This window comes from Microbacterium sp. PAMC22086, from assembly GCF_019443525.1.
Lineage (GTDB): Bacteria > Actinomycetota > Actinomycetes > Actinomycetales > Microbacteriaceae > Microbacterium > Microbacterium maritypicum.
Genome location: NZ_CP080380.1, coordinates 2,150,986 through 2,208,010 on the forward strand (window position 1 = coordinate 2,150,986; position 57,025 = coordinate 2,208,010).

50 protein-coding genes, 2 tRNA genes and 2 pseudogenes (2 of these 54 running past the window's edge) are annotated in these 57,025 nt (G+C 68.7%); 36 read left to right on the forward strand and 18 right to left on the reverse strand.

The annotated features are described in order from the left end of the window. The 3 genes and pseudogenes from KY497_RS16900 to KY497_RS10725 form a co-directional block, all read left to right on the forward strand. Positions 1-279: pseudogene (locus KY497_RS16900) on the forward strand (alpha-L-fucosidase) (its annotated part extends 36 nt beyond the left edge of the window); the annotation flags it as partial. Between the two features lie 154 nt (positions 280-433). Continuing rightward, positions 434-481, forward strand: a pseudogene (locus KY497_RS16905) (hypothetical protein); the annotation flags it as partial. A gap of 499 nt (positions 482-980) precedes the next feature. Beyond that, a complete protein-coding gene (locus KY497_RS10725; RefSeq protein WP_258185969.1) occupies positions 981-1,397 on the forward strand; it encodes an alpha-L-fucosidase in 417 nt (138 codons plus the stop codon). A 75-nt stretch (positions 1,398-1,472) separates the two neighbouring features. Here the strand turns inward: KY497_RS10725 and KY497_RS10730 are convergent, their stop codons facing one another. Then, positions 1,473-4,325, reverse strand: a complete 2,853-nt coding sequence (locus KY497_RS10730; protein ID WP_258185666.1) for an FAD-binding and (Fe-S)-binding domain-containing protein — start codon at positions 4,323-4,325, stop codon at positions 1,473-1,475. 55 nt (positions 4,326-4,380) lie between these two features. Between KY497_RS10730 and KY497_RS10735 the strand changes: the two genes are divergently transcribed. After that, on the forward strand, positions 4,381-5,043 hold the full coding sequence (locus KY497_RS10735; RefSeq protein WP_219869017.1) for a GntR family transcriptional regulator: 663 nt from the start codon (positions 4,381-4,383) through the stop codon (positions 5,041-5,043). 13 nt (positions 5,044-5,056) lie between these two features. Here the strand turns inward: KY497_RS10735 and KY497_RS10740 are convergent, their stop codons facing one another. Next, positions 5,057-6,010 carry a hypothetical protein gene (locus KY497_RS10740; RefSeq protein ID WP_219869018.1) on the reverse strand — a complete coding sequence of 318 codons (954 nt, stop codon included), beginning with the start codon at positions 6,008-6,010 and terminating at the stop codon, positions 5,057-5,059. An 84-nt stretch (positions 6,011-6,094) separates the two neighbouring features. On the opposite strand from KY497_RS10740, the gene KY497_RS10745 reads away from it, so the two are divergent. The 3 genes from KY497_RS10745 to serA all read left to right on the forward strand — a co-directional run bounded on the left by KY497_RS10745 (position 6,095) and on the right by serA (position 8,619). Continuing rightward, on the forward strand, positions 6,095-6,559 hold the full coding sequence (locus tag KY497_RS10745; protein ID WP_167497379.1) for a hypothetical protein: 465 nt from the start codon (positions 6,095-6,097) through the stop codon (positions 6,557-6,559). Then, on the forward strand, positions 6,556-6,891 hold the full coding sequence (locus tag KY497_RS10750; protein ID WP_127482447.1) for a hypothetical protein: 336 nt from the start codon (positions 6,556-6,558) through the stop codon (positions 6,889-6,891). The genes KY497_RS10745 and KY497_RS10750 overlap by 4 nt, the downstream gene beginning before the upstream one ends. A gap of 123 nt (positions 6,892-7,014) precedes the next feature. Next, complete coding sequence (serA, locus tag KY497_RS10755; protein WP_219869019.1) at positions 7,015-8,619, forward strand: phosphoglycerate dehydrogenase; 1,605 nt, start codon at positions 7,015-7,017, stop codon at positions 8,617-8,619. A gap of 63 nt (positions 8,620-8,682) precedes the next feature. On the opposite strand, the gene KY497_RS10760 is transcribed toward serA, so the two are convergent. Further along, entirely contained in the window at positions 8,683-9,225 is a 543-nt protein-coding gene (locus KY497_RS10760; protein ID WP_141385946.1) for a TetR/AcrR family transcriptional regulator, read from the reverse strand. A gap of 95 nt (positions 9,226-9,320) precedes the next feature. Here KY497_RS10760 and KY497_RS10765 point away from each other — a divergent pair, with 95 nt between their 5' ends. From KY497_RS10765 to KY497_RS10800, 8 genes are all read left to right on the forward strand, one after another. Further along, the gene (locus KY497_RS10765) at positions 9,321-10,856 is read left to right on the forward strand and encodes an MFS transporter (protein WP_141385947.1); all 1,536 of its coding nucleotides are present in this window, start codon (positions 9,321-9,323) and stop codon (positions 10,854-10,856) included. Between the two features lie 81 nt (positions 10,857-10,937). Continuing rightward, a complete protein-coding gene (locus tag KY497_RS10770; RefSeq protein WP_219869020.1) occupies positions 10,938-11,981 on the forward strand; it encodes a 3-isopropylmalate dehydrogenase in 1,044 nt (347 codons plus the stop codon). Positions 11,982-12,041: 60 nt separating this feature from the next. Then, complete coding sequence (locus tag KY497_RS10775; RefSeq protein WP_055873161.1) at positions 12,042-13,142, forward strand: branched-chain amino acid aminotransferase; 1,101 nt, start codon at positions 12,042-12,044, stop codon at positions 13,140-13,142. 124 nt (positions 13,143-13,266) lie between these two features. Next, positions 13,267-14,043, forward strand: a complete 777-nt coding sequence (locus KY497_RS10780) for a fumarylacetoacetate hydrolase family protein (protein WP_017830796.1) — start codon at positions 13,267-13,269, stop codon at positions 14,041-14,043. Next, positions 14,040-15,299, forward strand: a complete 1,260-nt coding sequence (locus tag KY497_RS10785; RefSeq protein ID WP_219869021.1) for an MFS transporter — start codon at positions 14,040-14,042, stop codon at positions 15,297-15,299. The genes KY497_RS10780 and KY497_RS10785 overlap by 4 nt, the downstream gene beginning before the upstream one ends. Positions 15,300-15,370: 71 nt before the next feature. Then, positions 15,371-16,060 (forward strand): class I SAM-dependent methyltransferase, encoded by a 690-nt coding sequence (locus tag KY497_RS10790; protein WP_258185674.1) that lies wholly within the window; start codon positions 15,371-15,373, stop codon positions 16,058-16,060. A 53-nt stretch (positions 16,061-16,113) separates the two neighbouring features. Beyond that, positions 16,114-17,619 carry a glutamate--tRNA ligase gene (gene gltX, locus KY497_RS10795; protein WP_055868629.1) on the forward strand — a complete coding sequence of 502 codons (1,506 nt, stop codon included), beginning with the start codon at positions 16,114-16,116 and terminating at the stop codon, positions 17,617-17,619. Positions 17,620-17,720: 101 nt separating this feature from the next. Further along, positions 17,721-17,792: transfer RNA gene (locus KY497_RS10800), tRNA-Gln, on the forward strand. A 146-nt stretch (positions 17,793-17,938) separates the two neighbouring features. Here KY497_RS10800 and KY497_RS10805 read toward each other — a convergent pair. Then, on the reverse strand, positions 17,939-20,485 hold the full coding sequence (locus KY497_RS10805; RefSeq protein WP_258185675.1) for a LamG domain-containing protein: 2,547 nt from the start codon (positions 20,483-20,485) through the stop codon (positions 17,939-17,941). Between the two features lie 54 nt (positions 20,486-20,539). Here KY497_RS10805 and KY497_RS10810 point away from each other — a divergent pair, with 54 nt between their 5' ends. The 4 genes from KY497_RS10810 (at position 20,540) to KY497_RS10825 (ending at position 26,467) form a co-directional block, all read left to right on the forward strand. Beyond that, the gene (locus KY497_RS10810) at positions 20,540-20,920 is read left to right on the forward strand and encodes a UTRA domain-containing protein (RefSeq protein WP_258185676.1); all 381 of its coding nucleotides are present in this window, start codon (positions 20,540-20,542) and stop codon (positions 20,918-20,920) included. Positions 20,921-20,992: 72 nt separating this feature from the next. Further along, positions 20,993-22,456, forward strand: coding sequence for a DUF3375 domain-containing protein (locus KY497_RS10815; protein ID WP_219869023.1), 1,464 nt, complete (start codon positions 20,993-20,995; stop codon positions 22,454-22,456). Beyond that, a complete protein-coding gene (locus tag KY497_RS10820) occupies positions 22,449-23,111 on the forward strand; it encodes a DUF4194 domain-containing protein (protein WP_055868619.1) in 663 nt (220 codons plus the stop codon). The genes KY497_RS10815 and KY497_RS10820 overlap by 8 nt, the downstream gene beginning before the upstream one ends. Further along, the gene (locus tag KY497_RS10825) at positions 23,108-26,467 is read left to right on the forward strand and encodes an ATP-binding protein (RefSeq protein ID WP_219869024.1); all 3,360 of its coding nucleotides are present in this window, start codon (positions 23,108-23,110) and stop codon (positions 26,465-26,467) included. Before KY497_RS10820 ends, KY497_RS10825 begins: the two co-directional genes overlap by 4 nt. A gap of 39 nt (positions 26,468-26,506) precedes the next feature. Here KY497_RS10825 and KY497_RS10830 read toward each other — a convergent pair whose 3' ends face one another. Next, positions 26,507-27,343: a hypothetical protein gene (locus KY497_RS10830; RefSeq protein WP_219869025.1), complete on the reverse strand. Its 837-nt coding sequence runs from the start codon at positions 27,341-27,343 to the stop codon at positions 26,507-26,509. Positions 27,344-27,353: 10 nt separating this feature from the next. Between KY497_RS10830 and KY497_RS10835 the strand changes: the two genes are divergently transcribed. The 3 genes from KY497_RS10835 to KY497_RS10845 all read left to right on the forward strand — a co-directional run bounded on the left by KY497_RS10835 (position 27,354) and on the right by KY497_RS10845 (position 30,320). Continuing rightward, positions 27,354-28,709, forward strand: a complete 1,356-nt coding sequence (locus KY497_RS10835; RefSeq protein WP_258185677.1) for an MFS transporter — start codon at positions 27,354-27,356, stop codon at positions 28,707-28,709. A 9-nt stretch (positions 28,710-28,718) separates the two neighbouring features. Then, complete coding sequence (locus KY497_RS10840) at positions 28,719-29,219, forward strand: hypothetical protein (protein ID WP_055868615.1); 501 nt, start codon at positions 28,719-28,721, stop codon at positions 29,217-29,219. A gap of 87 nt (positions 29,220-29,306) precedes the next feature. Continuing rightward, positions 29,307-30,320: a DNA topoisomerase IB gene (locus KY497_RS10845; RefSeq protein ID WP_219869027.1), complete on the forward strand. Its 1,014-nt coding sequence runs from the start codon at positions 29,307-29,309 to the stop codon at positions 30,318-30,320. Here the strand turns inward: KY497_RS10845 and KY497_RS10850 are convergent. Continuing rightward, on the reverse strand, positions 30,286-31,281 hold the full coding sequence (locus KY497_RS10850) for a hypothetical protein (RefSeq protein WP_219869028.1): 996 nt from the start codon (positions 31,279-31,281) through the stop codon (positions 30,286-30,288). The genes KY497_RS10845 and KY497_RS10850 overlap by 35 nt on opposite strands. Before the next feature lie 2 nt (positions 31,282-31,283). Further along, entirely contained in the window at positions 31,284-31,781 is a 498-nt protein-coding gene (locus KY497_RS10855; RefSeq protein WP_127482434.1) for a hypothetical protein, read from the reverse strand. Positions 31,782-31,924: 143 nt separating this feature from the next. Here KY497_RS10855 and KY497_RS10860 point away from each other — a divergent pair, with 143 nt between their 5' ends. Next, positions 31,925-34,381 carry a tetratricopeptide repeat protein gene (locus KY497_RS10860; RefSeq protein WP_219869029.1) on the forward strand — a complete coding sequence of 819 codons (2,457 nt, stop codon included), beginning with the start codon at positions 31,925-31,927 and terminating at the stop codon, positions 34,379-34,381. A gap of 50 nt (positions 34,382-34,431) precedes the next feature. Next, complete coding sequence (gene pepN / locus KY497_RS10865; RefSeq protein WP_219869030.1) at positions 34,432-36,915, forward strand: aminopeptidase N; 2,484 nt, start codon at positions 34,432-34,434, stop codon at positions 36,913-36,915. Between the two features lie 98 nt (positions 36,916-37,013). Here pepN and KY497_RS10870 read toward each other — a convergent pair whose 3' ends face one another. Beyond that, positions 37,014-37,907: an aminoglycoside phosphotransferase family protein gene (locus KY497_RS10870; protein ID WP_219869031.1), complete on the reverse strand. Its 894-nt coding sequence runs from the start codon at positions 37,905-37,907 to the stop codon at positions 37,014-37,016. A gap of 2 nt (positions 37,908-37,909) precedes the next feature. Next, positions 37,910-38,548: an MBL fold metallo-hydrolase gene (locus KY497_RS10875; protein ID WP_141385959.1), complete on the reverse strand. Its 639-nt coding sequence runs from the start codon at positions 38,546-38,548 to the stop codon at positions 37,910-37,912. 162 nt (positions 38,549-38,710) lie between these two features. Here KY497_RS10875 and KY497_RS10880 point away from each other — a divergent pair. Further along, positions 38,711-38,783 (forward strand) — tRNA-Glu (locus tag KY497_RS10880). A gap of 50 nt (positions 38,784-38,833) precedes the next feature. Here KY497_RS10880 and KY497_RS10885 read toward each other — a convergent pair. From KY497_RS10885 to KY497_RS10900, 4 genes are all read right to left on the reverse strand, one after another. Continuing rightward, complete coding sequence (locus KY497_RS10885; RefSeq protein ID WP_219869032.1) at positions 38,834-40,075, reverse strand: MFS transporter; 1,242 nt, start codon at positions 40,073-40,075, stop codon at positions 38,834-38,836. Further along, positions 40,075-40,623, reverse strand: a complete 549-nt coding sequence (locus KY497_RS10890) for a helix-turn-helix domain-containing protein (RefSeq protein ID WP_218683116.1) — start codon at positions 40,621-40,623, stop codon at positions 40,075-40,077. The genes KY497_RS10885 and KY497_RS10890 overlap by 1 nt, the downstream gene beginning before the upstream one ends. 116 nt (positions 40,624-40,739) lie before the next feature. Then, positions 40,740-41,879, reverse strand: a complete 1,140-nt coding sequence (locus tag KY497_RS10895; RefSeq protein WP_219869033.1) for a DUF4349 domain-containing protein — start codon at positions 41,877-41,879, stop codon at positions 40,740-40,742. Continuing rightward, a complete protein-coding gene (locus tag KY497_RS10900; protein WP_017830773.1) occupies positions 41,876-42,436 on the reverse strand; it encodes an RNA polymerase sigma factor in 561 nt (186 codons plus the stop codon). Before KY497_RS10900 ends, KY497_RS10895 begins: the two co-directional genes overlap by 4 nt. 287 nt (positions 42,437-42,723) lie before the next feature. Here KY497_RS10900 and KY497_RS10905 point away from each other — a divergent pair, with 287 nt between their 5' ends. Together KY497_RS10905 and KY497_RS10910 are read left to right on the forward strand one after the other, a co-directional pair. After that, complete coding sequence (locus KY497_RS10905; protein ID WP_017830772.1) at positions 42,724-43,728, forward strand: TerC/Alx family metal homeostasis membrane protein; 1,005 nt, start codon at positions 42,724-42,726, stop codon at positions 43,726-43,728. A gap of 12 nt (positions 43,729-43,740) precedes the next feature. Further along, a complete protein-coding gene (locus KY497_RS10910) occupies positions 43,741-44,091 on the forward strand; it encodes a DUF2834 domain-containing protein (protein ID WP_127482428.1) in 351 nt (116 codons plus the stop codon). On the opposite strand, the gene KY497_RS10915 is transcribed toward KY497_RS10910, so the two are convergent. Next, positions 44,054-44,650, reverse strand: a complete 597-nt coding sequence (locus KY497_RS10915; protein ID WP_219869034.1) for an LON peptidase substrate-binding domain-containing protein — start codon at positions 44,648-44,650, stop codon at positions 44,054-44,056. The two genes, KY497_RS10910 and KY497_RS10915, sit on opposite strands and share 38 nt — an antisense overlap. Before the next feature lie 36 nt (positions 44,651-44,686). Here KY497_RS10915 and KY497_RS10920 point away from each other — a divergent pair, with 36 nt between their 5' ends. Continuing rightward, a complete protein-coding gene (locus KY497_RS10920) occupies positions 44,687-45,184 on the forward strand; it encodes a DUF427 domain-containing protein (RefSeq protein ID WP_055872631.1) in 498 nt (165 codons plus the stop codon). Between the two features lie 19 nt (positions 45,185-45,203). Here the strand turns inward: KY497_RS10920 and KY497_RS10925 are convergent, their stop codons facing one another. Both KY497_RS10925 and KY497_RS10930 read right to left on the reverse strand, forming a co-directional pair. Continuing rightward, a complete protein-coding gene (locus tag KY497_RS10925) occupies positions 45,204-46,517 on the reverse strand; it encodes an LLM class flavin-dependent oxidoreductase (protein ID WP_141385967.1) in 1,314 nt (437 codons plus the stop codon). After that, entirely contained in the window at positions 46,514-47,809 is a 1,296-nt protein-coding gene (locus KY497_RS10930) for an O-acetylhomoserine aminocarboxypropyltransferase/cysteine synthase family protein (protein WP_219869035.1), read from the reverse strand. The genes KY497_RS10925 and KY497_RS10930 overlap by 4 nt, the downstream gene beginning before the upstream one ends. A gap of 190 nt (positions 47,810-47,999) precedes the next feature. On the opposite strand from KY497_RS10930, the gene leuC reads away from it, so the two are divergent. The 6 genes from leuC (at position 48,000) to KY497_RS10960 (ending at position 54,350) form a co-directional block, all read left to right on the forward strand. Further along, positions 48,000-49,445 (forward strand): 3-isopropylmalate dehydratase large subunit, encoded by a 1,446-nt coding sequence (gene leuC, locus KY497_RS10935; protein WP_219869036.1) that lies wholly within the window; start codon positions 48,000-48,002, stop codon positions 49,443-49,445. A gap of 3 nt (positions 49,446-49,448) precedes the next feature. Beyond that, complete coding sequence (leuD, locus tag KY497_RS10940; RefSeq protein WP_219869037.1) at positions 49,449-50,045, forward strand: 3-isopropylmalate dehydratase small subunit; 597 nt, start codon at positions 49,449-49,451, stop codon at positions 50,043-50,045. Positions 50,046-50,110: 65 nt separating this feature from the next. Further along, complete coding sequence (murA, locus tag KY497_RS10945) at positions 50,111-51,478, forward strand: UDP-N-acetylglucosamine 1-carboxyvinyltransferase (protein WP_218682046.1); 1,368 nt, start codon at positions 50,111-50,113, stop codon at positions 51,476-51,478. Then, complete coding sequence (locus KY497_RS10950) at positions 51,475-52,239, forward strand: 1-acyl-sn-glycerol-3-phosphate acyltransferase (RefSeq protein ID WP_055868575.1); 765 nt, start codon at positions 51,475-51,477, stop codon at positions 52,237-52,239. The genes murA and KY497_RS10950 overlap by 4 nt, the downstream gene beginning before the upstream one ends. After that, positions 52,229-53,362 carry an NAD(P)H-dependent glycerol-3-phosphate dehydrogenase gene (locus KY497_RS10955; RefSeq protein ID WP_218682047.1) on the forward strand — a complete coding sequence of 378 codons (1,134 nt, stop codon included), beginning with the start codon at positions 52,229-52,231 and terminating at the stop codon, positions 53,360-53,362. Before KY497_RS10950 ends, KY497_RS10955 begins: the two co-directional genes overlap by 11 nt. Next, on the forward strand, positions 53,268-54,350 hold the full coding sequence (locus KY497_RS10960; RefSeq protein WP_219869038.1) for a D-alanine--D-alanine ligase family protein: 1,083 nt from the start codon (positions 53,268-53,270) through the stop codon (positions 54,348-54,350). Before KY497_RS10955 ends, KY497_RS10960 begins: the two co-directional genes overlap by 95 nt. Positions 54,351-54,371: 21 nt before the next feature. On the opposite strand, the gene KY497_RS10965 is transcribed toward KY497_RS10960, so the two are convergent. Next, positions 54,372-54,854, reverse strand: a complete 483-nt coding sequence (locus tag KY497_RS10965; RefSeq protein WP_055868572.1) for a DUF3515 domain-containing protein — start codon at positions 54,852-54,854, stop codon at positions 54,372-54,374. Positions 54,855-54,877: 23 nt separating this feature from the next. Between KY497_RS10965 and thiL the strand changes: the two genes are divergently transcribed. Beyond that, positions 54,878-55,873 carry a thiamine-phosphate kinase gene (gene thiL, locus KY497_RS10970; protein ID WP_141385973.1) on the forward strand — a complete coding sequence of 332 codons (996 nt, stop codon included), beginning with the start codon at positions 54,878-54,880 and terminating at the stop codon, positions 55,871-55,873. On the opposite strand, the gene rsmD is transcribed toward thiL, so the two are convergent. After that, a complete protein-coding gene (gene rsmD, locus KY497_RS10975) occupies positions 55,843-56,460 on the reverse strand; it encodes a 16S rRNA (guanine(966)-N(2))-methyltransferase RsmD (protein WP_055868568.1) in 618 nt (205 codons plus the stop codon). The genes thiL and rsmD overlap by 31 nt on opposite strands. A gap of 61 nt (positions 56,461-56,521) precedes the next feature. Between rsmD and KY497_RS10980 the strand changes: the two genes are divergently transcribed. Then, positions 56,522-57,025, forward strand: the 5' end (the start) of a protein-coding gene (locus KY497_RS10980) for an ATP-dependent DNA helicase RecG (RefSeq protein WP_141385974.1). 1,671 nt of this gene lie beyond the right edge of the window; only the first 504 of its 2,175 coding nucleotides appear in the window; the start codon lies at positions 56,522-56,524; its stop codon lies off the right edge, out of view.

Here is a 57,025-nt window from a genome sequence, read left to right on the forward strand (position 1 = left end):
AGGCACGAGTGGGTCCAGAACTACGAACGCCTCACCGACGAGGACTACCGGCAGTATTTCGAGCACTTCGACCCGGATCTCTTCGACGCCGCGGCCCTCGCCCGCACCGCGAAGGAGACGGGCATGGGATACGTGGTGCTCACCACGAAGCACCACGACGGCTTCTGCCTCTGGGGCTCGAAGCTGACCGACTACACGTCGGTGGCGAACACCGGACGCGACCTCGTGCGCGAGTACGTGGAGGCGCTGCGGGCCGAGGGGCTCAAGGTCGGGCTCTACCACTCGGTCATCGACTGGCATCACCCCGACTTCACCGTGGACTGGAACCACCCGCGCCGCGATGACGAGGGCGCCGCCGAGCTCAACGGGCAAGGGACCCGACGACTGGGACGCCACCGCGCTGCTCGCGCTGTGCCGGGAGCTGCAGCCGAACATGCTCGTCAACGACCGTCTGGGCATTCCGGCCGACTTCGTTACCCCCGAGCAGTACCAGCCGACCTCGCCGATCGTGCGTGACGGCGTGCCGCTGACCTGGGAGGCCTGCCAGACGCTCAACGGGTCGTGGGGCTATCACCGCGACAACACCGATCAGAAGTCCCCCACCATGCTCGTGCAGATGCTGGTCGACTCGGTCTCGATGGGTGGCAACATGCTGTTGAACATCGGCCCGGACGGACGCGGGGCGATCGCCCCCCGCGATGCGCAGACGCTGGGGGAGATCGGTGAGTGGATGCGCCTGCACCGTGGCGCCGTGGTCGGCGCCGGGCATGCGGCATTCACTCCGCCGCGCGAGGGCGTGTACACACGCAGCGGGAACCGCCTCTACCTGAGTCTGTTCAGCTGGCCGATGGGCTTCGTGCATCTTCCGGAACTCGCCGGCAAGGTCTCCTACGCGCGACTGCTCAACGACGGTTCATGGCTCGAGACGCGGCCTCGGCTTCTCGTTCGGCTTCAACCAGGCGGAGGACGAGCGGCACTCGCTGTCGGGCGCGGCCCTGATCCGCCTGCTCGTCGACGTCGTGGCGAAGAACGGCAACCTGCTGATCAACGTGGGCCCAGCGGCCGACGGCTCGATCCCCGAGCTGCAGCGTCGCGCGATGCGCGAGCTGGGCACGTGGCTGGAGGTGAACGGCGACGCGATCTACGGCACACGTCCGTGGATCCGCATGGGGGAGCGCACCGGCGCCCCGCGTCGGTACACGACCACCGGGGCGACCGTGCACGTGCACGCCCTCGACCCGAGCACGGGCACGCTCGAGCTGACCGAGGAGCTCCTGGGCTCCGACCTGCGCTGGACCGACGGCAGCGTGGTCGAGAGGCAGGCGCACGACCAGACGGTCGCGGTGATCCCGGCCGGGCTGCGCGAGGAGGCTGTCGCGGTCCTGTCCGCAGGCTGAGACGGATCGGACCGCGACGAGGCGAGGGCCCTCCCGAAGACGATTCGGGAGGGCCCTCGCTGTGTTCGCCGGCACTCAGGGGCGGGTGAGCTCCTCGAGCACCTCGATCACGTGGCGGTACGGCCGGCCGGTGGCGCGGGTCATGCCGATCTCGCACGTGCGATTCGCCGAGACGAACGCATCGAAGCCGCCGCGTGCGCTCTCGGCCTCGGCGATCTCCGCGGACTCCTGGGCGGTCGCACTGGCGGTGAGTTCCGGATGCAGCATGCCGCGATCTCCCGCGAAGGCGCAGCAGCCCCAGCCCTCGGGAATGAACACGTCATCGGCGACGGCCCCGGCGATCGCCGTCAGCGCCCCTGTCGCTCCGAGCGCGGTCGTGGAGCAGGTCGGATGCACCGCGACGGTGGGGAGCTTCGCCGACACGCTCAGCCGGGGGAGCACCTCACGGGCCACGAACGTCGTGGCATCCTCGATGCGAAGCCCGGCGTAGCGCGGGTTCTTCGCGACGGACTGGGCGAGCATCACATCCAGACCCTCGGTGCACGACGCGGCGTCGCACACCACGGGAAGCTCGCCGTGGCGGCTGGCCTCCCAGAGCGAGTCGAGCACCCGGTCCGACATGAGCGCATAACCGTCGAGGTGGCCCTTCGACTTCCATGGGGTGCCGCAGCAGAGGCCGCCGTTCTCCTCCGGGATCACGACGGGGATGCCTGCGCGGTCGAGCAGCTCGCGCAGCGCGTCCCGAGAGCCCTGGCCCTCGCCTTCCGCGCCGAACATGGTGCCGATGCAGGCGCCGAAGAAGACCGCCTGCGCATCGGCCGGTGACACAGGGCGCGGTGGCTTCGAGCCGCCGTGGGGGAGTCCGCCGTCGTAGAGGGGCACGGTGTCGGCGCCGAGCACCGCCCGGCCGAGGTGCGTCACTCCGCGCACGAGCGGAGCGGGCAGCGCATCGGCGACGGTGAGCGCGACAGCTCCGGCGCGGGTGACCGTGCTCCAATGCTTGGCCGCGGTGCCCCACACGGCTCCCTCGAGCGCATTCGACTGCTCTGCCCTGAGCCGGCGCACGAGGTCACCGGTGTTGATGTCGACAGGGCACGCCACACCGCACATGCCGTCGACCGCGCAGGTCTGCACGCCGTCGTAGTCGTAGTCCTTCTGCAGATCGCGGAGCAGTTCGGTGTCGCCCTGCTCCTCGGCCCACGCCATGTCGCGGCGGATCACGATGCGCTGCCGCGGCGTGAGGGTGATGCTCTTGCTCGGACAGGTCGGCTCGCAGTAGCCGCATTCGACGCAGCGGTCGACTTCCTTCTCGACCGTCGGCACCCGCTTCAGGTCGTGCAGGTACGAATCGGGGTCATCGGAGAGGACCACTCCGGGGTTCAGGATGCGGTCGGGGTCGAGCAGATGCTTGATCTCCCACATCATGTCGGTGAGTTCGTCACCGTACTGGCGTCGCACGAACGGCGCCATGATGCGTCCGGTGCCGTGCTCGGCCTTCAGGGATCCCTGCTGGGAGAGCACGAGGTCGACCAGGTCGTCGGTGAAGCGCCGGTAGCGCGCGACGCTGTCGGGATCGTCGAAGCGCTCGTTGAGCAGGAAATGGATGTTGCCGTCCTTGGCGTGCCCGAAGATCACCGAGCCCTCGTAGCCGTGCGCGGCGAACAGCTCGATCAGGCGCTCGCAGGTGTGCAGAAGTCGTGGCACCGGCACCACGATGTCCTCCAGAAGCGCGGTCGTGCCGGAGGGACGCGCACCCGCCACAGCGGTGTAGAGGCCTTTTCGCACGTGCCACAGCGCGGCGCGCTCGCTCGCATCCGTGGTGAGGCGGGGCGCCACCGCCAGCGGCAGTGCCTCGAAGTGCGTCTGGGCCGCAGCGCTCGCCTCGACGAGGGCCTCCGCGTCGGCGGCGTGGACCTCGACCAGGAGAGCGGCGTGTCCGCGGACCTCGATCTCGGCGATGGCCGCCGGGACGTCGCTCAGCCCCTGCGCGACGCGCAGCGACGCGGCATCCATCAGCTCGATGGTGGCGAGACCGAGCCGGGTCAGGTCGGGAAGAGCGGTCATGGCCGCGGAGAGCGTCTCGAACACCAGCAGACCGGTGGCGATCGAGGGGCGCACCTCGATCGTGCGGAAACGGGCCTCGGCCACGAACGCGAGCGTGCCCTCGGATCCGATGATGAGGTGCTCGAGGATGCGCACCGGATCGTCGAAGTCGAGCAGGGCGTTCAGGCCGTAGCCCATGGTGTTCTTCATCGAGAACTGCTGGCGGAGGAACGCGACGTGCTCGGGCGAGGCGAGCAGACGTGCCCGCAGATCGAGAAGGCCGTCGGCGATCGCGGGCTCTGCCGCGCGCAGCACCTCGTTCGCATCCGGGCGACCCGTGTCGAGGATCGTCCCGCTCGGCAGCACGATCGTCATCGACTCGATGGTCTGGTACGAGTTCTCGGTGATACCGCACGCCATGCCGCTGGAGTTGTTCGCGACGACTCCGCCGATCGTGCAGGCGATCTCGCTCGCCGGGTCGGGGCCGAGCTTGCGGCGATACCGCGTGAGCCTGGTGTTGACCTGGCGCACGGTCGCGCCGGGTCCGACGCGCACCATGGCACCGTCGTCCTCCACGCGGATGTCGCGGAAGTTGCTGCGTGTGTCGACGAGGATGTCGCCGCTCACGCTCTGCCCGGACAGGCTGGTACCCCCGGAGCGGAACGTCATGGTGCGTCCGGCGGCGCGGACGGCGCCGAAGGCGCGGGCGACGCCCTCGGCATCCGCGGGGGAGAGCACGGCGTCGGGGATCAGCAGGTAGTGCGAGGCATCATGAGCGCGGGCGAAACGATCGATGGAGCGCGAGTGGACCTGTGTCGTGGAACCCAGCAGTGTGGGATCCAGCGGCTCGGCGAGGGTGGTCGTCACGGTGCTCCTCTGCTTCATCGGAAGATTGTCTGACAAGTGTACCGACATGGTGCGGCTTCGATAGGCTGACCGGATGACCAGCACACCGGAGACACCGCTGGGAGTCGTCGGCGTCGTGGATGCGGTGACGGCCCAGCTGCGCGGTCGTATCCTCAGCGGCGAGTTCCGTTCGGGAGATCCGCTCACGGAAGCCGCGGTGTCACAGTCGTTCGGCGTCGCCCGCCCGAGCGCGAAGGCGGCGATCGAGCAGCTCGTGGCGAGCGGGCTCCTGGTGCGTACTGCGCATCGGAGCGCGCGTGTGGTCGGGATCGATCCCGAGGCCGTGCGCGACGTCTACCGGACCAGGACCCGCCTCGAGAGCGCCGCACTTCGCGACCTCGCCGTGACCAGGACGGTTCCGCGTGCCGCGCTCGAGGCGAATGCGGAGATCCTCGCGATGCCCCCCGGCCCCGACCGGGCGACCGTGGATCCGGACCTGCGGTTCCACACCGCTCTCATCGATGCGCTCGACAGCGAGCGCACCGGACGCATGTACCGCAGCGTCCTCGACGAGGTGCGGTTGTGCATGGCGCAGGTGCAGGGGCGCCACCTTCTCGACGCGGCGGCCATCGCGGCTCAACACGCCGACATCCTCGCTGCCGTCGCCTCGGGAGACGGGGAGCGCGCCGCCGCCCTCCTCGATGCGCATCTGTCGTCGGCGGAGGAGCGGCTCGTGGAGGCGCTCGACGCGGACTAGCGTCGAGCCGTCGTCACTCGGCCGGTGCTTCCTCGACCACGATGGGCGCCTCGGCGGGGTCAGCCCACACCGGGGCGGGGAGCACCGTGTCGACCTGGCCGGCCTGGATCGCGCGCAGGGCCTCTGCGATCGCCTCGTCGTTCTCCGGCACCGGAAGATCGCACGCGCGCAGCTCGGAAGCGAACTGCAGTGTCAGACGGATCTTCCCGGCCTCGACGGCCTGAGCGGTCGTTCCGGTGCGGATCTCGCTCCCGGTCTGGATGGCCGAGACCTCATCGCAGACGTGATAGACCTTGCCGCCGTCGACCCAGACGACCTCGTCCTTGCCCAGGAGCTGGATCACGGCGGACTGGTCGGCGGTGTACTGCTCGACGGAGGGCGGCGTGAAGTCGACGCCGATGAAGACGGCCAGTGCCGCGAGGACCACGCCGACGATTCCGGCGGTGGTCTTCTGGCCCTTGTCCATGTCCTTGTTGAGGAAGATCAGGATGACTAGAGGGAGGAACGCGACGACCGCGATGATCGCGCCGAGCTGGTTCTGCACGAAGAATCGCGTCTTGTCCGCCTTGCGCGCGGGGTCGAGGCGGTTCGCCTTCTTCCACAGCACCGAGCCGGTGATCGACAGGGCTGCGATCACGACGAGCAGCACGAGGAGGGCGATGAACGCCCACTGCGGGAACGTCGCGGTGACGCCCTGCTCTTCGAGCAGGCCGGTGTCGGGGTTGCGGAGGAGTTCGCCGTCCTCGCCGACGAACACGCGCTGAGGCAGGAGCCAGAAGATGCCGACGCCCTCGCCGACGATCGCGATCGCCCAGAGGATGCCGGCGATCCAACGGAAACGCGTGGCCCTGACCTTGGCTTCGGGAGTGGGGACCCAGCCGGCGGGCGGCTCTGCGGCTGCGCTCTTCGCGGACCGTGCGACGCCGGTGTCGGTGTTGTCGCTCTGGGCGTTCTCGCTCGCAGCCACGGTGTTCCCTTTCCCCTCCGGTGCCCGCCGTTCCGGCTCAAGGCAACCCCGATCCTAGTGGACCTGGTGTCCTACGCTGGGGACATGACTTCCGATTCCGACGACGCCCTCAACTGGGACGGCGACGAGGCCCAGACGCCGAAGGAGCGCGCTCTCCCGCACGGCTGGAACGCCGTCGGCAAGGGCAGCGACGACGTGGGAACGATCGAGGACGACGGCACCGTGACGCCTGCGCCCGTCGACGAGCCGGTCGGCTTGAGCACGCCGATGCTGCTCCTGGTCGGAGTGGTCGGCGGGGTGTACCTCCTCTACACGATCGGCTGGATCGTCGGCGGGCTGCGACTTCAGCCGCTGGCGTCGTTCCTGGTCTCCGACGTGATGTTCCTGCCGTGGTTCGTCCTCGCGATCGCCGCGCCCGCACTGTGGTTCCTGGCGAGCTGGGTGCTTACGCGGGGGAGGGCGGCGTGGATCCGCGTCGCCGTGCTGCTCGCGGGAGTCGTGCTGCTCGTTCCCTGGCCCTTCGTCACCGTGGGGGTGATCGGATCATGACCACGTCGTCGACCGAAGCGCAGGTGTCTGCGGGTTCTCCGCGCTGGCTCGTCGGGCTCGTCATCGGCCTGGCGGGACTCTTCTACGCCTACGCCGTCTGGAATGCCGTGGCGCATCTGATCACGATGGCGCAGACCGGACTGACCGGCGGCGGGTGGGCGACCCTGTTGTTCGGCGTCGCTTTCCCCGCCATCGTGTTCGCCTTCGCGTATGTGATCGGTCGGCGGCGGCGAGTGGGCGAGCTCGCGCTCGTCTTCCTCGCAGGACTCGGTGTGGTCGCGGTGTTCTGGATGAGTCTCATCGCGCTGAGCCTCACCATGCCCAGCGCCTGAGCCGCCTGTCCTGCCGCGTCATACGGCACGGAGGCCCGCGTCCGCTCCGGTAGAGTTGACGCGATCGCGCCCCCATGGTGTGCGGCGCATCGGCCCCTGCCGCGCTGCCCCGAAGGATCCACTGTGCCGAAGCCTGTCGTGCTTATCGCCGAAGTACTCTCTCCCGCCACGATCGACGCTCTCGGTCCCGACTTCGACGTCCGCGACGTCGACGGCACCGACCGGGAGGCGCTGTTCGCGGCGCTCGCGGACGCGGACGCCGTGCTGGTCCGCTCGGCGACCCGCATCGACGAGGAGGCTCTGACTCACGCCCCGAAGCTGAAGGTCGTCGCCCGCGCGGGCGTGGGCCTCGACAACGTCGACATCAAGGCCGCCACCGCGGCCGGTGTCATGGTCGTGAACGCGCCGACCTCGAACATCGTCTCGGCCGCCGAGCTCACGGTCGGCCACATCCTCAGCCTCGCTCGCCGTATTCCCGCCGCGCACGCCTCGCTGTCCGCCGGCGCGTGGAAGCGCAGCTCGTTCACCGGCGCCGAACTGTTCGAGAAGACCGTCGGCATCGTCGGCCTCGGCCGCATCGGTGCCCTCGTCGCCGCCCGACTCGCGGCGTTCGACATGCGCGTCGTCGCCTACGACCCTTACGTCACCTCGGCACGTGCCCAGCAGCTGGGCGTGCAGCTGCTCTCGCTCGACGAGCTCGTGGCCGAGTCCGACTTCCTGACCATCCACATGCCCAAGACGCCTGAGACGACGGGCATGATCGGCGCCGAGCAGTTCAAGGCCATGAAGCCGACCGCCTTCGTGGTCAACGTGGCGCGCGGTGGGCTCATCGACGAGGAGGCGCTGCACGCGGCTCTCGTCGCGGGCGAGATCGCGGGTGCCGGCCTCGACGTCTTCACCTCCGAGCCCCCGGCAGAGGGGGGCACCGCCCGCCCGCTCCTGGACCTTCCCAACGTCGTCGTCACCCCGCACCTCGGTGCCAGCACGGAAGAGGCGCAGGAGAAGGCGGGCGTCTCGGTCGCGAAGTCCGTGCGCCTCGCGCTCGGCGGCGATCTGGTGCCGGACGCGGTGAACGTCGCCGGTGGTGTGATCGATCCCTACGTGCGCCCCGGCATCTCGCTCGTCGAGAAGCTCGGACAGATCTTCGCAGCGCTCGCGACCTCGCCGCTCACCAGCCTCGACGTCGAGGTGCACGGTGAGCTGAACGACTACGACGTGAGCGTGCTGAAGCTCGCGGCGCTCAAGGGCGTCTTCACGAACATCGTCAGCGAGACCGTCTCGTACGTGAACGCTCCGCTGCTCGCCGAGCAGCGCGGCATCGCGGTGCGTCTGCTCAAGGACGATGTGAGCGACGAGCACCGCAACGTGATCACGCTCAGCGGTGCCCTCTCCGACGGCTCGCAGCTCTCGGTCTCCGGAACGCTGACCGGTCCGAAGCAGACCGAGAAGCTGGTCGGCATCAACGACCACACCCTCGAGCTGCCGATCGAGAAGAACCATGTCGTGATGCTCTACACCGACCGTCCCGGCATCGTGGCCGTCTACGGCCAGAAGTTCGGCGAAGCCGGCATCAACATCGCGGGCATGCAGATCGCCCGTCAGGCGGCCGGCGCGCAGGCGCTCAGCGTGCTGACGCTCGACTCGCCCGTGTCGGAGGAGCTGCTCGAAGACGTGAGCGCCGCGATCGACGCCGACCTCTTCCGCCAGATCGAGATCACCGAGGTCTGATCGGCGACAGACGAAGGAGGGCGGGAGCGCGATGCTCCCGCCCTCCTTCGCGTTTCGACGGGTTCAGGCCGTCGCCTTCAGCACCAGTGCGATCAGCTCACGGAGTTCATCGCTGCGAGGGACCAGTCGCTCCGGTCCGTGCACATCGAGCGAGTTGTTGAAGTAGAGCCCGTCGCTGACGAGCATCACGAGATCGAGGCTCGCACTGTCGCGCACGTGCGGGCGAATGGTCTCCGCCCAGCGACGCCTCGTGTCGCGGAGCATGTCCGCCGCGGGGATCGAGCCGCCCTGTGCGAGGCGGGTCGTGGCGATCAGCACCCGATCGAGCGCGTCGTCCTCCATCACCGAGGTGCGCACGTAGTAGGCGACGGGGCCCTCGTCGGCAGTTGTCATGCGCTCGAGGTCGAGGGTCGTGAGGCGGTCCAGCCGCTCGACGAGCCCGGCCTCGAGCTCATCCTTCGACCCGAAGTGGTACAGCAATCCGCCCTTCGAGACGCCGGCCGCCTTGGCGGTGGCTTCGAGAGTGGCGGCGCGCTCTCCCTCTTCGATGAGGATCGCTTCGAAGGCGTCGAGCACCTTCTCGCGGGCGAGGGGAGGTCGGGGCATCGTGGATCCTCTGCACAGGGGAAGGGAGGGAATTCTGTTACTATACCATCCGGACGGTTCACTAACCGTGCGATCACGATCCTGAGAGGTGTTCCATGACCCGTACTGCGTCGATCCCGACGACAGAGACGGATGCTCCCCGCGTCGGAGCCCGCGGCTGGGCGGCGCTCGTCGTCCTCATGCTGCCGGTGCTGCTGGTCTCGGTGGACAACACGGTGCTGAGCTTCGCGCTCCCCGAGATCTCCATCGCGCTCGCCCCCACGGGCGCGGAGCAGCTGTGGATCATCGACGTGTACCCCCTGGTGCTCGCCGGACTCCTCGTCACGATGGGCACGCTGGGCGACCGCTTCGGTCGACGCCGGATGCTGCTGATCGGAGCGACCGGCTTCGCCGCGGTCTCCGCCCTCGCGGCGTTCGCACCGACCGCCGGGCTGCTCATCGCCGCCCGCGCGCTCCTGGGCTTCTTCGGCGCCATGCTGATGCCGTCGACGCTCTCCCTCCTGCGTTCGATCTTCCAGAACCGCGACCAGCGCCGCATGGCCATCGCGGTGTGGGCCTCGGCGTTCTCCGCCGGGTCGGCGCTGGGCCCGATCGTGGGCGGCATCCTCCTCGAGCACTTCGCCTGGGGATCGGTCTTCCTGATCGCCGTTCCCGTGCTCATCCCGTTGCTCATCGCCGCGCCGCTGCTGGTCCCGGAGAGCCGTGACCCGAACCCGGGTCGGATCGACCTGATCAGCATCGCGCTGTCGATGGCGACCATGATCCCGGTGGTCTACGCGATCAAGTCCCTGGCGGTGGACGGCCCGAGCCTCACGGCCGGCGCGTGGGCACTGCTCGGCTTCGGGATGGGCTACCTGTTCGTCCGTCGCCAGCTGCGGGTGAAGAGCCCGATGCTCGACATGGCGCTGTTCCGTCGCGGTTCGTTCTCCGGGGCGATCCTGGTGAACCTGCTCAGTGTCGTCGCACTCGTCGGCTTCCTCTACTTCGTGTCGCAGCACCTGCAGCTCGTCCTCGGGCTGTCACCGATGATGGCCGGTTTCGCGCTGGTCCCCGGCATGCTCGCGATGATCGTCGCCGGGCTCTCGGTCGTGCCGGTCTCGCGTCGGGTGCCTCCGCACATCGTCATCCCCGCCGGGCTGGCGTTCTCGGTGGCCGGATACCTCATCGTGGCGTTCACGACGCATGAGCACGGTGTCCTGCCGCTCGTGGTGGCGTTCGTGGTGCTCGGTATCGGCATCGGCGCGGCGGAGACGATCTCCAACGAGCTGATCCTGTCGAGCGCTCCCGCGGCCAAGGCGGGGGCGGCGAGTGCCGTGTCCGAGACCGCGTACGAACTGGGCGCCGTGCTGGGCACGGCCGTCCTTGGCGGCATCATCACCGCCTTCTACCGCGGGGCGCTCGTGCTTCCGGAGGGGCTGCCTGCCGACGTCGCGCATGCGGCGGGCGAGACGCTCGCCGGTGCCTACACCGCCGCTCAGGAGCTGCCCGATCAACTCGGGACCGCGTTGTGGGATGCCGCAGCCTCGGCGTTCGGCTCCGGCGTGATGGTGACGTCGCTCATCGGTGCGGGGCTCGTGGTCGTCGCAGGCGTGATCGCCGCCGTCACACTGCGCAAAGCCCCCTCGCACTGACCAGTACGCTGGGAGGACCGGCTCGTTCGCCCCGCGGCGGGCGTGGGCCGGTCCATCCCCGTGCAGTGCGCAAGGAGTCTCATGTCGCGTGTCGTGAAGCTGGCCGTCATCCCCGGTGACGGCATCGGTCCCGAGGTCATCGCCGAGGCGGAGAAGGTGCTCGACGCCGTCACCGCCGACAGCGGAGTGGTCTTCGACAAGACCCGCTTCTCGCTCGGTGCCGGCCGTTTCCTCGACACGGGGGAGACCCTCACCGATGACGACCTCGCCGCGATCGCCGCGAACGACGCGATCCTGCTGGGCGCGGTCGGCGGAAAGCCGGGCGACCCGCGTCTCAAGGACGCCAACATCGAGCGCGGTCTGCTCCTCAAGCTGCGCTTCACGCTCGACCACTACGTGAATCTGCGGCCGTCCAAGCTCTTCGCCGGCGCCCCGGGCCCGCTGTCCGACCCGGGTGAGATCGACTTCGTCGTGGTGCGTGAAGGCACGGAGGGGCCGTACGTCGGCAACGGCGGCGCGATCCGCGAGGGGACACGGCAGGAGGTCGCGAACGAGACCTCGGTGAACACCGCCTTCGGCGTGGAGCGCGTGGTGCGCTACGCGTTCGATCTCGCCGAGCGCCGCCGCAAGAAGGTCACGCTCGTGCACAAGACCAATGTGCTCGTGCACGCGGGGGCCATCTGGCAGCGCATCGTGAACGAGGTGGCAGCCGAGCACCCCGACGTCGTCGTCGACTACCTGCACGTCGATGCCGCCACGATCTTCCTGGTCACCGATCCCTCGCGCTTCGACGTGATCGTGACCGACAACCTGTTCGGCGACATCCTCACCGACCTCGCTGGTGCCGTCACGGGCGGCATCGGTCTCGCCGCGTCGGGGAACATCAACCCCGATGGCGCCTTCCCGTCGATGTTCGAGCCCGTGCACGGCTCGGCACCCGACATCGCGGGGCAGCAGAAGGCCGATCCCACCGCTGCGATCCTCTCGATCGCGCTGCTGCTGGACCACCTCGGCCTCACCGAGGAATCCGCACGTGTGAGCGCGGCGGTCGAGGCCGACATCGCCGCCCGCACCGCGGCTCGCACGACGGCGGAGATCGGCTCCGCGATCACTGCACGCCTCTGACTGCAGGCGTAGGCTGAACGGGAGCGAGGATGCGCCCACCCACGAGGAATGGATGATGAGATGACGACCATCGATGCCGAGGCGACCGTGGCTCCCCTGGAGTTCGCCGTCACGAAGAACCTGACCGCAGCGTCGCCCGCACGGCTGGCCGAGGTGCTGGAGAACCCGGGCTTCGGCGTGGTCTTCACCGATCACATGGTCGACATCTGCTGGTCGGCCAAGGGCGGCTGGCACCGTCCGCGCGTGCAGCCGTACGGCCCGATCCCGCTCGACCCCGCAGCGTCCGTGCTGCACTACGCGCAGGAGATCTTCGAGGGCATCAAGGCCTACCGTCACGCCGACGGCTCGATCCACACGTTCCGCCCTGACCGCAACGCCGCGCGCCTGCAGGCCAGCGCCCGCCGCCTCGCGCTGCCCGAGCTTCCGACCGAGTACTTCATCCAGTCGCTGCGCGAGCTCATCGCCGTCGACGGACGCTGGGTGCCCACGGGTGCCGACCAGAGCCTCTACCTGCGTCCGTTCATGTTCGCCAAGGAGGCGTTCCTGGGCGTCCGCGCCGCGCAGAAGGTCGCGTACTACGTGATCGCCAGCCCCGCAGGTGCCTACTTCTCCGGTGGAGTGAAGCCGGTGCGCATCTGGCTCTCCGAGGAGTACGCTCGCGCCGGCAAGGGCGGCACCGGCAAGGCCAAGACCGGCGGCAACTATGCATCGAGCCTGCTCGCGCAGAGCGAGGCCAGTGCCAAGGGCTGCGACCAGGTCGTGTTCCTCGACGAGAAGCGCAACGTCGAGGAGCTCGGCGGTATGAACGTCGTCTTCGTCTTCAAGGACGGGCGCGTCGTCACCCCCGAGTCCGACAGCATCCTCGAGGGCATCACCCGCGACTCGCTGCTACAGCTGGCGGAAGACCGCGGCTACACGGTGGAGAAGCGGCCGATCTCGATCGACGAGTGGCGCGAGGGTGTCGCGTCGGGCGACATCGTTGAGGTGTTCGCCTGCGGCACGGCCGCCGTCGTCACCCCGATCGGCGCTCTCGTGGGCGACGGGTTCGACGAGCCGCAGCCGCTGGGCGAGCTCGCGCTCTCGCTGCGCGAGGAGCTCACCGACATCCAGTACGGCCGCCGTGAGGACAAACACGGCTGGCTGCTGCGCCTCGACGCCTGAGTTTCCAGTTGCCGAGACCCACGTTCCCCGCCGAGACCTACTCTGTGTTTCTTCCGGGAGGGTGGGTCTCGTCGCGTGCCGGGGGTCTCGGCGACCCCCGGGCGCGCTCGGTAGGCTGGATCCCATGAAGATCGCCCGGTTCAGCCACGACGAAGCCATCATGTACGGGATCATCGACGAGCGCGAGCTCGTGGTGCTCGCCGGCGACCCGATGTTCACCGGGTACGAGACCACCGGCGCTCGGGTGCCGCTCGCGGATGCCGCCCTGCTCGCCCCGGTGATCCCGCGGTCGAAGGTCGTCTGCGTCGGCAAGAACTATCACGATCATGCCGCCGAGATGGGGGGAGAGGCTCCTGAGGAGCCCCTGCTGTTCCTCAAGCCGAACACCGCGGTGATCGGCCCCGGAGATGCGATCGTGCGGCCGACGCTCTCCGAGCGCACCGAGTACGAGGGCGAACTGGTCGTCGTGATCGGCAAGATCGCGAAGAACGTCAAGGCCGAGAATGCGCTCGATTACGTGCTCGGCTACACGATCGGCAACGACGTGACCGCTCGCGACCTCCAGCGCAAGGATGGTCAGTGGTCGCGCGCGAAGGGCTTCGACACGTTCTGCCCGCTGGGACCGGTTATCGAGACCGACTTCGACCCGGCGAACGCGACGATCGAGACGCGCGTGAACGGCGAGGTGCGCCAGCATGCCCCGCTCACCGACATGATCCACTCGGTACCGGCGATCATCGAGTACGCCTCGGCCGTGTTCACCCTGCTCCCCGGCGATGTCATCATGACCGGCACCCCGGCCGGTGTCGGCACGTTCGCGGCCGGTGACGTCGTCGAGGTCGAGATCTCGGGATTGGGCATTCTGCGCAACACCGCGCGCGACGCCGTTCCCGCGTCATGACCGATGTCGCCCTGACGGCGGCGCAGCAGACGGCGGTCCAGCGGCGCACCGTGCTGGTGCTGTCGTTCGGGCAGGTGCTCGGCGGCATCGCCTTCGGGGCCACGGTCTCGCTCGGCGCGCTTCTTGCTGCCGACATCTCGGGGAACGACGCGCTCTCCGGTTTGGCGACGGCTTCCGTGACGCTGGGAGCGGCGGCGTGTGCCATCCCGCTCGCCCGCCTCGCCGCGCGCGTCGGACGCCGTCGCGCGCTCACGCTCGGCAACCTGTTCGCGCTGGTCGGCATCGCGGTGGTGATCCTCGCCGCTGCCCTGCGGATCTTCCCCCTGCTGCTCGCCGGGATCCTGATGATCGGCGCAGGCAATGCGGGAAACCTCCAGTCGCGATTCGCGGCGACCGATCTCGCCGCCCCGCAGCACCGAGGCCGCGACCTGTCGATCGTCGTCTGGTCGACGACCATCGGCGGTGTCGCCGGCCCACTGCTGCTGGGCCCTGGGGAGATCGTCGGGCAGGCGGTCGGGATGCCACCGCAGACGGGCTCGTATCTGTTTTCCTTCGTCGCGCAGTGCGCGGCGCTGCTGCTCTACATCGTCGCGCTGCGTCCTGATCCGCTTCTGGCGGCCCAGCGGCTCGCGAAGGCGTCGACCGCGGCCGCCGGAGCGGTGGCGGTGGATCGCCCGCGGGTCGCCCGCTATGCGATCTTCGCGATCGCCGGCTCTCATGTGGTGATGGCCTCGGTCATGGCCATGACTCCGGTGCACCTGTCGCACATGGCCCACGGCGCCGGGGGCATGGCCGCGAGTCCGGCAGATGTCTCGGCGCTCGTGGGGATCACGATCGCCCTGCACGTCGGTGGCATGTACGCGCTGTCCCCGGTCTTCGGTGTGTTGGCCGATCGATGGGGCCGACTGCAGGTCGTTCTGCTCGGACAGGTACTGCTCGCCGGAGCTCTCGCGTTCGCCGTGTTCACCGGTACGGAGGCGTGGGGCGTGATGGTGGCCCTCATCCTGCTGGGGCTGGGGTGGAGCGCGGCGACGGTTGCCGGCGCCGCACTGCTCACCGAGGCTTCGGCGCCCGAGCTGCGCACCCGCAGGCAGGGGCGCAGCGATTCGCTGATGAGCCTCTCGGCTGCCGCCGGGTCTGTGCTTGCCGGTGTGGTGCTGTCGAACTTCCAGTACTCGGGACTCGGCATCGCGGCTTTCGTCCTGGTCGTCGTGATCGTAGCGCTCTCCCCGCTCGCCCGCTCCGGCGTCCGATGAAGGACTGGGTCGGCGTCGGCGAGGCATATTCCGCTTCCTACGCCGCACTCTGCGCAGGGACCTTCTCGACGATGCAACGCGCACTCGGCGCACCGGGAGGGCGCAGCCTGCTCGATGTCGGCGCGGGCGACGGCAGGCTCGCTGCACTGTGGGCGGAGACGGGATGGAGCGTCCAGGCGTGTGAGCCGGAGGAGTCGATGCGGAGGGTGTCCCGCCGCGAACGACCGCAGGTCGACATGCTCGATGCGGGGCTGCCGGATCTGCCGTTCGCCGACGGTGCCGTCGATGTGGTGGTCGCGAACTTCGTCCTGAACCATGTCGCCTCTCCACGCAGGTCAGCCGCCGAGCTGCGGCGCGTGAGCCGTGGCGCCGTGGTCGCGACGACCTGGACGCTCTCGCCCTCCTGGTTCTGGGCAGAGGTCACCGAGCGCGCGTGTGTGGCCCCGTTCGCCGGTGCGAAGCTCCCGGCCGACGAGGATTTCGAGCGGACCGCCGACGGTTTCGCGCGGATGCTGCGGGACGCGGGTCTGGAGCGGGTGGTGATCACCGAGCACGGCTGGACCTGGAACGCGGACCCGGATCTGCTCTGGTATTCGGTCGAAGGGGGCGTCGCCGGGGCCGGTGCTCTCTACGCCCGGCTCGACGCCGATGATCGTCGGCGATTCCGTGCGGCGTTCGAGCGCGTCGTGGATGAGCGCGCTGCGCACGGCGCGCTCCCGCTCGAGCATCGTGCAGCCGTGGCTGTGAGCACATTTTCCTGAGGGCCCTCCGCCCACCCGCGATGCGACGGCCGTCCCCGTAGAATCGAAGGGCTATGGCTACCCCTCACCCCCTCACCACGACTGTCAGTGGTGCCGACGTCCGCGTCCGCTTCTGCCCCTCGCCGACCGGACTGCCGCATGTCGGCATGGTCCGCACGGCTCTCTACAACTGGGCGTACGCCCGTCACAACGGCGGGAAGATGGTGTTCCGCATCGAGGACACCGACGCCGCCCGTGACAGCGAGGAGAGCTTCCGCCAGCTGGTCGATGCTCTGACCTGGCTCAAGATCGACTGGGATGAGGGCGTCGAGGTCGGCGGACCGCACGCTCCGTACCGGCAGTCCGAGCGTCATGACATCTATCGCGAGGTGATCGACAAGCTCATCGCCACGGGCGCCCTCTACGAGAGCTTCTCCACGGCCGAGGAGATCGACGCGCGCAACGAGGCCGCAGGCCGTGCCAAGCAGCTCGGCTACGACAACTTCGACCGCGATCTCACCGACGAGCAGAAGGAGGCGTTCCGCGCCGAGGGTCGCCAGCCTGCGCTGCGCCTACGGGTACCGGACGAGGACGTCACCTACGTCGACCTGATCCGCGGCGAGGTCACCTTCCCCGCCGGCTCGTTCCCCGACTTCGTGGTCGTGCGTCCGAACGGCGTGCCGCTGTACACCTTCGTGAACCCGGTCGACGACGCCCTGATGGGTATCACCCACGTGCTGCGTGGCGAGGACCTCATGCCCTCGACCGCACGCCAGCTCTCTCTGTACGCCGCGCTCATCGACGCGGGCGTCACGACGTTCGTGCCGCGCTTCGCGCACATGCCCCTGGTGTTGGGAGAGACCGGCAACAAGAAGCTCTCCAAGCGCGACCCGCAGGCCGACCTGTTCCTGCACCGGGACCGCGGCTTCATTCCCGAGGGGCTGCTCAACTACCTCGCGCTGCTCGGCTGGTCGATCGGTCCCGACCGCGACGTGTTCTCGCTCGACGAGTTCACGGCCGCGTTCGACATCGTCAACGTCAACCCGAACCCGGCCCGTTTCGACCAGAAGAAGGCCGAGTCGATCAACGGCGACCACATCCGGATGCTGGGGGAGAAGGACTTCGCCGAGCGCACGATCCCGTATCTCGCCGCGGCCGGTCTGTTCGACGAGCCCACGCACGAGCAGCTGGTGACGGCCTTCCGCGTCGCACCTCTCGTGCAGGAGCGCGTGCAGCTGCTGGGCGAGGTCCCCGGCATGGTGGGCTTCCTGTTCGCCGACGAGGTCACGTACGCCGAGGATGCGCTCAAGGGGCTGCCGGCGAACGCCGCCGAGGTGCTCGATGCCTGCGTCGTCGCGCTCGAGCCGCTGGAGGAGTTCACGCCGGAGAAGATCCAGGAGGCCCTGGCCGCGGAGCTGGTCGAGAAGCTCGAGCTCAAGCCGCGCATCGCCTACGGCCCGCCGCGCGTGGCCATCACGGGCCGCCGGATCTCCCCGCCGCTGTTCGAGTCGATGGAGCTGCTGGGCAAGGAGGAGTCGCTTCGTCGTCTGCGCTCCCTGTCGGCGTTCCTCGCCAGCTGAGGCGCGACGCGCCCGGGCGGCGGATCACGGCCCACCGGTTTTGGTGTTCCGCCGCCGCTCGGGTAGGCTTGATTCTCGGTGCGAGGCTCAGGTTTCGCCCTTGGGGTATGGTGTAATTGGCAACACGACGGTTTCTGGTTCCGTTATTCTTGGTTCGAGTCCAGGTACCCCAGCAAGTCGAAAACCCCCGCTCAGGCGGGGGTTTCGTCGTTTCCGGACCAGTATCGCCAGAGCAGTTCGGCTGCGTGTCCACCGCGACGACGAAAGCCCCCTGCATCCCGTGTCAGCACAGGATGCAGAGGGCTCTCGTGATGGCGCGTCAGGCCGAGCGGCGGCGCAGGTGGAGCAGCCACGTGCCCGCGGCCAGCAGAGTGAGGGCAAGGCCCGTCCAGACCCAGCCGATCGTGCCGTCTGCGCCGGTCGTCGCCAGGGGGTCGGGAGAGCTGTCGGCTCCGGGGGTCGTGTCGGTGCCGTGGCCGTCGCCGGGGCTTCCGTTCCCGGTGCCTCCGTCGCCGTCCTCTCCAGGCGTTCCCGCGTCGACCGCGGCGAACTCCACCGAGGCGAGCACTCTGCTCTGGACGCCGGTCAGCACCAGGTCCGACCCCTCGATGGCGAAGCTGTCGACGCCGCTGGCCGTGACCGTGGAACCCGCGATCCGGAAACCGGCCGCCGGGGTGAGGGTTAGGCGCACCTGGCCCCCACGATCGGCGACGCCCTCTGCGGGCGAGACGGCGCCCCCGCGCACCTCGGTGCCATAGCTGAAGCGCACGGTCTGAGCCTCCACCGCGTCGACGGCGGCCTTCAGTGCATCGAAGCTCGTACGAAGCTGCTCGCTCGTCGGTGCCGCTGCGGCACGTCGGTCGAGCGGGGCTGCTTCCCCTGCGAGCAGAGCGGCACTGTTCGACGTCGCGGTGGCGAGCGCCTCGCCGAGGGTCTGATCGAAGACCCGGCCGTTGGCGGCCTCGACCTCGTTCGCGTTCATCAGCTCGGTGGCGTACTCCACGGCCTGGGAGAGCGCGGCGTTCTCGGCGGTGGAGTCGCCCGCCGCGAACAGGGCGGCGACCTCGGTTCCGGTCAACGCCGTGTCCCACATCCGCAGGTCGTCCATGTCGAGACCGATGCCGTAGCTCTTGCTGCCGTCGACGCCCACGAGCATGTTCAGACCACTGGTCATGCTGCCGATGCCCGCGATGCTCATCTCCTTGGCCAGCACGCCGTCCAGGTAAGTGCTCGCCACGTTGCGCGTGCGATCCACGGTCACGGTCATGTGGTGCCACGAACCCCGGTAGTCGCCGACATCACCGGTCGCATATACGCCGTTCGTGCCGTCGCCGAGGGTGAACTCGAGCTTGCCGGTGTTGGTTCCCTCCGGCGCGAGGTTGATGCCGGAGCGGTACCAGTTCGCCCAGTTCTTGTTGCTGATGATCGCGCCGTAGCCGCCGACTCCTGTGACCTTCGTCCAGAAGCCGATGGTGAGGTCCTTGTCCGTGCCGAGATCGAACTCGGGGCGGGACCCGAGGTCGATGTAGTTGCTCGCGCCGCCGCCGATGCGTACCGCCGTTCCCGACGCGCCGGGGCGGTCGGTGTCGACATAGGAGACCGATCCGACCGGCTTCGCCGCGGGAGCCGTGCCCGCATGTGCGCCGGTGTCTCCGAGGTCGCCCTCGAAGGCGAGGTGCAGGAATTCGCCGTCCGGCGCAGGCGCGGGCGCCGCCGGGAAGTCGGGGAAGACGAGCTCGCCGGCCGTGCGCACGATGCCGGTGAGCGGTTCGGACGCGTTCCGGAAGTCATCGTAGGCGGTGACCGTAACGGTGTAGTTCTTCGCCGCCTTCAGGCCGCGGATGTCGAACCCCATCGTGTTCGGGGTCATGTAGAACCGCGAGTACGCCTTGAACGAGCCGGCGACGGACTTCGGGGCGTTGCTTCCGAAGTCGGGCACCTGATTCGCCGTGAACGGCACGGGGTTGCCGGCCTGGTCGCGGATCTCGACCCCGTAGTGGTTCACGAGCTCATCGTCCTTCGCCTGATCGAAGCGCAGCGTGAGGGACTCCTCTGTGATGTCGCTCGCGGTCACGGCAGCGGCACCCCACCACGGTGCGACCGTGCTGCGCTGATCCGCGGTGTACGTGAAGCCGCTCTTGCCCTCGGTCGTGTCGATGACCCAGGGCATGCCGATCCACCGCTGATGGGTGACATCGAAGCGGCGGATGACCGTGCGCCCGTCGGTGAGCACAGACACGAAGTTCGCGCTCTTCTGCGGGACCCCGGCGGCGGCATCGCCCTGGTTGCCGCCGAAGTAGCCGCCGCCGATGAAGTCAGCGGGGACATCTTGGTAGATGTAGTTCATCGACGCGTTCTCGTAGACCGTGAAGTCCCTCTGGAAGATGCTCGTCTCCGGGTTCGATGAGAAATGGGTGTGCGCGGAACCCAGCATCACCTGCGGGTAGTCCGCGAGGATGCGCTGCAGATCGGGTCCTGCCATGTCGTAGTCGGCATGGAAGGGGCCACCCAGCGAGGTGCCGGCGTACCCGCTGTGGATCGAGACGAAGATCGGCGAGGCCGGGTCGTAGTCGGGCTTCGCCGCGATCTCCTGGAGCGTGCTGCGGAGGTAGGCCTGGTAGCCGGAGCGCTGGCCGCTGTATCCGAACGTGTTCGTGCCGTTGTAGTCGAGGCCGATGAAGTCGATGCCCTCGATCGTCGTGTGGAAGTTGCTCACGTAGCCGGTGTCGGCGTTCGGGTAGAACCACTCCGGCGCACCGGCGGGCGCGTTCGAGCGTGCGGCCTCGAACGTCGTGCCCATCAGATCGGCGATGTCGTGGTTGCCCTGTGTCAGAAGCACCTGCGACTCCGGGAACGTCTCGCGCATGACGCGTTCGACCGCGCGGTACCAGCCGGCGACCTTCTCGCTGTCGCCGGCGAGGTGAGCGGAGTACTCGGGATCGTTCGCGCCGGGCGCGACGTCATGCTGGAGCGCACCTCCTATCCCGACTGGATCGCCGATCGGGTCGCCGCGATCGCGGACGACGAAGCCTCGGTCGTCGAGGCGCTCACTCGCGACTTCGGTGTCGTGACCGCCTTCGCCGAGCACGCCATCGACGCTGTCCCGGTCTCCAGTGCGGACGCCACCCTGCTCGGCGTCCGTCGCGCGAGCCCGCTGCTGCGTGTGCGCCGGGTGAGTTACGCCTCGGCCGGTGAACCGATCGAGTACGGGGAGGATCGCTACCTTCCGGATGCCGTGACGTTCCTAGTCACGGCATCGCGGGAGAGCACGCCGCTCACGCGTACCGAGTTCTCGCGGTAGATCCGGGGCCTGCCCGGGCACCAGGCCCGCGTCGCGTCCGGCGACGTCGAGGGCGCCGAGTAATGTGAATACGTGACAGGAACACGAACAGAAGCGGCATTCTCCCGCGCTGTCACCGCATTCAGCACTCCGACGCTCGATCTGCTGCACGGTCGCTTCGCGCCCTTCGTGGTGGCCTCGCTCTCGCTCCTGTTTACCGCCGACCGGGCATCCATCCCGATCGCCGATGCGCAGGCCGAGCTCTCCGAGATCCTCGACGAGTTGCGGGGAGCAGGCGACGATGAGGACGACCGTCGGGTACCGGCGGGGACGGGACGCGACGTCGCCAGGAACTGGGTGCGGCTGGGCTGGCTGGTGCAGCAGATCGATGAGGACATCGAGGTGTACCGGCTGTCCGCACACGCGGTGGAGGCCCTGGAGATCGCGGGACGCACGGGAGGAGGCCGCACGCGTGTCTCCAACTCACGGGTGCGCACGCTCCTCGAAGCCGTGGAGCATCTGGCCGACAGCGCCGAGGCCGATCCCCTTCGCCGGCTCGCCCGTCTGCGTGAGGAGCGCGCCGCGCTCGACGCCGAGATCGACCGGATCGAGGAATCGGGCCGGGCCGATCCACTGGACGACGAAGAGCTCTACGAGGAAGCCGAGAACGTGCTGCATCTGGCGCGCGAGCTCCCGGCCGACTTCACACGGGTCGCCGAGTCCCTCAAGCTGATGCAGCGCGACGTCGTCGCCCATCTGCGCCGCGACGAGCGGCCGACGGGTGAGGTGCTCCGCGAATACCTCCAGCGCGCGCAGGACGTGATGAACTCGACGCCGGAAGGGCGCGCGTTCGCCGGTGCCCTGAGACTCATCGGCGATCCGGACCGCATCGATGCGCTCACCGAACAGCTGCACGGCCTGCTCCGGCAGCCGTTCGCCCGCATGCTCGACGCCACCCAGCGTGCCGAACTCGATGCGATCGGGCGTCGGGTGGAACTCGGCGTCGAGGAGGTCCTCGCCGCGCAGCGGCGGGCATCCCACGTCATCACCGGCCAGGTGAAGACCCATGATCCGCTGCGGGACCGTCAGATCGACGACCTGCTCCGCGACGTCATCGCCGCGCTTCACGTCTGGGATGGCACGGGGGCGAGCGCCGCGCCGGTGCGCAGCCTCCCGCTCATCGATCTGGGTCACCTCAGACAGACGGTGAGCAGCATCCGCCCTCCCGCCGTCCCCGCCCCGCTCGCGGATGCCGAGGATGTCGAGTTCCCCGATGTCGACACGCGAGCGTGGGGTGGTCCGAGGTATGCGGAGCTCGAAGAGTACGTCTCGAACCTCGGCCCGGAGTTCGATCTCGCGACCGCTTTCGAGGACGCCGCCGACGACACCCGCCGGCCCGTCGACCTCGTCGGACTGCTCGAGATCGCTCATCGCAACGGCATGACCGAGAGCGATGCGGTCTCGGTCGTCGAGGCGCTGCGTCCCGACGGCTCGACACGACGTTTCGCGTTCGGCGCCGTCACGGCGCGCAACCCGAAGGAAGAAGCACATGCCTGAAGAGAGCCTCGTGACGGAAGCGCCGGTGGACGACGCGTTCATCGCCCCCGTCCCGATGGAAGACGACATCGAGGAGCACTTCGCGGGTGATCGAGGGACCCTCGATCCCGAGATCCGACGGCTGCTCGCGCACATCCTCCAGCGTCGTTTCATCGCCGCGGAGCGCAATCGTCGGGAGTGGACGCTTCTGCTCGACCACCAGCAGGTGATCGAGTCGCGGCTGAACGACCTCTACCTCCGCCTGGTCGTCGACCACGGTCGCGGTTTCGCCTACAAGCAGCAGTTGCGCTCCGATGAGATCGACATGCCGGTGCTGCTGAAGGACGCGCCCTACACGCGAGCCGAGACCCTGGTGCTGGTGCATCTTCGCACGGTGTATCAGCGCGAGTCCGCCGCCGGTGAGGCATCCGTGCGCATCGACATCGAAGACCTCGAGCAGACGGTGCTCAGCTACTTCACCGACGTCGACGGGGGCACGGCCCGACAGCAGAAGGCCATCCGGAACGCGATGGACCGTCTGGATCGAGAGGGCATCGTCCAGGAGGAGACCAGTGGGCGCTATCGGATCAGTGCGCTCGTCGAGGTCGTCCTCAGCGCCGAGACCCTGAAAGAGCTTCGCGATTGGCTGCGGTCGCAGGAAGTGGTGGAACGATGACCATGGTCGACACGCTCTTCGGACTCATCCCCGCGGGGTCGCGGGGACAGCAGTGGGTCGCGGAGGAGCTGCAGCTGATCAACTGGGGCGGATACGACGCCGGCCCCCATCGTGTGCGCTTCTCACCCGACGCGACCCTGCTCTGCGGGGGCTCGGGTTCCGGCAAGTCCACCCTCATGGATGCGTACATCGCCTTGATGATGCCCCACACGACGCCGTTCAACGGCGCCTCGAACGGCGGAGTGACGGGTCGCCCTCGCGGCGACGAGCAGCGGAACATCCTCTCCTACGGGCGCGGGAAGATCGACGAATCCCGCACCGAGGACGGCACGAAGCTGCGTGTGCTGCGCGGCGACGGCGAAGACACATGGAGTGCGATCGCGACGACGTGGCTCGACCACGACGGATCGCGTTTCACCGCGGTGCGCGCGTGGTACATCCCCGCGGATGCTCGCACTCTGGAGGACACGACCCGGGTGCGGGCCACAGTGAACGGGGCATTCGATCTGGGCCTTCTGGAGAAGGCGGCCACGCAGAGGCTCTCCGATGCGTCGGTACGGGCGACGGGACTGGAGACCCTGGCGACGGACCGCGAGTTCTCGGCGCGGCTGCAGGCGGTTCTCGGCATCGGGGCGGCAGGTTCCGGTGCGAAGGCGATCAGCCTCCTGGCGAGGATCCAGGCGGGGCAGCAGATCACGACGGTCGACGATCTGTACAAGAAGCTCGTGTTGGAAGAGCCAGAGACCATGGCCACCGCCGATGCCGTGGTGGCGCATTTCGACGAACTCGAGAGCACGCGTACGAGGATGCTCACCGCGAAGCAGCAGGTGAGCGCGCTCGAGCCGATCCGCGGGATCAAGGACCGCATCGCTGCCGCCGCCGAACGCGTGCGGGTGATCGACGAGGTCGGCGTCTTCACCGATCCCTCCTCGCTCGCCGCGCTCTGGAACGCGCAGCGGCGCCTGGATCTGCTGCGCGAGGTCGAGGTCGAGCTGGGGGATCGCACCCGCGCGCTCAGCCTCGCCGTCCGCGAGAAGCGCGCCCTCGTCGATGCCGCCGATCTCGAGCGTGAAGGCCTCCTCGATGTGCTGCGGCAGTCCGGCGGCGACCGCCTGGAGACCGCACAGCGTGAGCTGCGCGTGGCCGAGCGTCGTCTGGAGGACGTCCGGCGGGAGAGGGCGAAGTTCGACGCGATCGCCGAGGAGCTCGGGGTGGAGGTCGAAACCGCCGCGCAGTTCGATGCCTTCGTGGCCGGCACCCGGGGCTCATCGCCGAAGTCCGACATCCGCGACGCGCGTGCGGCCTTCGCGGATGCGGAGACGGCGCGCAGGACCGCCGAGGCCGAGATGCGGCGTCTGCGCGACGAACGCGAGAGGACCATCCGCGTGCGCGGCAGCATCCCCGCGCACCTCGACGAATCACGCGCACTGCTCGCACAGGCGGTCGGACTCTCGCCATCGGATCTTCCGTTCGTCGGGGAACTCATCGAAGTGCGCACGGAGTTCGAGCCATGGCGCGAGGCCTTCAACCTCGCGCTCGGCGGCTTCGCGAGGACGCTTCTGATCGACGTCGAGCATCTGGCAGAGTTCCGTTCGGCCATCAACGCGGTGCGCACCCCGGAACGGCTCAATTACGAAGGCGTCCAGACGGGGCTCCCCGAGATGCGGGGCGCCGACCCGAAGACGCTCCCCGGGCGGCTCGACCACCTGCCCACGCCCTTCACCGGCTGGCTCCAGCAGAGACTCCAGGAGCGCTTCGGGTACGTCTGCGTGGACTCGTCGTCGCAGCTGGGCGCGCATCAGAGAGCGCTCACCATCAGCGGTCAGGTCTCGCAGGGGAGTCGCGGCGCGCACGGCGGGCAGGACCGCGCCAACTTGCTGGGCTTCACCAACGACCGTCGTCTGCGTGAGATCGATGAGCAGCTGCGGCAGCTGAGCGCACGGCATGACGAGTGCGCCGCCTCTGCGGCGGACGCCGAGGCGGCCCTCGACCGGATCGAGGCGCGGTCGACCGCGTTCGCGAGGATCGATGACCTGACCTGGGAGCAGATCGATGTCGCCGCGGTGGAGGCGGAGCGCGCGCGCTGGGTCGCCGTCGAAGCCGAGGTCACCACGGCCAGCCCCGAGATCGGCCAGCTCCGGCACCAGGCCGACGACCTGAGGACTCGGGCGGCCCGGCTCCGCGACGACGAGGCGCGTCTGAGCAATGAGCTCACACAGACGCAGGATCACTGGGGCCAGGTCACCGACGACGTCGACGCGTGTCAGAGCGTCATCGATGCGGCCGCGGCATCGGGACTCGAGATGGGGGAGCGGCACGCGTCGTTCCTCGATGGTCGATTCCTGCATTCCGAGACGGGGGACACTCCGTCCGCGGCGGAGCGCCTGGCGCACCTGGACACCGCGCTGAGAACCGCGGCCCAGCGCCTTCACGAGGATCGCCGCGAGGCCGCCGAGGCCCACGAGCAGCAGCGCGAGAGCATGCGACGACTCATGACCGGGTTCCTGGAGCGGTGGGACAATCTGACGCTCCTGCCGGATCCGGACGCGTCGGTCGGGGAGTTCGAGAGCATTCTGGAGGCGCTCCAGACCAATGGACTGCACGAGCTGGAGACCGAGTGGCGCGACAGCCTCCTCAAGCTCTCCGGCAACGATCTGACGAGTCTCGACTCGACTCTCAGCCGTTCGCTGCGCGAGATCAAGGATCGCATCGATCCCATCAACCGCATCATGGAGGAGCTGCCCTTCTACGATGACGATCACCGCCTGCAGATCACCCCGCGGGAGAATCAGACGGAGGCGCGCAAGCGCTTCCGACGTGAGCTCCGCGAGGTGCGGGGACTGATCGATGCGGCCTCGACCGATGCGGAACGGGAGGCCGTGTATCGCAAGATGAGCCGCCTCATCGCCCGGATGCGTCGGACGGCGCCCGACTTCGCCGAACTCATCGACGTGCGAAACCACGTGCGGGTGAGCGCGGAGCGGGTCACCGCCGCGACACGAGAGCACGTCGCGCTCTACGATCACATCGGCGAGAAGTCCGGAGGGGAGTCCCAGGAGCTCGTCGCCTTCATCGTCGGCGCTGCTCTGCGCTACCAGCTCGGAGACGCGGGGGCGGCACGGCCGCGCTACGCGCCGGTCTTCATGGACGAAGCTCTGATCAAGGCGGATGCCCACTTCACCAAGCGCGCGATCGGCGCCTGGAGAGGACTCGGCTTCCAACTCGTGATCGGTGCGCCGAACGACAAGTACAGTGCGATCGAGCCGCACGTCGATGTCGAGTACAACATCCTCAAAGACACGCGCGGTCGCTCCTGGGCGAAGGCGAAGGTGGGGCTTCCGCAGGAGGCGGTCTGAGGAGAGGCGGTCTGAGGCGGGCGGTCGTCCTCCGCGCCGCTACTCGCACTCCCCGAGGAAGCCGAGGTAGCAGACGGCCTCGTGGGTGACCGCTGCTTCATAGTCGTTGTTGGACACCTGCCGCGTCGCGGTCTCGGGCGTGCGGGTGAGGTGGCCGAAATCGCCGAGCGAGGCGACGACCGAACCCTCCGAATCCTCCGCGCGCATGCGGTCGATCTCGGCGCGGTGCTGTCCGCAGGGGGTCACGGCCGCAGGAACGAGTTCGACGCCGGCGCAGGCTCCGGCGTAGTTGAACTCCATCGCATCGATGCAGTCCGTCCAGTCCTGGTCGACGGCGCACGGGCTCACTCCGTCGTCCGACACGAGGTACAGGCCGGTCTCGTACTCCTCGCTGTGGAACGTCTCCGGCTTCTCCGGCGAATCGACCTTCGTCCAGTGACGAGCGGTCGTGAAGGCCACCACCACGATGATGACCGCGATCAGCAGCAATGCACCGACGATCGAAAGCGCCACCCAGAGGCCGACCCGGCTCTTCTTCTGCGGCTCGCCGGAGGTCGGAGGAACGGCGTGGCCGGCGTATTCCGCCGGGCCTCCGCCGTAGGCCGGGGGAGCGGATGCGAACGCGGCCGCCCGCGCGAAGTCATGCCCGCCGAGGGGAATCGTCTCGGCGGTCGGCGAGGCGTCCGTCGTCGAGGAGGCATCGACGACAGGCGCCGTCTGCGGGCTCGTGGACAGCCAGTACTCGTACCAGCTCCGGCTGGCCTGCGGGTCGGCGGCGACCTGCTGCGCCTGGGCATCCGTGAGCTGGATGCCCAGTCCCTGCCGGGAGACGGCGTCCAGCAGGGAGGAACGGAATTCTTCGAGAGACAGCGCCATGCTCGTGATGATGGCAGATACCGGGTCGTCCGACAATCCGCTCCCGAACGGCGATGTCGCAGGCATCGGGAAGAATGTCGAGGTGATCGGTATGAGGAGCTTCTGGGACGCGCTGCCCACCGAGGGGCGCTGGTTGCTGTCGACCGTGGCCGTTCAGACGCTCGGGCGCGGCATGACACTGCCGTTCACGATCATCTACTTCCACGAGGTGCGCGGTTTCGACCTCGGCATCTCGGGGGCGCTGATGAGTCTCATCGCGATCACGGGTCTGGTCGTGACCGGTCCGGGGGGAACCCTGATCGACCGCTTCGGCGCACGACAGGTGCTGATCGTGGGGCTGCTGTCCATGATCGCCGGATGCACGCTTCTCGCCTACGCCACGCACCCGGCGGTCGCCGCGGTCGCCGTCATGCTCATCGGCGTGAACTTCGGTGTGTCCTGGCCGGGGTTCAACGCGCTCATCGCCACCGTGGTCGAGGGGGAGGTGCGCCAGCAGTACTTCGGCGTCAACTTCGCACTGGTGAACCTCGGGATCGGCGTCGGAGGAGTGATCGGCGGCTTCTTCGTCGATGTCACCGAGCCGGCCACCTTCACGACGATCTTCCTCGTCGACGCGGCGAGCGGCCTGATCCCGCTCGCTTTGATTCTCGGGCCGCTCCGCCACGTGCGCACTCAGCATGAGGCAGCGGTCGACGCCCCGCCCGTCGGGGGATACCGGGAGATCCTGCGTCGCCCCGCCGTGCTGTGGCTGACCCTTCTCACGTTCCTGTCGGTCTTCATCGGATACGGGCAGATGGAGGCCGGCTTCCCGGCTTTCGCGCGACAGGTCTCCGAGGTCTCCACCCAGGTCGTCGGCATCTCTTTCGCCGTGAACACCGCGGTCATCGTGCTGCTGCAGTTCGCCGTCCTGAAACTGATCACCGGCAAGAGGCGCACCAGGGTCATGCAGGTGATGGCGCTCTTCTGGGCGCTGTCGTGGGTGCTGCTCGGCGCGACCGGATTCCTGCCGGGCACTCTGGTCGCGGCCATCGGGGTGATCGCCTACATGGGCGTCTTCGCGTTCGGGGAGACGATGCTGCAGCCCACCGTCCCCGCGATCTACAACGACCTGGCCTCCGACCGTACGCGCGGTCGCTACAACGCCATCAACTCCGCGGCGTTCCAGGGCGGTGCCATCATGGGGCCGCTCGTCGCCGGCGTCCTGCTCGGCGGCGGGCTGGAGGGCTGGTTCATCGGCCTGATGATCGCGGGGAGCCTCGCTGTCGGGCTGCTGGCCCTGGTGCTCGAGCGCGCGGTCGACCCGGCGGCCAACGGAGTGGTCGACATCCATCGAATGGAGGAGCCCGACGAGGTCCGCACGCAATAGGCTCCGATCATGGCTCTGGAGTCTCTTTTCCTCCGACTGGATCGGATCGCCGGCGGGCGGCAGGCGGGCGTCGCCATCAGCGAGGCCGACCGCACGCACCCCAAGACCGTGCGTGCGTTCACCTGGATCATCTGGCTCCTGGTCGTCGAGCTGATCATCGGGGTCGGCGCCGTCGCCGTCGCACTCGCGTTGGCAGTCGACGGCGCGTCGGTCTCGTTCGCCGTCTGGATGCGCACGCTCGTCGTGCTGGCGATGACCGCGACCCTGTTCTACTTCGCGTGGCGGGCGCAGCGCGGATGGCGGTGGGCGTATCAGCGTCTGCGCCTGTTCGCGCAGATCTTCCCGGTGATCACGCTCGTGATGGCAGCGATCCCCGGGCTCTACCCACTCTGGATGGTGTCGGAGCAGATCGTGTTCAGCCTGATCATGATCGGTATCGCCGACTTCCTGACGAGCGATCACATGCGCAGCACCTTCGCGGCGCCCCGCGCCGAGCCCGACGGGGAATAACACGACGGCACCCCGCCACGCCACTCCCTTCCTCTGGTAGACACGGCCGGGCATCGTCGATCGCAGACAGTCGAGGAGGGGAACACGATGGCAAGACTCATCCGGGTGGTACCGGGGCAGGATCCGGGCTTCCGGCGCGTGCGATCGGGGTCGGGGTTCCGCTACGTCGATCCGGCAGGGGACACCGCACCCGAGGCCGATCGTGAGCGGATCCACGATCTCGTGATCCCTCCCGCCTGGCAGGACGTGTGGATCGCGGCCGACCCGCTCGCGCACATCCAAGCCGTGGGGGTCGACGGTGCCGGGCGCAAGCAGTACCTGTATCACCCGCTGTGGCGTGTGACGCGGGACCGCCGGAAGTTCGTACGTGCGCTCGATCTCGCGGCCGCCCTTCCTCGCGCCAGAGCCCAGGTCACCAGGGCGCTCGCGCAGGAGGGGCAGACGAGGGAGCGCGCTCTCGCCATCGCGTTCCGACTTCTCGACGATGCGGCCCTGCGCATCGGGTCCGAGCGATATCTGGTTCGGCACGGCAGCCGCGGTCTCACGACGCTCCGACGGCGTGATGTGCGCGTGGCCGGCAGCGAGGTCGCCCTGTCGTTCCCGGCCAAGAGCGGTCGCACGGCATCGATCGAGATCACCGACGAGTCACTCGCCGACGCTCTCACGGACTTCGCAGCCGGGAAGTCAGGGGCCTTCCTGCTCGCGTATCGCCGGGGGCGCCGTCGCATGCGGATCACACCCGCCGAGGTCAACGCCTACTTGCGGGAGGTCACGGGAGCATCTTTCACGGCGAAGGACTTCCGCACGCTTCACGGGACGATCATCGCCGCGGATGCCCTCGCGCGGATCGGTGAGCTCGACAGTCGCAACCACCGGAGCCAGGCCGAGCGCCTCGCCGTGCAGGCGGCGGCGACGGCGCTCGGCAACACCACCGCCGTCGCGCGCGGCAGCTACATCGATCCCCGGGTGTTCAGCCAGTACGCCCGAGGGCGGACGCTCGATCTCTCGGTGACGCCCGAGACGGCCATCCGTCGTCTCCTCGGCGGCCCGGAGATCTCCCGGAAGGTCAACCGGCGAGCAGGAGCCAGACGACGGCGATGAGCATCGGGACGAGAGGCGTCGCCACGGCAGCCAGGACCGGCCACCACCGCACGCGTGTGTCGACCCGGCGCGCCCTGGCGGCGAGCGCGTCGCCGTCGCGGCGGTAGGCCTCCGGATCGAGGGGAGCGGCGGCTTCGTCGCGATAGAGCAGGGTGCGACGTCCGAAGCGGCCATGCAGTGCTGCGATCACGGTGAGGAACCGGTGCAGCTCTGCGTCGTCGGTCAGGTCGACGGCGGGGAAGTACACGTGCAGCGTGCTGTCGACGATCTCCAGGTCGAGGTCGGCGCTCGCATCGAGGAGGATCACCATGAGGTCGGGAGTGAGCACATAGAGCGCATCCGTCTCGTAACCCGTCGGTACCGACACATCGAAGACGTCGCTGAAATCGCCCTCGAGTCGGAACCGCGATCGGCCGGTCGGGCGTCGTGGGAGCACACTGAGTGCTCCTCCGCCGCGCCGCGACCGGAGCGTGATCCGCGGCGCCTCGGACGGCAGTGGGATCCGCACCGCGCGCACCGTGTGCACGGTCGCCCCTTCGCGGTCGCCGACGACGAAGGTGCGCTCGACGCTGTCGAAGGGGATCTCGGAGCGACGCCCGTCGAGGTGATCTCGTGCGGTGCGACTCCCGCGATCGATCTGCTCGTCGATGGAGCCGCCCCACACGTGGTCACCGATGTCCGCGCGATACTCCCAGCCGAGTGCCGCAGCGACCGCGGCGAGGGCGGCACGTCGCCGCTGGTGCCGGCGGATGGTGATCGTCGAGGAGGCGACGAGCGCTGCACCGAGGAGAATCGCCCCCACCTGGGCGAGCGCGAGGATCGCGCCCGTCAGGCCGAGCAGGTAGAACGCCAGTGCTCCGGCGATCCCGAGGGTCGCAAGGGACGCCGCGACGAGGATCAGAGCGCCCCGCGCGCCATCCTCTGCGCGCGGTGCGGTCGCGCCGACCGAGAGCGTCGGCACCGTCAGGGCTTGTACACGATGGCGATGTTCAGCTGATCGCCCTCGCGGGCCCAGGCGAGCCATCGGGGTTCGCCCGTGCTGGTGAGCCGTTGGATCGGGATGACGTAGACGCCCTGCTCGGGGCGGCTCAGTGCGCGGAACTCGGGCTTCTTCGAGATCCAGATGGTGCCGCCACCGTCCCAGGGCTCGAGGCAGGTGTAGACGTAGCCGTGCGCGCGCAGGTTGACCCGGTCCGTGAGGGCTTCCGCCTGCTGCTTCAGCTCCGAGATGATCTCCTCGGGGACCTTCCCGTCGAGGGTGAAGGCCGCCACGTCGTACACGTTTCCCTCGCCGTAGTCCCTCGTGGCGAGCAGCGTCAGCTCGGTGACCCCCTTGTCGGAGGCACGGGTCCACAGCGCGTGCGAGTTCTTCGCGCGCTTGTTCATCAGGAACCCGCCGAAGTTCATTTTCTGGAAGGAGAAGTCGTCGAGCTTCGCCGCGATCTCTGCGCGTGTCGTCATGGGTGTCATGTCCTTGTCCGGGAGGTCGGATGGCCTCTCCGTCGAGTGAGCCTAGGGGTGCGGCGCGTCGGTTCGTCCGACTCCGAACGACCCCGAACGAACCCTGTCCGCAGACGCGCGACAGCGTGCCATAGGCTCGACTCATGCCCGCCCCGAGCACCCTCGATGAGCTCTGTCTGGGCCTCGGACGGATGCGTGCGGACGCGGGATCGCCGTCGTATGCCGAGATCGCCCGAAGGATCGGAAGCCTGCGCGACGGCGCCGAGCCTCCCAAGGTGACCGTCTACGACTGCTTCCGCCCCGGGCGGCGGCGGGTCGACGATCGTCTGGTCGGCGATATCGTGCGTGTGCTCGGCGGTGGGCGCACCGTGGCGGCTCGCTGGCGTGAGACCGCACGCGCCCTCAACGGCCAGAGATCGGGAGTCCACGTCGAGGTGACTCTCGGACCACGAGACGCCACCGGTGCGGATGTCGGACGAGAAGCGCTGCTGGCTGCGGTGCCCGCAGCGGACGTCCTCATCCTCACGGGCCTGCCAGGAGCGGGCAAGACTACTCTCGCCTCTGCACTGGCCGGCTCGTCGCCGGTGCTCACCGTGCACCTGCGGGAGTCGGAGCCCGACCGTCCGCACGCCGACCCGATCGACATCCTGCGGCGCATGCTCGGAGCGCTCGGCGTCCGCTCTCTTCCCTACGAACTGCCTCGTCTGCGGGAGCGGCTGGAGGCGGCAGCCCGCGACATCCTCGTGATCATCGAGGACGCGGGCGATGCCGGCCGCCTCGCGGCGCTGCTGGTTCCCGGTGTGCGCTTCATCGTCACAGCCCGCGTCGACCTGGCCGACCTCGAGCAGCGTCTTCCGTCGTCAGACCTGCATGTGGCGAGGGTCGTCGTCCCGCCGATGTCGAGTGGCGAAGCCCGCCGCCTCCTCGCTCGTCTGCTGCCTGTCGAGGAGGGGACATCCGCGAAGGGCGCAGAGGCAGCCCTGCGTGCGGATGCGCTGCGCCGCATCGTCGCGGTCGGAGGGGGCCTCCCGCTCGATCTCGTGATGCTGGCGGGAATCGTCCGCGAACACGAGGGCTGGTCGTTCCAGGACCTCGCATCGAGATTCGAGCACGAACCTCGCGATGCGCGCATCCGTCCGGTCCTGGAGGCGGCGACGCGTTCCCTGTCTCCGGCCGAGGCCGACCTTCTCGCCGATGCCGCGCTGCTGGACAGGGACATCGAGGAGGGCGTGCTCATCGCCGCGGCCGGTCCGTCCGCCGCGCGGGATCTGCGCCGCCTGCACGCCCGTCATCTGGTCGAGCTGCGTGAGGGGCGTGTGCGCATGCACGACACGGTCTTCGCCTTCGCGGCAGAACGGTCACGGTCGCTCCGGCCGTCGTCGGTGCGCCGACGGTTCGTGGACAGATCCGCGTCCGAGGTGCTCTCCCGGATCGGGGAGGACCCCGACTTCGCCGCACGTGAAGTCTCGACCGTGCTCGCAGTCGCGACCGCAGCCCGCGAGCACGGCCTCGACTCCGCCGTCGAGCAGGTGGCGATCGCGGCGCATCCCGCTCTCTCGCGCTGGTCGCTCTGGAGCGAATCCCTGCAGCTGCACGACTTGGCGGCGCGAGGGGAGGGGCTCGATCTCGTGCCGGACATCGCGCTCGGCGTGGCGCATTGCGCGGAGAAGCTCGGACGCCTCGACGAGGCGCTCATCACGCTGCAGCGGGTGCGCCGCATAGCCGCGGGATCGGCTCTCGCCCGCACTTGGAACCAGATCGGCAACGTCCAACGGTGGATGAGTCACCTCGATGAGGCGCTGGAGTCGTATGAACGCGCGATCGCACATGCGCGGGATGCGCGAGACCGTGTCGTGGAGGGACGCGCCGCCGGCAACCATGCAGACACCCTGCGCATCCTCGCCCGTTATCCGGAGGCGCTGGAGGGGTACGCCCTCGCCCTGTCGATGGCGCGGGCGGAAGGCGACGATCTCAATGTGGCCGTCGTGCGCGGCAATCGCCCGCTGCTGCTCCTCGCGATCGGGCGGCTCGATGATGCGGAGAGTGAGCTGCACGAACTGCTGGACGCGTCCGGCGGTGAATCCCTGCCTTTCGTCCGACGCACGCTCGCCCTCGTCGCCGAGGCGCGGGGCGACGACAGGCAGGCCAGCGACCTGTCCGCGGTCGCGATGCAGAGCCTGCGGACGGCGAGGGAGTTCGCGACCTCGGCCGATCTCGAGCTTCTCGACGCGCGGATCGCCGGACGAGCCGGAGATGTCGTGAGGGCGAGGACCGCAGCGGAACGGATCCTCCGAGAGGCGGAGCGTGCGGGCTCGCCGCTGATCGCGACGGAGGCGGCGAACTCGCTCGCCGAGATCCTGGTGTCGGCAGCCACGAGGGGTGCGGAGGATGCGGATGACCTCCTGCGGGGAGCCGAGCGGCACGCGCAGGAGGCGCGGAGCATCGCCGAGGCGACCGGGGATCGCGCAGAAGTGGCTCGCAGCGATGCGATCCTCGCTTCTGTCGCGCAATCGAGAGGCGACCAGTCCACCGGTCTCGTGCGCGCGCAGGCCTCCGCACAGGTCTACGCCGAGATCGGACACCGCCTGCAGACCGCGTGACGTCTCGGTCCACGGCGGTTCGTGCGGCATCCGGATGCCAGGATGGATGCATGGACACCGCCAACCTCACCCGCGAGGAGACCGCAGCGCGATCCGCTGCCGTCACCGTGCACCGCATCCGCGTCGAGCTCGACCTGACCGGAGCGCCGGAGCGCGCTCGCACCGGGTTCCCGACCGTGACGACCCTCGAGTTCTCGTCGACCGTCGACGCGATCTGGCTCGACTTCATCGGCGAAGGTGTCCAGCGAGTCTGCGTGAACGGCGTCGATCAGGAGATCGTCTACGACGGTGCCCGCATCGCCCTCTCGGGCCTGGTGGATTCCAACGTCGTCCGCGTCGAGGCGATCGGCGCGTACAGTCGCTCCGGTGAGGGGCTGCACCGGTTCCACGATCCGGTCGACGACGAGACCTACCTCTACACGCAGTACGAACCGGCCGACTCGCGGCGGGTGATGGCCTGCTTCGAACAGCCCGACATGAAGGCCGAGTACACCTTCGTCGTCGACGCCCCCTCCGGATGGGAGGTGCTCTCGAATCAGTCTCCGACGCACACCGATCTCGGTGTCGGCGTGCAGCGCGTGGAGTTCGCACCGACCCTGCCGATCTCGAGCTACATCACGGCCGTGGCTGCGGGACCCTACTCGCGGGTGGACGGCGAGTGGCGCCGCGACGATCAGAGCGTCGCCCTCGGCGTGTTCGTCCGCAGATCACTCGCTGCGCACCTCGAGGCCGAGGAGATCCTCGAGGTCACACGCCAGGGGCTGGACTTCTTCACCGATGCCTTCGCCTACCCGTATCCGTGGGGCAAGTACGACCAGATCTTCGTTCCGGAGTACAACCTCGGTGCGATGGAGAACCCGGGACTGGTGACGTTCACGGAGTCGTATCTCTCCCGTGGGGCGGCGACCGACGCGCAGCGCGCCGCGCGAGCCAACACGATCCTGCATGAGATGGCGCACATGTGGTTCGGCGACCTGGTGACGATGACCTGGTGGGACGACCTGTGGCTCAAGGAATCTTTCGCCGACTACATGGGCGCCCATGCGTCGGCAGTCGCCACGCGCTATCACGATGCGTGGGTCACCTTCGCCGCCAGCCGCAAGGCGTGGGCGTACCAGCAGGACCAGCTGCCGACGACGCACCCCATCGTGGCGGACATCACCGATCTCGAGGCCGCGAAGCTGAATTTCGACGGGATCACCTACGCCAAGGGTGCCGCCGTGCTCAAGCAGCTGGTCGCCTTCGTCGGGGATGAGGCGTTCTTCGAGGGCGCCCGTCTCTACTTCGCCGCCAACGCGTTCGGGAACACGACGCTCGACGACTTCCTGGTGCAGTTGAGCGCCGTCTCGGGGCGGGACATGAGCGATTGGTCGGCGGCCTGGCTGCAGACCTCGGGCATGTCCACGCTGTGGACCGAGACCGAGGCGGACGGGCGGAGCATCCTCGTGCAGACCGACCCTCGCCCGCATCGACTGCGCATCGGGCTGTACGAGCGTGTCGACGGCCGGGTCCTGCGGCGCGAGCAGCGTGAGCTCGACGTGGTCGGCGAACGGACCGAGATCGACCTGCCCGATGCCGATCTGATGCTGCTCAACGACGACGACCTCACCTATGTGAAGGCTCGTCTCGATGCGCGTTCGCTCGCGACGGTCGAGGAGTCCCTCTCTGCGATCGACGACCCGCTGGCGCGCGCCCTCGTCTGGTCGTCGCTGTGGAACGCCACCCGCGACGGCGAGCTCGCGGCGGCGCGGTACCTCGAGATCGTGCGCACCCATGCGCCCGCGGAGTCCAACATCGGGCTATTGACGGGCGTCCTCGCGAACGCCAGCTACACGATCCGCCACTTCGTCGCGGAGGCGAGCCGCGACCAGGAGCAGCGGCGCTGGGTCGAGACCGTGTGGAGCACGCTGGAGGCTGCGGACGCCGGGAGCGACGCGCAGCTCTCCTGGGCCCGGGCGTTCGCGACGGCATCCGCCTTCGACGACGGGCATCAGGAACAGGTGCGGGCACTGCTGGACGGGCAGGCACCCGAAGGCCTCGTCATCGATCCCGATCTGCGCTGGCAGCTCCTCACGGCGCTGGTCACCACCGGGCACGCCGATCTTGCGGATGTGGCCGCAGAGCAGCAGCGGGACGACACGGGCGACGGACGTACAGCCGCACGGCGGGCGCGTTCGTCGCGACCGGATGCCACCGTGCGCCGCGAGGCATGGGACTCCGCTTGGAACGACCTTGCGCTCAGCAACGATCACCTCGATGCCGAGATCGGGGGTTTCCGCGCCGGCGGGCGCCGTGATCTCGTCTCCGGCTTCGATGACGAGTACTTCGCGCGGATCGGGCAGGTCTGGGGCGCGCGCAGCATCGAGATCGCGCGACGGCTGGTGGTCGGGCTGTTCCCGGCCAGCGATTCGTTGGAACCGGTCGATGCATGGCTGGCCGCGAACGCCGAGGCGCCGGCCGCTCTCCGGCGGCTCGTGATCGAGCAGCGGGATCACCTCGCGCGTGAGCTGAGGGTCAGGGTCGCGCAGGCCTGAACCTGTGTGCCGTGTGCGGTCCGACGGTCGCCGGCCTCTTCGACTATCGCGCCCCGGGTGTGGTCGCGGGTGAGCGGAGTGCTCACAGGCGCGCGGCGTCAGGTCGTCGGGGCCGTCCGCAGCTGAGCGGATGTCTCGTGCCCGAGCGCGCGCAGATCGGGGCGGTCATCGCTCGAATGGCAGAGGATGATCGCGATCGCGGACGCCCAGGCGCGTGCCCGCACCCAGGTCTCCTCGTCGTATCGGCGTCCCGTGGCTCGGCGGAACACATGTCGGCCTTCTGCGTCGAAGGCGAGCCATCCTGCGGCGAGGTCGTAGGCCGGGTCGCCGGCTGTGACGTCGCCGAAGTCGATCAGAGCCGACAGCCGATCACCGTCGACGAGGATGTTCCCTGGGTGCAGGTCGCCGTGGATCCAGACGGACTCGGTCGCGGGGGCGGCGTCGAGCCCGGTCTGCCAGATGTCGGCAAGATTCTCGGCGATCGTCGCGGGAAGGTCTGCGAGGCGGGAGCGGATGCTGTCGTCCCGCACCGCCAGCGGCACCCCGCGGACCGGGTTCCGGGGTGCGTCTGCAGGTGCATCCCGGTGGAGGGTGAGCAGGACGGCAGCGAGTTGAGCGGCCCAGACGGTGTTGTCCCGACGGGGGCGACCGAGAGCCTGGCCGCCGGGCAACCACGGCACGATCGACCAGGGCCAGGGGAAGTGCGGGGTCGGCGAACCTGCGAACACCGGTAGGGGCGTGCGGACGTTCGCCGCGGCCAGGTGCATCGCGATCAAGGGGAGCGCACGCTGCTCGTGCCGGATCAGCGGCGCCGCCTGGAGTCGGCGGGGGATGCGCACCGCGAGATCCGCCCCGAGACGCCACGTGACGTTGTCCCATCCCTCGGCAGACCGCGTCAACGGAAGTGCCGCCAGCTCCGGTGCGACGGTGCGGACGAGTTCGCGGACGTCGCGCTCATCGAGTGCGACCTCCGCGCCGGGGGAGTCCGCCATGCTCAGAGATCGAGGGAGTCGCCGGGCTCCAGCACGAAGAACTCGCCGCCGCCCTGTTCCGTTGCCCACTGCAGCCGCTGCCTGTGCATGTTCTTCCCGATCACCGACAGCGTCATGTCATGGGTCCCGAAGGAGCGACGAGGGGCGACCGCGAGCACGAAGTCCATCGCCTCGCCGATCTTCAGCCAGGGAGCGCCGAGCGGTGCGGCGAGAGTGCCGACCGCGACGCCCTCGGGGACCGCGTAGGAGTCGCCGGGGTAGTAGAGCTCGTCGTTCACGAGCACGCCCACGTTCTCGACGGTCGGGAGGGAGGAGTGGATGACTTCGTGGGTGCCCCCGAAGAATTGCAGGGTGAATCCGCCGACGTCGACGGTGTCGCCGGGAGAGACGACGGTGATGTCGTATCCCTCTGCGGCGCGGGCGACGCCGGCGGGGGCGAAGATCGGCGTGCCGGGTGCCGCGCGCAGGAGTCTGTCGAAGTGGTCGGCCGTCCAGTGGTCCGGGTGCTCATGGGTGATCACGATCCCGACCAGATCGGCGAGGTCGTTCAGGGGTGTCGTGAACGACCCAGGGTCGATCAGAAGGGTCTTCTCGTTCGCATCGAGACGGAGGGCGGCATGTTCGAACTTGGTGACGCGCATGGAAAGAGTCAACTCCTTCCGCTCGCCCACGGCAAACGTATTCGGCGTCGGATTCGGTGCGCCACGCCCGGGATTCGGGAGAGGGTGGCGTCGATTTGGCGCAGTGAGAATCGCCGTGGCATACTTGAACGGTTGTCGCGGGACGGAAACGTTCCGCCAGACGGCCCCATCGTATAGCGGCCTAGTACGCTGCCCTCTCACGGCGGTAACGCGGGTTCGAATCCCGCTGGGGTCACACAACAGAGAAAGCCTCCGGTTCGCCGGAGGCTTTCTTGTTTCTCCCCCTCAGTGCCGGGGATTCAAGGACAGGGTGCGGAACGTCCGGTTCCTCAACGGCAGGATCATCAGGGCCATCATCGCGCCCCCGAAGAGTGCGAACGGCACCCCGACGGTCGTTGCCGATGCGAGAGCGCCGAAGCCGGCCATCGCGAGCGGCATCAGACAGTCGTCGCCGAGGCGCGTGAGCGCGCCCATCCGGCCGAGGTAGGCCGTGTCGACGGTCGCTGAGAAGGTGGCGCTGAGCAGCACCGAGGCGTATCCCGCGGTCGCACCGATCACGAACGCGGCTGCAGCGACGGTCCAGGCCGGACCGAACCCGAGCGCCACGATGCCTGCCCCTTGCACGACCAGCGCCCAGAACCCGGCGCGCGCCTCGTGACGTGGCCGCCACTTCGCCACCGAGACGGCCCCCAGCGCCGCGCCGAGACCGAGGAGCGCTTCGAAGAGCCCGACCGCCTGAGCGCCCCACCCCTCGTCGTGAGCACGGAGGGCGAGTCCGAGCCCGATCGCCGGGCCGACCGCCAGATTCAACCCCGACAGTGCGATCACGAGTGTGCGGGTCGTGGGGTTCACGGAGAGATGGGTGAACCCGCGGGCGATGCAGCGCAGCGCGGACTCCTTCTCCGCGCGGGCGAGGCGGAAGCGCGGGCGCAGCCAGATCGCGATGAAGGCGACCACCACGGTGAAGGTCAGGGCGTTCACCGACGCGCTTGCGGCAAGGCCTGCGTGCGCCACGACGAACCCGCCTATCGCTGCACCTCCCATGGTCCCCAGGCGTGACGCCGTCTGGGCCGCAGCTCCGTACGCCGGAAGATCGGCGGGTCTGACCAGCTGGCGCGCGATCGTCCCGGCTGACGGCTCGTAGAACGCATCGCACACCCCGAACGCGATGGCGGCGAGGAGGAGGACCGCGACCGAGGGCGGTGTCGTGAGCACCCACACGGCCACGGCGACCAGGACACCGACCCGGAGCACGTTGAACGCGAGCATGATGCGGCGGGCGTCCGCACGGTCGGCGATCACTCCTCCGAACAGGAGGATCACCGCGCGGGGCACCGTTCCTGCGGCGACGATCAGCCCGGCGACCGCGGGGGAGGCGACCTGCACGGCTGTCCAGGCGAGGGCGATCGTCCACAGGGCGTCACCGGCATCGGAGAGCGCCTTCACACCGATCCATGCATGCGCGAGGTGGTCCCGGCGGAACGCAGGAGGCGCGGTCACCTCGACGGGCTCGCTGACCGTCGCCATCACGGCTCCGTGGGGAAGGCGTGCGCGAAGACGAAGACGGGGACGCGCTCCTGACCGTCGTCGAGGTCGATGCCCTCCTGCCACTCGCGGATCGTCCCGAGGATCCGCGCGGAGAGGTCGCGCAGCTCGTCGGGCGACGCCCAGGCGGTCGTCTCCGTGTTCGAGCCGTCGTATCCCGCGTACGCGGGGTCTCGGCGACTGCGGTGCCAGCGCTGCAGCCGGTCTATCTGCATCCGGATGCCCTGCCGCTGGGCTTCGCGCGCGAGCAGGGCATCGGCGGGGGAGTCCGCGTAGTCGTCGGTCGACCAGGTCAACCCGCGTCGAGCCACCTTCCACCAGCTGGTGCGCTTGTCGCCGGCGGGATCCGGTGCGCGTTCGACGACGCCTGCGCGCTCCAGCATCCGCAGATGATGGCTGATGCTGCCGACCTGGCTGTCGAGTGCACGGGCGATCGCGGTGACCTGTGCGGTGCCGTACAGGAGCAGATAGTCGTAGATGCGGCGGCGCAGCGGGTGATGCACGGCGGTGATCACGGAGATGTCTTCCACGGGGGAAGACGCTAGTCCCGAGGTGACAGACGCACAAGACTTCTTGTATACCTCGGAATATCAACGAGAAGGCTCGCCCGGAAGCATCCGGGCGAGCCTTCTCCTACGGGGCGGCGTCAGTTCTCTTCGACGGATGTCCCGCTTGAGGATCCCGCGGCGTCACGGCGGTTGCGACGCGTCCGGCGCAGGAGCCAGACGAGGAGCACGACCACCCCGGCGAGTGCGAGCCACGGGAGGATGAAGCCGAGGGCGATGACCAGTGCGTTCAGCGACACCACGAGACCGTTCCAGCCGGCCAGCAGGCCGTCGCCGAAGCCGGCCGGGTCGGCGGTCGTCGGTGCGCTCGCCTTCGTCAGCTGCACCTGCAGGGAGGACATCGCGACCTGGTCGTCGAGAGCGGCGAGCTGCTGTTCGTAGGATTCGAGCTGGGCCTGGCGGTCGGTCAGTGCGACCTCGGCCTCGATCAGCTCGGACACGCTTCCCGATTGCGCCATGAGCTGCGTGAGCCGCTCGACCGATGCCTTCGTGGAATCGACGCGGGCGCGCAGATCGATCGCGGCAGACGTCACGTCCTGCTTCGACGTCGACGACGAGAGCACCTCTCCGGTGTCGGCGAGAGCGGCGATCACGTCGGGAAGATCCGCCGACGGCACCCTGATGCCGACCCAGCCGTACGCCGAATCGGCGGTGTCGGTGGCGGGATCGGTGCGGCCGTCGAGCGGGACCGACTTCCCGATCTCCGTGCTCTCGACGTAGCCGCCGTGCTCCTCGGCGAGGGCCGCGATCGCCGTCGCCGCCTCGGGGATGCTCTTCACCTGAACGGTCGCCTGCGCGGTGGCGATGATCTCGCGCCCGCTCTCCGCGTCAGCGGCACCGGGGAGCGTCGCCGCGTTCGCATCGGAGCTCACGGCGCCACCGTCCGACAGTGACTCGGGGGCCACGCCCGTGAGCCGCTCGGGCGATGAGGGTGCGGAGTCGGCGACCGTGCCGCTGGAGAAGCCAATACCTTCGGCCGTCACGGAGGTTCCCCCGCCTACGGCGCCGAGGATGGGGGGCGTCACGAGCACGCCGACCACGAAGGCCGCGGCGATGCCGCCGCCGGTGAGCCACCGCCGCCGACGAGCACGGGACTTGGCCTCGGCCGGGCGCGCCGGCGCGCGCTCGGAGGCGATCTCGGCGAAGACGGCGTCTTCGATACGGGCGATCGCCTCGTCCGAGAGGGCGGGCAGGTCGCTGCCGCTGGTCTTGTCGTTCATGCGTCTCTCACTTCCGTCACGGCGCCACGCAACTGCGTGCGTACTCGAGAGAGACGGTTCCTGACGACGGCGTGGGTCACCCCGAGCTCTTCCGCAGCCGCCTGATAGGCATAGCCCTCAGACGCGCACAGACGGAAGATCTCACGATCGAGTTCGCTCAACGTGCCCACTTCTCGGGCTATCCGCGCCGCCAGCTCGGCCGTGATGACCTGCTCCTCGACGCTCACCGTGTCCGGCAGCAGGGTCTCGTCCACGGCCTCGGCGGTGTGCGCCTGATCGCGCCGACGCTGACGGAGCCGGTTGGCTGCCTGGAATCGGCAGATCGTGGCCAGCCACGGCAGGATCGACTCGCCCTGGAGCTCGAGGTCGGGGATCTTCCGCCAGGCGACGACGAACGTCTCCTGGGTCACATCCTCGGCGTCGGACGGCGAGGCGAGGATGCCCTGCGCGATCCAGTACACGGGACGCACGTGTGCGCGGTACAGCTCGCGAAAGGCGTTCTCGTCGCCGGCCGCGGCCTGCGCCGCCCATCTCTGATCAGTTGTCTGCAGGGGCATCCTGGTTCCGTTCGGTGTCTCTCACGAGGAGAGTGTCGATCGATGCCCCATCGTCTCAGATCCGGTGCAGGGGATTGCGTGCGGGCCGCAGGGAGTTTCCGACGACATCCGTTCCCACTGATGCCACGGCTCCGGTAGCATTGCCCGGGCGAGAGGGAGTATCCCGAATCCGCGCGTAACGTCATCACGAGCACCGTCATCGCTGCTCCGGGCGCGCGCCGCACCTGTGTGCGGGGGAGAGACTTTCGACTCATTCCCGACCCCTCCGCGAAAGGTGCAGTGCGCCCTTGGAAATCCCCGTCTGGTTCGAGATCACCTCGATGGTCGTCCTCACGATCATCCTGATCGGCGACCTGCTCCTCATCCGGCTGCGGCCGCACATCCCGTCGACGAAGGAGTCCACTCTCTGGGTGGTCTTCTACGTCGGGCTCGCGCTGCTGTTCGCGGTGCTCCTCGGCAATGTCGGAGGTTGGCAGAACGCGGGTGACTTCATCACCGGATGGGCGTTGGAATACAGCCTCTCCATCGACAACCTGTTCGTCTTCGTCCTGATCATGGCCCAGTTCGCCGTGCCGCGGCGGCTGCAGCAGCAGGTGCTCATGGTCGGCATCATCATCGCGCTCATCCTGCGCGGCCTGTTCATCCTCGCCGGTGTCGCGATCGTCGAGAACTTCTCGCCGATCTTCTACATCTTCGGCGCCTTCCTCATCTGGACGGCGATCCGTCAGGCCATGCCGGACGGCGATCACGAGGGCGAGGTGCAGCGCGAGAACTTCATCGTCCGCCTGCTGCGTCGCCGCGTCGACATCAGCGAGACGTACGACGGGTCCAAGATCCGCACCACGGTCGACGGCAAGCGCATGTGGACGCCCATGGTGATCGTCTTCATCACCATCGGTGTCACCGACCTGATCTTCGCGATCGACTCGATCCCCGCGATCTTCGAGATCACCACCAACGGCTTCCTCGTCTTCTCAGCCAACATCTTCGCGCTGATGGGGCTGCGACAGCTCTACTTCCTGCTCGGCGACCTGCTCGACCGTCTGCGCTACCTGCACTACGGCATCGCCGTCATCCTCGGTTTCATCGGCGTCAAGCTGATCCTGCACGCTCTGCACGTCAACGAGCTGCCGTTCATCAACGGCGGCGAGCACGTCGAGTGGGTGCCCGACATCAGCAACATGGTCTCCCTCGGCGTGATCCTCGCCTCGATGACCATCGCGACCGTCGCCAGCCTGATCGCCTCGTCCCGCGAGAAGCGCGCGGCGAGGTCCACGACGACCGTGGAGTGAGATCATGGCGGCATGAACCGCCACTGGACACCCCTCGCCGTCGTCTATCTCGTGCTGGCGGTGGTCGGTCTCATCGGCACCTGGACGTTCAACGTGCTGGCCATCACGCAGATGGTGGACTTCGTCGGCGATCTCGTCGGCAGCGGTCCGGCGGTGTCATCGATCACGGTCGATCTCCTGATCGTGGCGATCGCGGGGAGCGTGTTCATCATCGTCGAGGCGCGACGGATCGGGATGCGGAGGGGCTGGCTCTATGTCGTGCTGTCCGGAGTGACGGCGTTCGCCTTCACCTTCCCGCTCTTCCTGGCGATGCGCCAGCGCCACCTCACCCGTCTGACCACAGAAGCTCGGCGTCGAGCGTGAGGTCGATGATCTGACGAAGCAACGCCCCCACCGTGGCGGACTGCAGCAGCGCGTATCTGTCGTAGTCGCCGAGGGGAGCGATCGCGGCGAGCTGCCACGCGGCGGCGATCGGATCGTCCGAGAGCTCGGTGTCGGCATCCCACTGCGCCTCGGGCGCGCGGGCGAGTGTCCGTCGCACGATCGCCTCCGCTTGCGTGCGCAGCGGGGTGAGCTCGTCGCTCCAGTCGAGCTCGGGCAGTGGCGTGACCTCGGCGCGGGGATAGGGGTCGTCATCCAGCCACTCATCGACCGTGAAGCGATCGGTGCCGACGGCGACGGCCAGCAGAGCGTCGGCACCCGCGGAGACGCTGACCAGCCGCGCCATCGTCCCGATGCGACTGCGCCGATCGCCACCGCCGACCTCATGGCCGCGTTCGATGAGCACGACACCGAACCGCGGGTCCTCCTCATCCAGGAGCCGCCCGATCATCGTGAGGTACCGCGGCTCGAACACGCGCAGCGGAAGCGCGGTGTGCGGGAAGTGCACCGAGCCGAGCGGGAACATCGGGATGGCGGTCATGGCACCAGTCAACACCGAGAGACGTAAAGTGAACAGATGCGCAGACCTCGCCCCCTCACCCCGTCCGCCGGGCAGGAATCCGTCTGGGACTATCCGAGGCCGCCGCGCGTCGAACCGGTCGCCGAACGCATCACGATCCGCCTCGGCGGTGACCTGATCGCCGACACCCGCGATGCCGTGCGCGTGCTGGAGACCAGCCACCCTCCCGTGTACTACCTTCCGATCGCCGACTTCATCCCCGGTGCGCTGGTGGAGGCCCCCGGCGCCTCGTTCTGCGAGTTCAAGGGCACCGCCCGCTACTTCGATGTGCGCGGCGGAGACACCCTTCGCCCTGGAGCGGCCTGGAACTATCCGCACCCGTCTCCCGGCTTCGAGGCGCTGACCGACCGGGTCGCCGTGTACGCGGCGCCGATGGACGAGTGCACCGTCGGGGACGAGGTCGCGGTCCCGCAACCGGGCGGGTTCTACGGCGGGTGGGTCACGTCTTGGGTCGTCGGTCCCTTCAAGGGCGTTCCCGGCTCCATGGGCTGGTGACGTTCGGCCTGACCGCCGCTCAGAACGCGCGCAGGTTCGACTGCAGGCCGCCGTCCGCGTATTCACGACGAAGGATGCCTCGCCGGCGGAGCACCGGCACGAGCTCGTCGAGGGTGCGGTGCAGGGTGACCGGATGGAAGTCCCCCCACAGCAGGACGCCGTCATTGCCCCATTCGCCGAGCTCTTCGATCAGGTCGGCGAACTCCTCGGCTGTTCCGACGAAGCCGGTGCGGTCCGAGATCCGACCCGCGCGGGCGAGCGCGCTGAGGTGTGCGCGCAGCGGCGCCTCCTCGCCCCGGTCGCCGATCAGACGCTGGATGCTGCCGCGGGAGACGTGCGCACCGAAGACAGAGAGGTCGAGCGGACGGTCGAGGTCGAGCGACGTGAGATCGGTCTCGAGGTCGCTCGACTGCTTGCGGGCGATCTGCACGAGCGCGGCATCGTCGGGGTGTGCGGACGCGGCCACGATGCGGTCGGCCTCCTCCACCGACGGGGTGATCACGGGCTGGATGGCGAAGAGGATCTTGATGTCCTCCGGACGTCGTCCTCTCTCGATCGCCGCGTCGTGCACTTTGGCGCGGTAGTCCCGCACGGACTTCTCGTTCAGCGGCGCCAGAGCCAGTTGGACGTCGGATTTCGCGCCGGCGAAGCCGAGCCCTCGGCCCGAGCCGCCGGGTGAGACGATCGCGGGGTCCCCGTCGGTGAACGGCACGGCGTTGAGCGGGCCGTCGAAGGCGAAGTGCTCACCGCGATGCTCGACCGCACGCAGGCGGGTGCCGTCGGCGTAGACATCCGTGTCCCGATCAGCGAGGAGAGCGCCGTCGTCCCAGCTGCGCCAGAGGGCGCGGATGCCGTCGAGCCATTCCTCGGCGCGGTCGTAGGCCTCGTCGTGCCCGAGCTGCGGGGCCGCGGAGAAGTGCCGTGCGCTGCCGGTGTCGGTGACCACGTTGAGACCCAGACGATGGCCGCTGAGGTGCTGCAGCGTCGCGAACTGCCGGGCGGCCGTGTAGGGGAGGTACGCCGCGGGATTCACCGTCGGCACCACGCCCAGGTGCCTGGTCGCCTGGAACAGATAAGGAGCCAGCAGGAGCGGGTCGTGCTTCGGCCCGCCGAACGCGTGCCGGACGCGCAGATCGATCGTCGAAGGCGATCCCAGGGAGGGCGCATCCTCGATGATGACCAGATCGAAGCCGGCCTGCTCCAGGGTGCGCGCGGCGTCCTGATAGATCTCGGGGCGCGTCCAGTCGTAGTCCCATTCGAGGGACGGATAGCCCCAGCCCTGCGGTCCGAAGCCGCGGGCGAGGAACCAGCCGAAGTGCTGAGGGCGGCTCATGCCACCGTCTCCCGTACGTTCTGGAGCACATGGGACAGATCCGCGATCAGATCGTCGACGTCCTCGATGCCGATCGACAGCCGCAGGGTGCCCGGCCGCACGCCGAGAGCCTCGCGCTCCTGCTCGGTGCGCTGGGCATGACTGGTGGTCCCGGGGTGCAGCACCAGAGAGCGCACATCTCCGATGTGGGTCATGTGGGTGAAGACCCGTACATGCTCGACGAATCGGCGTGCCGCAGGGAGCCCGCCCCGCAGAGTGAAGGTGAAGATCGATCCGGACCCGCCCTCGAGGTAGCGTTTGCCGACCTCGTGGTCGGGGTGCGAGGGGAGCCCGACGTAGTCGACGCTCTCGACCTCCTCGTGCCGTTCCAGCCACTGGGCGATCTGCAGGGCGTTGCGAGACTGTCGCTCGACCCGCAGGCCGAGCGTCTCGACGCCCTGTCCGATCAGGAAGGCGTTGAGAGGGGACGGCGATGCGCCGAATCGCGGGGCGACGGATTCGCGGGCGTAGGCGATGCGGGCGCGGCCCCCGTGGCGGGCGAAGACGCTGGGTGCGTCCCCCCGGCCGGGGAGGACGAGATGGGGCGCGTTGTGGCCAGCGAGAGCGGCGTCGAAGCGCCCGTCATCGATGATGACGCCGCCGAGCACGGAGCCGTGCCCGGCCAGGAACTTCGACGCGGAATGGACCGCGATCGCCGCGCCGTGCTCGAGAGGGCGCAGCAGTGCCGGCGTCGCCAGCGTGTTGTCGACGATCAGTGGGATCGCGTACTCATCGCCGACGTCGCTGATGGCGCGGACGTCGAGCACATCGTTGCGGGCGTTGGCGAGCGACTCGGCGAACAGCGCGCGGGTGTTCGGGCGGATCGCCGCCCTCCAGGCATCCGCATCGGCGATGTCGTCGACGAACGTGGTCTCGATGTCGAGTCGAGCGAGGTTGTCCAGGAACAGGCCCCTGGTGCCTTCGTAGATGTGGGTGGATGACACGATGTGATCGCCCGCGCCGGCGACGGTAAGAAGGGCCGTCGCCACTGCTGCCTGGCCGCTGGCCACGAGCACGGCGTCGGCGCCGGACTCCAGGGCTGCGAGCTGGCGCTCCACGGCGCGCACCGTGGGGTTCCCTGTGCGGGTGTAGCCGAAGCCGGTGCCGGTGCTGAAGTGGTCGGCCGCGTGATCGAAGTCGTCGAACTCGAAGCCCGCCGTCAGGTAGATGGGCGTCGCGCGGGAGCTGGCCGTCTCCCGGCTTCTCGCCGCGTGGACCGCGCGGGTGGCGAAGCGGGCGGTGTCGACGGTCATGCGGTGCCTCTCGGTCGTTCGGGTGCTCAACAGAGTGTCATGACGGGTCGGAGCACGTCTCAGCGGTGGTAATCTGACGTCATGCGGACCGTGCTCCTTCTTCTTAGGCGCCGCGACGAGACCTCGTTCTGAGCCCCTCCTCGTCGCGGAGTCCGTCGTGGGCCGAACCGCCAGCCACAGGAGACACGCAATGACCACCCCCGCAAACGGTGCCGATTCCGCACGCCGCAGGACTCTCGCCGAGAAGGTCTGGGACGACCACCTCGTCGTCAAGGGCGAGAACGGCGAGCCGGACCTCATCTACATCGACCTGCACCTCGTGCACGAGGTCACCAGCCCGCAGGCCTTCGATGGCCTCCGCAGCGAAGGGCGGCCGCTTCGTCGCCTCGACCTCACGATCGCGACGGAGGACCACAACACTCCGACGTGGGACATCGACAAGCCGATCGCCGACCTGACCAGCCGTACGCAGATCGAGACGCTGCGCCGCAATGCCGCCGAGTTCGGGGTGCGTCTGCACTCGCTCGGCGATGCGGAACAGGGCATCGTGCACGTGGTCGGGCCCCAGCTCGGGCTGACCATGCCCGGCATCACCGTGGTCTGCGGCGACTCGCACACCTCGACCCACGGCGCGTTCGGCGCGATGGCGTTCGGTATCGGCACCAGCGAGGTCGAGCACGTCATGGCCACGCAGACCCTGCCGCTGAGGCCTTTCAAGACCATGGCGATCAACGTCGAGGGCACGTTGCGCCCCGGTGTGACGGCGAAGGACATCATCCTCGCGGTGATCGCGAAGATCGGTACCGGCGGGGGACAGGGCTACGTACTCGAGTTCCGCGGCAGCGCCATCCGCGCGCTCTCCATGGAGGGCCGCATGACGATCTGCAACATGTCGATCGAGGCAGGGGCCCGCGCCGGCATGGTCGCCCCCGACGAGACGACGTTCGCCTACCTCCAGGGTCGCCCGCACGCGCCGAAGGGGCAGGACTGGGAAGACGCCGTCGCCTACTGGCGCACGTTGCCGACCGATGAGGGCGCGACCTTCGACGCGGAGGTGTTCATCGACGCCGACCAGCTCGAGCCGTTCGTGACGTGGGGGACCAACCCCGGTCAGGGCAGCTCCCTCTCGGCCGCCGTGCCCGACCCCGCCGAGATCGACGACCCGAATGAGCGCGCAGCCGCGGAGCGGGCGCTGGAGTACATGGACCTGAAGCCGGGGACACCACTCAAGGAGGTGCCGGTGGACGCGGTCTTCATGGGGTCGTGCACCAACAGCCGCATCGAGGACCTCCGAGCGTTCGCGTCGATCATCGAGGGCAAGAAGAAGGCCGACGGCGTGCGCGTCATGGTCGTGCCGGGATCGGCGAGGGTGCGGCTGGAAGCCGAGGCTGAGGGCCTGGACAAGGTGATCAAGGACTTCGGGGCGGAATGGCGTTTCGCCGGATGCTCGATGTGCCTGGGCATGAACCCGGATCAGCTGGCTCCGGGCGAACGCTGCGCATCCACCTCCAACCGCAACTTCGAAGGACGCCAGGGCAAGGGAGGGCGCACGCATCTCGTCTCACCTCTGGTCGCCGCAGCGACCGCGATCCGCGGCACCCTGTCCAGCCCGAGCGACCTGACGGAAGGGTTCTGAATCATGGAGAAGTTCACCACTCACACCGGTATCGCCGCTCCGCTGAAGCGTTCGAACGTCGACACCGATCAGATCATCCCTGCGGTGTTCCTCAAGCGCGTCACCAAGACCGGATTCGAGGACGCGCTGTTCCATGCATGGCGCCAGGATCCCGATTTCGTGCTCAACCGGACAGCGTTCCACGGGGCCTCCGTGCTCCTGGCCGGCTCCGATTTCGGCACCGGTTCGAGCCGCGAACACGCGGTGTGGGCGTTGCGTGACTTCGGCTTCAAAGTCGTGCTGAGCCCGCGCTTCGCCGACATCTTCCGGGGCAATTCGGGCAAGCAGGGGCTGCTCGCCGCGACGATCTCGGAAGAGGATCTCGAGCGGTTCTGGGCCGAGATCGACCGGAATCCCGGGGTCCAGATGACCGTCGACCTCGAGGCGCGCACCGCCTCGATCGGTGACGTCCAGGCCGAGATCGGGATCGACGATTACACTAGATGGCGGCTCCTCGAAGGGCTCGATGACATCGGGCTCACGCTGCGCAACGAAGACAAGATCGCGCAGTTCGAGGCCCGTCGCGAGTCGTGGCGGCCCAGAACCCTTCCCGTTCAGTAGACGGTGGGGGCGGGGGAGCCAGGGGCAACCCGCCCCCGAAATCCGTAAATGAAGTGAGGCTCCGAATGACGACACCTGTGCGCGACGCTCTTCCGGACGGAGTCCCTGCACTCACCGGAGACGTCCTCGCCATTCGAGGCGGACGCCCGCTTCGCGGTCGGGTCGACGTCAAGGGGGCGAAGAACCTGGCGACGAAGGCCATGGTCGCCTCACTCCTCGGCGAGACCGTGAGCACCCTGCGCGACGTACCGGCGATCAGCGATGTCGCCGTCGTGCGCTCGCTGCTCGAGGTGCACGGTGTGCGTGTGTCCGAAGGCGATGAGCCCGGTTCGCTGGTGTTCGACCCGAGCGACGTGGAATCCGCGCACTTCGAGCAGATCGACGCTCACGCCGGTGCCTCGCGCATTCCGATCCTCTTCTGCGGCCCGCTGCTGCACCGTCTCGGTCAGGCGTTCATCCCCGACCTCGGTGGATGCCGCATCGGTGACCGCCCCATCGACTTCCACCTGGACGCTCTGCGCAAGTTCGGTGCGATCGTCGAGAAGCTCCCCAGCGGCATCCGCCTCTCCACGGGGGGAAGCCGCCTGCACGGGGCGAACATCCACCTCCCGTACCCCAGCGTCGGTGCCACCGAGCAGGTGCTCCTCACGGCCGTGCGCGCCGAGGGCGCCACGGAGCTGCGCAACGCCGCCATCGAGCCCGAGATCATGGACCTGATCGCCGTGCTGCAGAAGATGGGCGCGATCATCTCCTACGAGCCGAACCGCGTCATCGTGATCGAGGGCGTCGAGAAGCTCCGCGGCTACGACCACCGGTCGATCTTCGACCGCAACGAGGCCGCGTCCTGGGCCTCCGCCGCGCTCGCGACCGATGGCGAGATCTTCGTCGGCGGCGCGAAGCAGCAGGAGATGCTCACCTTCCTCAACATCTTCCGCAAGGCCGGCGGCTGGTTCGACATCCAGGAAGACGGCATCCTGTTCCGTCGCGACGGCGAGATCAAGCCCGTCGTGATCGAGACCGACGTGCACCCCGGCTTCATGACGGACTGGCAGCAGCCTCTCGTCGTCGCCCTGACCCAGGCGCACGGCCGTTCCGTGGTGCACGAGACCGTGTACGAGAACCGCATGGGCTTCACCGACGCGCTGGTCAAGATGGGCGCCGACATCGTCGTGCACCCCCGAGGCCTCCAGGACGGTCCGCGTCGTGTTCCGCGTCGCGACCTCGAGCAGGCCGCGGTCATCACCGGTCCGACGCCGTTGCACGGCGCCGACATCGTGGTTCCCGACCTGCGCGGTGGCTACAGCCACGTGATCGCGGCGCTGACCGCCACCGGCGAGTCGAAGGTGTCCGGTGTCGACATCCTCAGCCGCGGCTACGAGAAGTTCCTCGCCAAGCTCGACGCGCTCGGCGCCGACTTCGACGTCATCCGGTGACCGCGGTGACGTCCCGGTCATCGGAGACGAAGCGGCCGAGCATCTTCTGGCCGCTCGCCGCGCTGATCATCCCTCCCGTGTCGCTGATCGCGAAGATCCGCGTGAGCGGCGCGGAGAAGCTGCCGCGCGAGGGATCGTACGTGCTCGCCCCGAACCACTACTCGGAGTTCGATCCGCTCATCGTCGCCGTCGCCGTGTGGCGGTCCGGTCGCGCGCCGCGCTTCATGGCCAAGGAGAGCCTGTTCAAGGTGCCGGTGCTCGGCTGGTTCCTGCATCGCACCGGGATGATCCCGGTCGCGCGCACGTCGTCGGCGTCGTCCGCACGGCAGACTATGAAGCAGTCCGAAGAGCTCGTCGAGCACGGTCGGGGCGTGATCGTCTACCCCGAGGGCACGCTCACGCGCGATCCCGATATGTGGCCGATGCGCGGCAAGTCCGGCGCGGTGCGTCTGGCCCTCGCCGACGGCATCCCCCTGATCCCGATGGCGCAGTGGGGTACCCAGGCGATCATGGGGCGCTACCAGAAGGGCCTGAGCCTGTGGCCGCTGCGCAAGCCGGTCAGAGTGCTCATCGGCGACCCCGTCGACGTCTCCGATCTGCGCGAGCGGGCAGGAGAGCCTGCGGCGCTCACCGAGGCGACGAACCGTCTGATGAACGCGATCACCGCACTCCTCGAAGAGCTGCGCGACGAGAAGGCACCCGCGGAGCGCTGGAACCCCGCGAGCCACGGACAGAAGGAGACTGGACGCCTTGACTCCTAAGAGAACCGCTGCGGCCGGGCCGCGGGCCGCGGTCGTAGGATCTGGCAGCTGGGGAACCACGTTCGGCAAGATCCTCGCCGACGGTGACGCTCAGGTGACGATGTGGGCTCGGCGCCCGGAGCTGGCCCAGGAGATCAACGAGGCCAAGCGCAACTCCCGCTATCTGCCCGGCATCAACCTGCCGCGCACGATGGCGGCGACGCACGAGCTCGCAACCGCTCTGGACGGCGTGGACCAGGTCTACCTGTCGGTGCCGAGCCAGTCGCTGCGCGAGAATCTGAAGGCGCTGCGGCCGCTGCTCGCCGACAGCGACGCCAAGATCATCAGCCTCATGAAGGGCGTCGAGCGCGGAACCGGACTGCGCATGAGCCAGGTGATCCAGCAGGAGCTGCGCTGCGACCCCGATCGCGTCGCCGTGGCCTCCGGACCGAACCTCGCTCTCGAGATCGCCCGCGAGCAGCCGACCGCCGCCGTGATCTCCTCGCGCAGTCAGGAGACGGCGGAGATCGTCGCGCGCGCGGCTCGGAACAGCTACTTCCGCACCTTCGTGAACACCGATGTGATCGGCACGGAGTTCGGCGGCGTCCTGAAGAACCTGATCGCGGTGGCCATCGGCATCGTCGACGGCGTCGGCTACGGCGAGAACACCAAGGCGTCGATCATCACCCGCGGTCTCGTCGAGATGACCGACTTCGCGGTGGCCAACGGCGCGCACCCCGAGACGCTCCAGGGGCTTGCCGGACTCGGCGACCTGATCGCCACCTGTCAGTCGCCGCTGAGCCGGAACAACACCGCAGGGCGACTGCTCGGTCAGGGCTACAGCTTCCAGGACGTCGTGAAGCAGATGCAGCAGACGGCCGAGGGATTGGCCTCCGTCGCCCCCGTCCTGCAGCTGGCGCGCGAGGCCGAGATCGACATGCCCATCGTCGAGCAGGTGAAGATGGTGCTCGACGGCAAGATGAATCCGCGGGACATCGCACCGCACCTGACGACGGACGACGACACCCCGCAGGGTGAGAGGACCAACCATGGACAAGCAGACGGTGGTGGTGCTCTTCGGCGGGCGCTCCAGCGAGCATTCGATCAGTTCCGCAACGGCGGGGGGCGTGCTGGGCGCGATTGACCGCGACCGCTACGCCGTGATCCCGGTCGGGATCACCCGTGAAGGCGCGTTCGTCCTCGAAGACGACGATCCCGCGAAGTTCCCGCTTGACGCGGCGCACCTCCCCGAAGTGGTCGACAACGGCACGCGCGTGCTCTGGCCGGAGCCGGGCGGTGACCGCACGCTGCGCGTCGTGCAGACCGACGGCACCGTCGAGGGGCGGGGAGAGATCGACGTGGTGCTGCCGATCCTGCATGGACCGCACGGCGAGGACGGCACCATCCAGGGCTTCTTCGACACGCTGGAGGTCCCTTACGCGGGCGGTGGGGTCCTCGACTCCGCACTCTGCATGGACAAGCACTTCATGAAGATCGCGCTCGAGGCCTCCGGCATCTCGGTCGCTCCCTGGGTGACGGTGCGCCGCACGGACTGGGATCGCGATGCCGCAGTCGTGCGTGCGCGGGCCGCGGAGCTGGGCCTGCCGGTGTTCGTGAAGCCCGCACGTGCGGGCTCGAGCGTCGGGGTGTCCAAGGTCGAAGCCGCCGACGAACTGGACGCAGCCCTGGCCGTGGCCTTCGCCGAAGACGACAAGGTGCTGATCGAGACAGGCGTGAGCGGTCGCGAGATCGAGGTCGCGGTGCTCGAGAGCGCCGACGGGGTCCGGGCATCTCTTCCCGGCGAGATCGTGCTGACCTCGCGGGGCTTCTATGACTTCGAGGGCAAGTACCTCGGCGGCGACGGCGTGGATGTCGTGTGCCCGGCCGAGGTGACCGACGCGGAGTTGGCGGCCATCCAGCAGGCGGGTATCCGCGCGTTCGAGGCCGTCGACGGCCGTGGGCTGGCCCGCGTCGACATGTTCCTGACGCCGTCGGGCGAGCTCGTGGTGAACGAGCTCAACACGATGCCGGGCTTCACCCCGATCTCGATGTTCCCCAAGTGCTGGGTCGCCTCGGGCCTGAGCTACGGCGATCTGATCACCGAGCTCGTCGAAGCCGGTCTGCGCCGCTGAGCGCGCGGTTCTCCGCGGCGATCAGCTCGCGGGGAACTCGACGCGGTCCGTGCACTGTCCGGTCGCGGGCTGGAGCCCGGACTGGATGCTCGCGGAGATCTTGTCGACGATCGCCTGGAAGTCGATCTGCTCGCCGCGGCGGATGGTCACCTCGACCGCGGGGTCGCGTCCGAACGTGACCAGCCTCTGACGCTCCTCTTCCTGCTCGAGGACCAACCAGTCGACGCCGCCGAGGGTGGTGCACACGAGTGCAGACGGTGCGGGGGGCTCGACACCGCAGCGCAGCACGACGGTGGGGTCGCCCCAGGCACCTGTCGCCTGCGCGTCGGTCCAGACCCGATCGAATCCGCCGACGGTCTCCGGCAGCAGCACGGAGACGTTCGCGCATGCGGGGTTGTTCGCATCGGCGGCGGGTTCGAGGTGCACGGTGGTCGAGCAGCCGGCGAGCATCGCGGCCAGGGACACCGCGCCTGCGAGGACAGCGAGGCGACGGGAACGGGGCATGCTTCCAGGCTACCTTTGACAGCATGCCCTCCCGACCCGATACCGACGATCCGCGCCTGGGAGATGTGTCCGAGGGGCGTATTCTCCAGGCGATCCTGACCCGGACCCCCGCGGCCTCGCACACGCTGATCGGTCCGGGCGATGATGCGGCCGTCATCGCCACGCCCTCCGGCTCGGTGGTGGCGACGACAGACACGCTCGTGCACGGTCCCGACTTCCGTCTCGCATGGTCGAGTGGGTACGACCTCGGCTGGAAGGCTGCGGCGGTGAACCTCGCCGATGTGGCGGCGATGGGTGCCCGCCCGACCGCGCTGCTCGTCGCTCTGGCCGTCCCGCGGGAGCTGCGTCTGTCGTTCGTCGAGCGCCTCGCCGACGGCTTCCGCGACGCCTGTGCATCTCTCGCGCCCGGATGCGCTGTGGTCGGCGGCGATCTGACGGTGTCCGACGTGCTGACGGTCGCCGTGACCGCTCTCGGCGACCTGGAAGGGCGTGTCGCGGTGACGCGGAGCGGTGCGCGAGCTGGTGATGTCGTCGCGGTGGCCGGGGAGCTCGGGCATGCCGCTCGCGGTCTCGCGGTGCTGTTCGGGCGGTTCCGAGAAGGAGATGTCCCCGTGCCGGTGGATCCGGCGAACCTCGCTTCGGGTGAGAGCGCGGCGCTGGCGGCACAGCTTCGACCCGCACCGCCGATCGGCCTCGGTGCGGTCGCGGCCACGGCGGGCGCCACGGCGATGATGGACGTCTCCGACGGGCTCGCTCTCGACGCACGACGGATGGCCGCGGCTTCGGGCGTCACGATCGCCCTCGATCGCTCTCTTCTCGGAGACGACCCGGAACGCGCGCTGGCGGGGGGAGAGGACCATGCGCTGCTCGCGACGTTCCCCGAGGGAACGCTGCCACCGGGATTCCGCGTCATCGGTTCGGTTCGGGCTCGCGGAGAAGAAGACCTGCTCTGCGACGACCTTCCTGTCGACCTCTCCGGGTGGGACCCCTACCGGGACTGGGACTCGGTCGCCGGCTGATCGAGCCGCTCGGAGTCCTTCGCCTCCGGGGCAGGTTCAGCCCACCACACTGTGGTATCGCCGTAGCTCTTCTCGCGGAACTGCTCCAGATTCGCTGCTCCGAAGTCGGGCGGCGTGGAACGGCGGGCCCGCTCGACGACCACCACGGCGTCCGCCGACAGCAGCGGAGCGAGCGCGACGAGATCGGCGGTCATGGCGGTGTCGTCGAGATCGTAGGGCGGATCGGTGAAGACGAGGTCGAAAGGTCCCGTCGCGCGCTGCAGGAACGCGTGCGCGGTGCTCTCGTGGACGCGACCGGGCGGCAGACCGCCCGCCTTGGCGACGACGGCGGCGTTGCGTCGGACGATGGCCGCGGCCTGGCGTGCGCGTTCCACGAACTCGGCACTCGCCGCTCCGCGGCTGAGCGCCTCGAGCCCGAGGGCGCCTGATCCGGCGTAGAGGTCGAGCACTCTCGCTCCCTCGATCGCGCTCAGGGATTCCAGCGCGCCGAACAGCGACTCGCGCACCCGATCACTCGTGGGGCGTGTGCCCGAGCCCGGCACCTCGAGTCGGGCGCCTCGGGCGCTGCCTGCGATGATCCTCGTCACCCGTTCACGATACGACAGCCTGCGTGCCGGCTGTGTCCGTCGTGTTCCCTAGACTCGGAGCATGTCGCTCACGCTCGATTCCTCGTTGGAGGATGCGCTCGGTGCGGCGTCTGCCAAGACGCTCGGTCGCGCCTTCGGCATGCAGAGCGTCGGAGACCTGCTCGCGCACTATCCGCGCCGCTACGCCGACCCTGGCGAGCTCACGCCGATCCGCGACCTGCCCCTCGGAGAGACGGTGACCATCGTCGCCGAGGTTCTCTCCTCGAGCTTCCGTCGCATGCGCAACCGTCCCGGTGCCATGGTCGACGTCGTGATCGGCGACGGGATCGGACGCATGTCGCTGACCTTCTTCGCCAAGAACGTCGGCGCAGCCGAGTGGCGGTCGAAAGATCTCGCAGTGGGACGACGCGGTGTGTTCTCCGGCAAGGTCGGGGAGTTCAACGGGGTGACGCAGTTCGCGCACCCGGAGTACGAGCTGTTCGACGATGAGGATTCCGCTCGGCGCAGTGCCGACGCGCGCGCAGCCGTGCCGATCCCGATCTATCCCGCGACCTCGACGATCCAG

Coding starts and splice junctions, on each gene's coding strand:
- KY497_RS10960 (WP_219869038.1), top strand. CDS start 53,268: ATGGACAAGCAGACGGTGGTGGTGCTCTTCGGCGGGCGCTCCAGCGAG.
- KY497_RS10900 (WP_017830773.1), bottom strand. CDS start 42,436: ATGCCCCTGCAGACAACTGATCAGAGATGGGCGGCGCAGGCCGCGGCC.
- KY497_RS10790 (WP_258185674.1), top strand. CDS start 15,371: ATGCAACGCGCACTCGGCGCACCGGGAGGGCGCAGCCTGCTCGATGTC.
- KY497_RS10915 (WP_219869034.1), bottom strand. CDS start 44,650: ATGACCGCCATCCCGATGTTCCCGCTCGGCTCGGTGCACTTCCCGCAC.
- KY497_RS10840 (WP_055868615.1), top strand. CDS start 28,719: ATGGCTCTGGAGTCTCTTTTCCTCCGACTGGATCGGATCGCCGGCGGG.
- thiL (WP_141385973.1), top strand. CDS start 54,878: ATGCCCTCCCGACCCGATACCGACGATCCGCGCCTGGGAGATGTGTCC.
- leuC (WP_219869036.1), top strand. CDS start 48,000: ATGACCACCCCCGCAAACGGTGCCGATTCCGCACGCCGCAGGACTCTC.
- KY497_RS10805 (WP_258185675.1), bottom strand. CDS start 20,485: ATGCGCGAGACGTTCCCGGAGTCGCAGGTGCTTCTGACACAGGGCAAC.
- KY497_RS10895 (WP_219869033.1), bottom strand. CDS start 41,879: ATGAACGACAAGACCAGCGGCAGCGACCTGCCCGCCCTCTCGGACGAG.
- KY497_RS10830 (WP_219869025.1), bottom strand. CDS start 27,343: ATGGCGCTGTCTCTCGAAGAATTCCGTTCCTCCCTGCTGGACGCCGTC.
- KY497_RS10745 (WP_167497379.1), top strand. CDS start 6,095: ATGACTTCCGATTCCGACGACGCCCTCAACTGGGACGGCGACGAGGCC.
- KY497_RS10780 (WP_017830796.1), top strand. CDS start 13,267: ATGAAGATCGCCCGGTTCAGCCACGACGAAGCCATCATGTACGGGATC.
- KY497_RS10860 (WP_219869029.1), top strand. CDS start 31,925: ATGCCCGCCCCGAGCACCCTCGATGAGCTCTGTCTGGGCCTCGGACGG.
- KY497_RS10855 (WP_127482434.1), bottom strand. CDS start 31,781: ATGACGACACGCGCAGAGATCGCGGCGAAGCTCGACGACTTCTCCTTC.
- KY497_RS10750 (WP_127482447.1), top strand. CDS start 6,556: ATGACCACGTCGTCGACCGAAGCGCAGGTGTCTGCGGGTTCTCCGCGC.
- KY497_RS10920 (WP_055872631.1), top strand. CDS start 44,687: ATGCGCAGACCTCGCCCCCTCACCCCGTCCGCCGGGCAGGAATCCGTC.
- KY497_RS10965 (WP_055868572.1), bottom strand. CDS start 54,854: ATGCCCCGTTCCCGTCGCCTCGCTGTCCTCGCAGGCGCGGTGTCCCTG.
- KY497_RS10730 (WP_258185666.1), bottom strand. CDS start 4,325: ATGAAGCAGAGGAGCACCGTGACGACCACCCTCGCCGAGCCGCTGGAT.
- KY497_RS10835 (WP_258185677.1), top strand. CDS start 27,354: ATGGCAGATACCGGGTCGTCCGACAATCCGCTCCCGAACGGCGATGTC.
- KY497_RS10770 (WP_219869020.1), top strand. CDS start 10,938: ATGTCGCGTGTCGTGAAGCTGGCCGTCATCCCCGGTGACGGCATCGGT.
- murA (WP_218682046.1), top strand. CDS start 50,111: ATGACGACACCTGTGCGCGACGCTCTTCCGGACGGAGTCCCTGCACTC.
- KY497_RS10870 (WP_219869031.1), bottom strand. CDS start 37,907: ATGGCGGACTCCCCCGGCGCGGAGGTCGCACTCGATGAGCGCGACGTC.
- pepN (WP_219869030.1), top strand. CDS start 34,432: ATGGACACCGCCAACCTCACCCGCGAGGAGACCGCAGCGCGATCCGCT.
- KY497_RS10885 (WP_219869032.1), bottom strand. CDS start 40,075: ATGGCGACGGTCAGCGAGCCCGTCGAGGTGACCGCGCCTCCTGCGTTC.
- leuD (WP_219869037.1), top strand. CDS start 49,449: ATGGAGAAGTTCACCACTCACACCGGTATCGCCGCTCCGCTGAAGCGT.
- KY497_RS10775 (WP_055873161.1), top strand. CDS start 12,042: ATGACGACCATCGATGCCGAGGCGACCGTGGCTCCCCTGGAGTTCGCC.
- KY497_RS10765 (WP_141385947.1), top strand. CDS start 9,321: ATGACCCGTACTGCGTCGATCCCGACGACAGAGACGGATGCTCCCCGC.
- KY497_RS10825 (WP_219869024.1), top strand. CDS start 23,108: ATGACCATGGTCGACACGCTCTTCGGACTCATCCCCGCGGGGTCGCGG.
- KY497_RS10930 (WP_219869035.1), bottom strand. CDS start 47,809: ATGACCGTCGACACCGCCCGCTTCGCCACCCGCGCGGTCCACGCGGCG.
- gltX (WP_055868629.1), top strand. CDS start 16,114: ATGGCTACCCCTCACCCCCTCACCACGACTGTCAGTGGTGCCGACGTC.
- KY497_RS10845 (WP_219869027.1), top strand. CDS start 29,307: ATGGCAAGACTCATCCGGGTGGTACCGGGGCAGGATCCGGGCTTCCGG.
- KY497_RS10910 (WP_127482428.1), top strand. CDS start 43,741: ATGAACCGCCACTGGACACCCCTCGCCGTCGTCTATCTCGTGCTGGCG.
- KY497_RS10735 (WP_219869017.1), top strand. CDS start 4,381: ATGACCAGCACACCGGAGACACCGCTGGGAGTCGTCGGCGTCGTGGAT.
- KY497_RS10785 (WP_219869021.1), top strand. CDS start 14,040: ATGACCGATGTCGCCCTGACGGCGGCGCAGCAGACGGCGGTCCAGCGG.
- KY497_RS10875 (WP_141385959.1), bottom strand. CDS start 38,548: ATGCGCGTCACCAAGTTCGAACATGCCGCCCTCCGTCTCGATGCGAAC.
- KY497_RS10925 (WP_141385967.1), bottom strand. CDS start 46,517: ATGAGCCGCCCTCAGCACTTCGGCTGGTTCCTCGCCCGCGGCTTCGGA.
- KY497_RS10760 (WP_141385946.1), bottom strand. CDS start 9,225: ATGCCCCGACCTCCCCTCGCCCGCGAGAAGGTGCTCGACGCCTTCGAA.
- KY497_RS10820 (WP_055868619.1), top strand. CDS start 22,449: ATGCCTGAAGAGAGCCTCGTGACGGAAGCGCCGGTGGACGACGCGTTC.